At 72.6% G+C, this 57,671-nt stretch carries 44 protein-coding genes (1 of these 44 running past the window's edge); 17 read left to right on the forward strand and 27 right to left on the reverse strand.

The window, feature by feature from the left end:
* Positions 1–128: 128 nt before the first annotated feature.
* From ACLZOT_RS30145 to ACLZOT_RS30155, 3 genes are all read right to left on the reverse strand, one after another.
* Entirely contained in the window at positions 129–1,325 is a 1,197-nt protein-coding gene (locus tag ACLZOT_RS30145) for a VWA domain-containing protein (protein WP_416972283.1), read from the reverse strand.
* A gap of 181 nt (positions 1,326–1,506) precedes the next feature.
* The gene (locus tag ACLZOT_RS30150; protein WP_416972284.1) at positions 1,507–3,750 is read right to left on the reverse strand and encodes a DUF5682 family protein; all 2,244 of its coding nucleotides are present in this window, start codon (positions 3,748–3,750) and stop codon (positions 1,507–1,509) included.
* A gap of 52 nt (positions 3,751–3,802) precedes the next feature.
* Positions 3,803–4,927 (reverse strand): ATP-binding protein, encoded by a 1,125-nt coding sequence (locus tag ACLZOT_RS30155; protein ID WP_416972285.1) that lies wholly within the window; start codon positions 4,925–4,927, stop codon positions 3,803–3,805.
* 131 nt (positions 4,928–5,058) lie between these two features.
* On the opposite strand from ACLZOT_RS30155, the gene ACLZOT_RS30160 reads away from it, so the two are divergent.
* Positions 5,059–6,372 (forward strand): SWIM zinc finger family protein, encoded by a 1,314-nt coding sequence (locus ACLZOT_RS30160; RefSeq protein ID WP_416972286.1) that lies wholly within the window; start codon positions 5,059–5,061, stop codon positions 6,370–6,372.
* A gap of 66 nt (positions 6,373–6,438) precedes the next feature.
* A complete protein-coding gene (locus ACLZOT_RS30165) occupies positions 6,439–8,175 on the forward strand; it encodes a DUF5691 domain-containing protein (RefSeq protein WP_416972287.1) in 1,737 nt (578 codons plus the stop codon).
* 622 nt (positions 8,176–8,797) lie between these two features.
* Here ACLZOT_RS30165 and ACLZOT_RS30170 read toward each other — a convergent pair.
* Complete coding sequence (locus ACLZOT_RS30170; RefSeq protein WP_416972288.1) at positions 8,798–9,220, reverse strand: cobalamin B12-binding domain-containing protein; 423 nt, start codon at positions 9,218–9,220, stop codon at positions 8,798–8,800.
* A gap of 636 nt (positions 9,221–9,856) precedes the next feature.
* On the opposite strand from ACLZOT_RS30170, the gene ACLZOT_RS30175 reads away from it, so the two are divergent.
* Positions 9,857–10,822, forward strand: a complete 966-nt coding sequence (locus ACLZOT_RS30175; RefSeq protein WP_416972289.1) for an esterase/lipase family protein — start codon at positions 9,857–9,859, stop codon at positions 10,820–10,822.
* A 211-nt stretch (positions 10,823–11,033) separates the two neighbouring features.
* Positions 11,034–12,491: a M23 family metallopeptidase gene (locus tag ACLZOT_RS30180; RefSeq protein WP_416972290.1), complete on the forward strand. Its 1,458-nt coding sequence runs from the start codon at positions 11,034–11,036 to the stop codon at positions 12,489–12,491.
* Between the two features lie 111 nt (positions 12,492–12,602).
* On the opposite strand, the gene pcrA is transcribed toward ACLZOT_RS30180, so the two are convergent.
* The gene (gene pcrA, locus ACLZOT_RS30185) at positions 12,603–15,089 is read right to left on the reverse strand and encodes a DNA helicase PcrA (protein WP_416972291.1); all 2,487 of its coding nucleotides are present in this window, start codon (positions 15,087–15,089) and stop codon (positions 12,603–12,605) included.
* 481 nt (positions 15,090–15,570) lie between these two features.
* Here pcrA and ACLZOT_RS30190 point away from each other — a divergent pair, with 481 nt between their 5' ends.
* Positions 15,571–16,659: a C40 family peptidase gene (locus tag ACLZOT_RS30190; RefSeq protein ID WP_416972292.1), complete on the forward strand. Its 1,089-nt coding sequence runs from the start codon at positions 15,571–15,573 to the stop codon at positions 16,657–16,659.
* 40 nt (positions 16,660–16,699) lie between these two features.
* On the opposite strand, the gene ACLZOT_RS30195 is transcribed toward ACLZOT_RS30190, so the two are convergent.
* Entirely contained in the window at positions 16,700–17,053 is a 354-nt protein-coding gene (locus tag ACLZOT_RS30195; protein ID WP_416972293.1) for a hypothetical protein, read from the reverse strand.
* A 425-nt stretch (positions 17,054–17,478) separates the two neighbouring features.
* Between ACLZOT_RS30195 and ACLZOT_RS30200 the strand changes: the two genes are divergently transcribed.
* Complete coding sequence (locus ACLZOT_RS30200) at positions 17,479–18,525, forward strand: NlpC/P60 family protein (protein WP_416972294.1); 1,047 nt, start codon at positions 17,479–17,481, stop codon at positions 18,523–18,525.
* Positions 18,526–18,538: 13 nt separating this feature from the next.
* On the opposite strand, the gene ACLZOT_RS30205 is transcribed toward ACLZOT_RS30200, so the two are convergent.
* Both ACLZOT_RS30205 and ACLZOT_RS30210 read right to left on the reverse strand, forming a co-directional pair.
* Positions 18,539–19,225 (reverse strand): LuxR C-terminal-related transcriptional regulator, encoded by a 687-nt coding sequence (locus ACLZOT_RS30205; RefSeq protein WP_029183585.1) that lies wholly within the window; start codon positions 19,223–19,225, stop codon positions 18,539–18,541.
* Positions 19,222–20,511, reverse strand: coding sequence for a PspC domain-containing protein (locus ACLZOT_RS30210; protein ID WP_416972437.1), 1,290 nt, complete (start codon positions 20,509–20,511; stop codon positions 19,222–19,224). Before ACLZOT_RS30210 ends, ACLZOT_RS30205 begins: the two co-directional genes overlap by 4 nt.
* Positions 20,512–20,743: 232 nt before the next feature.
* On the opposite strand from ACLZOT_RS30210, the gene ACLZOT_RS30215 reads away from it, so the two are divergent.
* Both ACLZOT_RS30215 and ACLZOT_RS30220 read left to right on the forward strand, forming a co-directional pair.
* Positions 20,744–22,255, forward strand: coding sequence for a PspC domain-containing protein (locus tag ACLZOT_RS30215; RefSeq protein WP_416972295.1), 1,512 nt, complete (start codon positions 20,744–20,746; stop codon positions 22,253–22,255).
* Entirely contained in the window at positions 22,242–22,475 is a 234-nt protein-coding gene (locus ACLZOT_RS30220) for a hypothetical protein (protein WP_416972296.1), read from the forward strand. The genes ACLZOT_RS30215 and ACLZOT_RS30220 overlap by 14 nt, the downstream gene beginning before the upstream one ends.
* On the opposite strand, the gene ACLZOT_RS30225 is transcribed toward ACLZOT_RS30220, so the two are convergent.
* The gene (locus ACLZOT_RS30225; RefSeq protein WP_416972297.1) at positions 22,472–22,996 is read right to left on the reverse strand and encodes a DoxX family membrane protein; all 525 of its coding nucleotides are present in this window, start codon (positions 22,994–22,996) and stop codon (positions 22,472–22,474) included. The genes ACLZOT_RS30220 and ACLZOT_RS30225 overlap by 4 nt on opposite strands.
* 114 nt (positions 22,997–23,110) lie before the next feature.
* Positions 23,111–24,397 carry a hypothetical protein gene (locus tag ACLZOT_RS30230; protein WP_416972298.1) on the reverse strand — a complete coding sequence of 429 codons (1,287 nt, stop codon included), beginning with the start codon at positions 24,395–24,397 and terminating at the stop codon, positions 23,111–23,113.
* 191 nt (positions 24,398–24,588) lie between these two features.
* Between ACLZOT_RS30230 and ACLZOT_RS30235 the strand changes: the two genes are divergently transcribed.
* The gene (locus tag ACLZOT_RS30235) at positions 24,589–25,464 is read left to right on the forward strand and encodes a DUF4429 domain-containing protein (protein ID WP_416972299.1); all 876 of its coding nucleotides are present in this window, start codon (positions 24,589–24,591) and stop codon (positions 25,462–25,464) included.
* Between the two features lie 11 nt (positions 25,465–25,475).
* Here ACLZOT_RS30235 and ACLZOT_RS30240 read toward each other — a convergent pair whose 3' ends face one another.
* Positions 25,476–26,264 carry a class II aldolase/adducin family protein gene (locus tag ACLZOT_RS30240; protein ID WP_416972300.1) on the reverse strand — a complete coding sequence of 263 codons (789 nt, stop codon included), beginning with the start codon at positions 26,262–26,264 and terminating at the stop codon, positions 25,476–25,478.
* A gap of 119 nt (positions 26,265–26,383) precedes the next feature.
* Here ACLZOT_RS30240 and ACLZOT_RS30245 point away from each other — a divergent pair, with 119 nt between their 5' ends.
* Positions 26,384–26,857: a pyridoxamine 5'-phosphate oxidase family protein gene (locus ACLZOT_RS30245; protein ID WP_416972301.1), complete on the forward strand. Its 474-nt coding sequence runs from the start codon at positions 26,384–26,386 to the stop codon at positions 26,855–26,857.
* A 3-nt stretch (positions 26,858–26,860) separates the two neighbouring features.
* On the opposite strand, the gene guaA is transcribed toward ACLZOT_RS30245, so the two are convergent.
* Positions 26,861–28,435 (reverse strand): glutamine-hydrolyzing GMP synthase, encoded by a 1,575-nt coding sequence (gene guaA / locus ACLZOT_RS30250; RefSeq protein WP_416972302.1) that lies wholly within the window; start codon positions 28,433–28,435, stop codon positions 26,861–26,863.
* Positions 28,436–28,718: 283 nt separating this feature from the next.
* Here guaA and ACLZOT_RS30255 point away from each other — a divergent pair, with 283 nt between their 5' ends.
* Positions 28,719–29,000: a chorismate mutase gene (locus tag ACLZOT_RS30255; RefSeq protein ID WP_416972303.1), complete on the forward strand. Its 282-nt coding sequence runs from the start codon at positions 28,719–28,721 to the stop codon at positions 28,998–29,000.
* Between the two features lie 600 nt (positions 29,001–29,600).
* Here the strand turns inward: ACLZOT_RS30255 and ACLZOT_RS30260 are convergent.
* Positions 29,601–30,746 (reverse strand): hypothetical protein, encoded by a 1,146-nt coding sequence (locus ACLZOT_RS30260; RefSeq protein WP_416972304.1) that lies wholly within the window; start codon positions 30,744–30,746, stop codon positions 29,601–29,603.
* Positions 30,747–30,982: 236 nt separating this feature from the next.
* Here ACLZOT_RS30260 and ACLZOT_RS30265 point away from each other — a divergent pair, with 236 nt between their 5' ends.
* Positions 30,983–31,987 (forward strand): LAETG motif-containing sortase-dependent surface protein, encoded by a 1,005-nt coding sequence (locus ACLZOT_RS30265; protein WP_416972305.1) that lies wholly within the window; start codon positions 30,983–30,985, stop codon positions 31,985–31,987.
* Between the two features lie 77 nt (positions 31,988–32,064).
* Here the strand turns inward: ACLZOT_RS30265 and ACLZOT_RS30270 are convergent, their stop codons facing one another.
* The 6 genes from ACLZOT_RS30270 to ACLZOT_RS30295 form a co-directional block, all read right to left on the reverse strand.
* A complete protein-coding gene (locus ACLZOT_RS30270; RefSeq protein ID WP_416972306.1) occupies positions 32,065–33,855 on the reverse strand; it encodes a GMC family oxidoreductase N-terminal domain-containing protein in 1,791 nt (596 codons plus the stop codon).
* 9 nt (positions 33,856–33,864) lie between these two features.
* The gene (locus ACLZOT_RS30275; RefSeq protein ID WP_416972307.1) at positions 33,865–35,484 is read right to left on the reverse strand and encodes a succinic semialdehyde dehydrogenase; all 1,620 of its coding nucleotides are present in this window, start codon (positions 35,482–35,484) and stop codon (positions 33,865–33,867) included.
* Between the two features lie 123 nt (positions 35,485–35,607).
* Positions 35,608–36,573, reverse strand: coding sequence for a serine/threonine-protein kinase (locus ACLZOT_RS30280; RefSeq protein WP_416972308.1), 966 nt, complete (start codon positions 36,571–36,573; stop codon positions 35,608–35,610).
* Between the two features lie 102 nt (positions 36,574–36,675).
* Positions 36,676–38,580 (reverse strand): serine/threonine-protein kinase, encoded by a 1,905-nt coding sequence (locus ACLZOT_RS30285; protein ID WP_416972309.1) that lies wholly within the window; start codon positions 38,578–38,580, stop codon positions 36,676–36,678.
* 133 nt (positions 38,581–38,713) lie between these two features.
* Positions 38,714–41,209, reverse strand: coding sequence for a protein kinase (locus tag ACLZOT_RS30290; RefSeq protein ID WP_416972310.1), 2,496 nt, complete (start codon positions 41,207–41,209; stop codon positions 38,714–38,716).
* Between the two features lie 178 nt (positions 41,210–41,387).
* Positions 41,388–43,196 (reverse strand): serine/threonine-protein kinase, encoded by a 1,809-nt coding sequence (locus ACLZOT_RS30295; protein WP_416972438.1) that lies wholly within the window; start codon positions 43,194–43,196, stop codon positions 41,388–41,390.
* A 347-nt stretch (positions 43,197–43,543) separates the two neighbouring features.
* Between ACLZOT_RS30295 and ACLZOT_RS30300 the strand changes: the two genes are divergently transcribed.
* On the forward strand, positions 43,544–44,584 hold the full coding sequence (locus ACLZOT_RS30300) for a serine hydrolase domain-containing protein (RefSeq protein WP_416972311.1): 1,041 nt from the start codon (positions 43,544–43,546) through the stop codon (positions 44,582–44,584).
* 171 nt (positions 44,585–44,755) lie between these two features.
* On the opposite strand, the gene ACLZOT_RS30305 is transcribed toward ACLZOT_RS30300, so the two are convergent.
* On the reverse strand, positions 44,756–46,462 hold the full coding sequence (locus ACLZOT_RS30305) for a glycerol-3-phosphate dehydrogenase/oxidase (RefSeq protein ID WP_416972312.1): 1,707 nt from the start codon (positions 46,460–46,462) through the stop codon (positions 44,756–44,758).
* A 234-nt stretch (positions 46,463–46,696) separates the two neighbouring features.
* Between ACLZOT_RS30305 and ACLZOT_RS30310 the strand changes: the two genes are divergently transcribed.
* Positions 46,697–47,896, forward strand: a complete 1,200-nt coding sequence (locus ACLZOT_RS30310; protein ID WP_416972313.1) for a nucleotide sugar dehydrogenase — start codon at positions 46,697–46,699, stop codon at positions 47,894–47,896.
* A 653-nt stretch (positions 47,897–48,549) separates the two neighbouring features.
* Here the strand turns inward: ACLZOT_RS30310 and ACLZOT_RS30315 are convergent.
* From ACLZOT_RS30315 to ACLZOT_RS30330, 4 genes are all read right to left on the reverse strand, one after another.
* Positions 48,550–49,674 carry a GuaB3 family IMP dehydrogenase-related protein gene (locus ACLZOT_RS30315; protein ID WP_416972314.1) on the reverse strand — a complete coding sequence of 375 codons (1,125 nt, stop codon included), beginning with the start codon at positions 49,672–49,674 and terminating at the stop codon, positions 48,550–48,552.
* Positions 49,675–49,791: 117 nt separating this feature from the next.
* The gene (gene guaB / locus ACLZOT_RS30320) at positions 49,792–51,294 is read right to left on the reverse strand and encodes an IMP dehydrogenase (RefSeq protein WP_416972315.1); all 1,503 of its coding nucleotides are present in this window, start codon (positions 51,292–51,294) and stop codon (positions 49,792–49,794) included.
* A gap of 190 nt (positions 51,295–51,484) precedes the next feature.
* Entirely contained in the window at positions 51,485–52,072 is a 588-nt protein-coding gene (locus ACLZOT_RS30325) for a sigma-70 family RNA polymerase sigma factor (RefSeq protein ID WP_010351757.1), read from the reverse strand.
* Positions 52,073–52,507: 435 nt separating this feature from the next.
* On the reverse strand, positions 52,508–53,119 hold the full coding sequence (locus ACLZOT_RS30330) for a response regulator transcription factor (protein WP_003948568.1): 612 nt from the start codon (positions 53,117–53,119) through the stop codon (positions 52,508–52,510).
* A gap of 377 nt (positions 53,120–53,496) precedes the next feature.
* On the opposite strand from ACLZOT_RS30330, the gene ACLZOT_RS30335 reads away from it, so the two are divergent.
* Positions 53,497–53,823 carry a WhiB family transcriptional regulator gene (locus tag ACLZOT_RS30335; RefSeq protein ID WP_416972316.1) on the forward strand — a complete coding sequence of 109 codons (327 nt, stop codon included), beginning with the start codon at positions 53,497–53,499 and terminating at the stop codon, positions 53,821–53,823.
* A gap of 83 nt (positions 53,824–53,906) precedes the next feature.
* Here ACLZOT_RS30335 and ACLZOT_RS30340 read toward each other — a convergent pair whose 3' ends face one another.
* A complete protein-coding gene (locus ACLZOT_RS30340) occupies positions 53,907–54,809 on the reverse strand; it encodes a LysR family transcriptional regulator (protein WP_416972317.1) in 903 nt (300 codons plus the stop codon).
* Between the two features lie 107 nt (positions 54,810–54,916).
* On the opposite strand from ACLZOT_RS30340, the gene ACLZOT_RS30345 reads away from it, so the two are divergent.
* Positions 54,917–55,585, forward strand: coding sequence for an MOSC domain-containing protein (locus ACLZOT_RS30345; protein WP_416972318.1), 669 nt, complete (start codon positions 54,917–54,919; stop codon positions 55,583–55,585).
* A gap of 131 nt (positions 55,586–55,716) precedes the next feature.
* A complete protein-coding gene (locus ACLZOT_RS30350) occupies positions 55,717–56,490 on the forward strand; it encodes an SDR family NAD(P)-dependent oxidoreductase (RefSeq protein ID WP_416972319.1) in 774 nt (257 codons plus the stop codon).
* A 38-nt stretch (positions 56,491–56,528) separates the two neighbouring features.
* Here the strand turns inward: ACLZOT_RS30350 and ACLZOT_RS30355 are convergent, their stop codons facing one another.
* The gene (locus tag ACLZOT_RS30355; RefSeq protein ID WP_416972320.1) at positions 56,529–56,651 is read right to left on the reverse strand and encodes a hypothetical protein; all 123 of its coding nucleotides are present in this window, start codon (positions 56,649–56,651) and stop codon (positions 56,529–56,531) included.
* A 183-nt stretch (positions 56,652–56,834) separates the two neighbouring features.
* A protein-coding gene (gene groL / locus ACLZOT_RS30360) for a chaperonin GroEL (RefSeq protein WP_416972321.1) crosses the window boundary here: on the reverse strand, positions 56,835–57,671 show its 3' portion. 789 nt of this gene lie beyond the right edge of the window; only the last 837 of its 1,626 coding nucleotides appear in the window; the start codon falls outside the window, past its right edge; the stop codon is at positions 56,835–56,837.

Here is a 57,671-nt window from a genome sequence, read left to right on the forward strand (position 1 = left end):
CCCCAAAAAACGCGGGGGACACACCGGCGGGTTGATACGTGTAAATTGTGGCCCCCGGCGGGTTTGTTGCGGCCCCCGCGGGCCGGGGGGGGGGGGGGGGGGGCCCCCCCCCCCCGCTCCCCCGGTACTCAGACCGCCTCCGGTACCGGCAGCGGCCGCCTCTCCAGCGCCGCGGCCATCACCTCGGGGAACAGCTCCGGGGTGCAGGCGAAGGCGGGTACTCCCAGGGCCGCCAGTTCGGCGGCGTGCTCCCGGTCGTAGGCCGGAGCCCCTTCGTCGGAGAGGGAGAGGAGGGCGACGAACTCCACGCCGGCCGCCTTCATCGCGGCGACCCGCTTGAGCATCTCGCCCCGGATCCCTCCCTCGTAGAGATCACTGATCAGTACGACGACGGTGTCGGCGGGCCGCTCGATGCGCGCCTGGCAGTACGCGAGCGCGCGGTTGATGTCGGTCCCGCCGCCCAGCCGCGTCCCGAACAGGACGTCGACCGGGTCGTCGAGCTGGTCGGTCAGATCAACGACCGACGTGTCGAACACGACGAGTCGCGTGCTGATCGTCCTCAAAGACGCCAGCACCGACCCGAACACCGCCGCGTACACCAGCGACGACGCCATCGAACCCGATTGATCCACGCATAGCATTACCCCCTTGTCGAGTGACTGTGCCGCCCGCCCGTATCCGACGAGCCGCTCCGGTACGACCGTCCCGTGGTCCGGGAGGTAGTGCCGGAGGTTGGCGGCGATGGTGCGGTTCCAGTCGATGTCGCGCGGGCGTGGCCGCCCCGTCCGCGCGCTGCGGTCGAGCGCTCCCCGAAGGGCGGTCCTGGTCCGCCCGGCGAGCCGCTTCTCCAGATCCCGGACGACCTTGCGGACGACGGCCCGTGCCGTCTGTCTGGTGGTCTCCGGGAGTGCCCGGTCGAGCGAGAGCAGGGTGCCGACGAGGTGCACGTCGGCTTCGACGGCCTCCAGCATCTCCGGCTCCAGCAGCAGGGACGCGAGCCCTAGGCGCTCGACGGCGTCCCGCTGCATGACCTGGACGACCGGCGAGGGAAAGTACGTCCGTACGTCCCCCAGCCAGCGGGCCACCGACGGCGCGGACGCCCCGAGCCCCGCTCCCCTCCCCTGCCGCTCCCCCTCCTTTCCGTACAGGGCTCCCAGCGCCGCGTCCATCCCCGCGTCCCGCCCCTGCGGTTCCCATCCGGTCCCCTCCGCTTCCGCTCCCCCGAGCACCAGCCGCCATCGCCGCAGCCGCTCCCGCGCCGCGTCGTCCTGTGCGAGTCCGTTCGTGTCCGTCACCGTCTTCACCTCCCCCTCGACCGTCGCCACCAGGTCTCCCCGGCGGCTTCCCGCTTGTCTGATGATTCGTCAATTCGTTTTATGAGTCGGGTAGTTGCCTGGATTTCCGGCCCCTCACTCATCGATCGCCCCAGCCTCCCCCATCGGTTCACTCATCCGCTCACCAATTTCTCAATCCCTGAAAATCTCGGCCAACCACGGCCAACCCCCGCTAACCTGCCCCCTCACGTGTCCCGAGCAGGAGCCGCACCACGGGTACGACCGCCTCGGCCCGGACGGCGTCGAGTTCCTCGGCGAACCCGGTGACCCTCGTCCCCGCCCCGGCCGCGCTCCCGCGCCGCACGACCTCGCCCAGCGCCCGCCGCACTCCGGCGTCGAAGGCCGCGAACGTCCGCCGCAGCAGCGGCAGTACGTCCACGAACGCCTCCTCGGACACGCCGGTGAGCCAGGTGTCGACGATCGCGAGGAGCCGTTCGTCGTGGACGAGCAGCAGTCCGCCGCCCGCTCCCCCGCCGACGAACCCCTCGACCCAGTCGGCGGCCTGCCTCGGCGCGGTCCCCGGGGACAGGGCGAGCCCCATCCAGCGGGCGGCCTCCTCGGGGCCGGCGTCCCCGCCGTCCAGCAGGAGGCGTGCCGCGCGCCCGCGGATCACGGCGGCGACCGAGTCCCGCTCGGCGAGCGTGCGCAGGACGCCTCTCCAGCGTGCGCCCAGGTCTCCTCCGGTGCCCTCCTTTCCGGTGCCCTCCTTTCCGGTGCCTTCCACGAGCAGCGCCACGGCCCCGTGGACGGCGTCGACGTGGTCCCGGAGCTCGCCGGCCGCGTCGGTGTCGAGGCCGGTACAGGCGGCGGGCAGGCCGACGCAGATCCGCAGGGCGAGCCCGGCGGCGACCTCGGCGAGGGCGCCGGTGTCGGTGCCCCGGACGTCGCCGTAGCGCAGGGCGCGCACGAGCGCGGGGAGCGCCTGGGCGAGGTGGCCGACGTCGGTGTCGAGGGCCGCGCGGTCGGCGAGCGCCCGCATGACCGCCGGGAGGGCGTCGGACAGGCCCGCCAGGAGGCAGTGCTCGGCGAGGGCGGTGACCTCGGCGAGGGTTCGCGCGGCCGCGGCGTCGGCCCGGGCCTTCGCGGTCGCGGCTGCCTGGACCGTCGTCCCCCAGCCGCCCGCCTCGGCGATCCTTACGGCCAGTTCGGGTTCCCAGCGCAGCCGCCAGGTCTCCCGGAACGTGCCGGTGGCGCCGCGTGTCTCCAGCGGTGTGCCCCAGTCGACGCCGAGCAGGCGCAGCCGGTGCAGCAGGCGGCTGCGCGCGGCGTCGGTGTCGCCCCTCAGGTCGAGGTCGGTCTCCCGCTCGGCGGCCTCGGGGCGCAGCCGCAGCCGGCGCTGCTCGCGCTCCAGATCGCGGCGCAGCGGCACGGCGGGCGCCTCGTCGGGGACCTCCCCCATGACGTCCCCGACGACGAGCCGGTCCCACACGAGCGCCAGCGGTACGTCCGACCCCTCGCACAGCACCGCGCGCACCGCGTCGGTCGCCTCGCCGAGCCCCGCGAGCGGCCGTCCCCGCAGCGCGGCGAGCGTGTCGGCGAGCCGTACGGCCTCGATGACGTGCGCCGGGGAGACGATCCGGTCCTCGTCCCTGAGCAGGCGCGCGACCTTCGTCATCCACCGCTCGACCGGCCGGTCCGGCGCGCTGAACAGGTGCCCGTACCAGCCCGGCGACTCGATGCCCGCGCCGTACCCGCCCGCCCGCGCGAGCCTGCGATACGTCCACGGCACCCAGGTCAGCTCGGCCCTGGCCTTCGGCAGCCCCTTGAGGAGCGCCCGGTCGGCGGCGAGGGTCGTACGACGCCGCAGCGCTGGCACGTGCCACGCCCCGCACACGACGGCCACACCGTCCTCGCCGAACTCCTTGACCGCCGCGCGCGCGTGGAGCCGCATATGGGCTTCCCGTACGGCGTCCCGCGGGTCCTCCTGGTCGTCGTGCGCCGCGCGGACCGCGCCCATGGCCTCCTCGACGGCGGCGAACGGGTCGCCCGTCCCCCGGTGTTCGACGACGTCCTCCCACCAGCGCTCCGGGTCGTCGTACCCGGCGGCCCCGGCGAGGGCGCGCAGGGGGTCGACGCGTACGGCGGTGGGGGCGGTCTCCGGGGGTGACGCGAGGGTGTGGGCGGCCGGCAGGTCGATGAAGCGGGCCTCCGCGCCGTGTGCGAGCGCCCAGGTCAGGGCCGCCCACTCCGGGGAGAACTCGGCGAAGGGCCAGAACGCGGACCTGCCGGGCTCGTCCACGACGTGGGCCAGGAGGGCGACCGGCGCGCGCATGCGCGGGTGGGCGACGAGCGGGACCAGCGCGTCCGCGTCGGCGGGGCCCTCGATCAGCACGACCCGGGGCCGCGCCTCCGCCAGCGCCCTGGTCACGGCGCGGGCCGAACCCGGTCCGTGGTGCCGTACCCCCAGCAGCTTCATCGTCCTCACCTCCTTTCCGGCCGCTTGTCGTCGTTGCCGTCGTTGTCGTCGGTCACGCGCTCGCCTCCCGGCAGGCGCGGTAGAAGTCCGTCCAGCCCTCGCGCTCGCGGACGACCGCTTCCAGGTACTCCTGCCAGACGCCCCGGTCGGACGCCGGGTCGCGGACGACCGCGCCGAGGATCCCGGCGGCGACGTCGGCCGGGCGCAGGACGCCGTCGCCGAAGTGGGCGGCGAGCGCGAGGCCGCCCGTGACGACGGAGATGACCTCCGCCGTGGAGAGCGTGCCGCTGGGCGACTTGACCTTGGTGCGGCCGTCGGCGGTGATCCCGTCGCGCAGTTCCCGGAAGACCGTCACGACGCGCCGGATCTCGGTGATGCCGTCCGGCAGGGGCGGGAGGTCCAGGGAGCGGCCGATCTGCTCGACGCGCCGGGCGACGATCTCGACCTCCGCCTCCGCGCTCGCGGGCAGCGGCAGCACGACCGTGTTGAAGCGGCGGCGCAGCGCGCTGGACAGCTCGTTGACCCCCCGGTCGCGGTCGTTGGCCGTCGCGATGACGTTGAACCCGCGCACGGCCTGCACCTCCTGCCCCAGCTCGGGCACGGGGAGGGTCTTCTCCGACAGGATCGTGATCAGCGAGTCCTGCACGTCGGCCGGGATGCGCGTCAACTCCTCGACGCGGGCCGTCATCCCCTCCGCCATCGCCCGCAGCACCGGGCTCGGGACGAGGGCGGCGCGGCTCGGCCCCTGCGACAGGAGCTGCGCGTAGTTCCAGCCGTAGCGGATCGCCTCCTCCGGCGTCCCCGCAGTGCCCTGCACGAGGAGCGTCGAGTCGCCGCTGACCGCCGCCGCGAGGTGCTCCGACACCCACGTCTTGGCGGTGCCGGGCACGCCCAGCAGGAGGAGGGCGCGGTCCGTGGCGAGCGTGGAGACGGCGACCTCCACGATCCGGCGCGGGCCCACGTACTTCGGCGAGATCACCGAGCCGTCGGGCAGCTCGCCGCCCAGCAGGTACGTCGCCACCGCCCACGGTGACAGCTTCCAGTTCGGAGGGCGCGGACGGTCGTCCTGCGCGGCCAGCGCGGCGAGTTCGGACGCGAAGGCGATCTCGGCGTGCGGTCGCAGGACGGCGTGGTTCTGGGTCGGTTCGGCGGACGTCGGTCCAGCGGTGACAGACATGGCTGAGGCCCCCTCCAGCTCGGCCGGTTCGGATCTGGTTCCACCATGCACCACCCCACTGACAATCACTCTGACCTGCGAAAACGCTCCGCCGAGGGCAATTGTCAGTGGGGGGTTCTACCGTCGGTGTCATGACTCAGCAGGGGGTGCGCCGGACCGCGGACCAGGTGCTGGCACTGGCGCCTGACGACGCGTCGCGAAAAGCGGGAAACGAACTGGCCGACGCCGGGCGGTGGTCGGGTGCCGGCTGCTCCGGGGCGGGAGTGGTGTGGGGGGTGTACGAGGCGGGCGGGGCGTCGTACCGGGCGTTCGCCGACCTCTCGGGGACCGAGCGGGTGGCCGTGTGCGGGTGCGCGAGCCGGAAGTCGCCGTGCAAGCACGTGCTGGGGCTGCTGCTGCTCTGGGCGGCGGAGGATCCGGCTGTGCGGGAGGGGGTGGCGCCGGACTGGGTCCGGGCTCCGTCGCCGGGGAAGGTCGACGGCCCGGCCGACCCCGAGGGGGCGCGGCGGCGGGCCGAGCGGCGGGCGGCGCGGATCACCGCGGGCGTCGTGGAGTTGGAGCAGCGGCTCGCCGATCTGGTCCGGTCGGGGCTCGCGGGGGTCGAGCGGGAGGGGTACGGGCTGTGGGAGGAGACGGCGGCCCGGATGGTCGACGCGCAGGCGCCGGGGCTCGCCGCGCGCGTGCGCGAGGTGGGCGCGATACCGTCCTCCGGCCCCGGCTGGCCGTCCCGGCTGCTGGAGGAGTGCGCCCTGCTGCACCTCCTGACCCGGGCCTGGCTCCACCGGGCCGGCCTGCCCGAGGAGTTGGCGGCGGCGGTCCGCACCCACGTCGGCCTGCCCGCGACCCCGGCGGGCCCGCCGGTCCGTGACGACTGGCTCGTCCTCGCCCAGTACGACACGTCCGACGGCAGACTGACGACCCGCCGCATCTGGCTGCACGGCGCGGCCACCGGCCGAACGGCCCTGGTCCTCTCCTACGGTCCCGCGGGCCGCGCCCCCGAACTCGCCCTGCCCGTCGGCCTCTCCCTGCACCTGGAGGTCACGCCCTACCCGGCGGGCCCCCGGGTCGCCCTGGGCGACCTGACCAGCGCGCCGACGCCCACATCTCTTCGCCCGCCCGGCATCACCCCGGCCGAGGCCACCGCCCGGTACGGCACCGCCCTCCAGGACGATCCCTGGCTGGACTCCGTGCCGGTGACCCTGGACGGGGTCGTCCCGGTCCCGGTGGGCGACACCTGGCAACTCTCCGACGCGGAAGGGAAGACCGCGCTTCCCCTCACCCCGGCCGCCCTGTCCCGCTCCGGCCTCTGGCGTCTCGTCGCCCTCTCGGGCGGCGCCCCCGTCAAGGTCTTCGGCGAGTGCGGACACCGGGGTTTCACGCCGCTCACGGCATGGTCACCCGTTCGGGGTGAACCGATCGGGCTGTTCGGTCCGATCTCCTCGTGAAGGCACCGAAACGGCACGAATACGACACGGATGCAGCAGGGATACGGCAGGGAAGGACGGCGCGACATGAACGGCACCTCAGCATCCGACCTCTGGGACGAGTTGGTCACGGCAGCACTGCTGGGCACGAACAGGCGCCCGGCCACGGGGAGGCCGGGCGGGGATACGGCGCCGGGTTCGCCGCGAAGGGGTACGGCGCCGGGTTCGCCGCAAGGAGATACGCCGCCAGGTTCACCACAAGGGCGAGCACCAGCCCCGCCCGACGGACACGGCCCGAGCCAGGACGCCGGTCCGAGCCAGGACGCCCCCACCGCGCTCCTGGACACAGCGGCCACGGAGACCCTCCGCCGCAGGGCCGGTCTCCTCCCCGGCCCCGCCGCGCCGCCCCTCCCGGCGTCCCCGGAAGACCTCCGCCGCCCCCTCCCGGCTCCGGCGGCCCGGCGACTGGCGCTCCTGCTCGCCGACCGCGCCGCGCAGGCAGGCGGCCGGAGAGGTGCCGCCCCGGACCTCATGGAGCTGCTCCCGCAGTGGCTGGCGACGGCCAACGCACACCGGTACGCGCCACCCCCGCAGCTCCTCCCCGCGCTGCTGGACGCGGCCCGGGCCCGGACCGATCTGCGGCCCGCGGCGCTGGAGTTCGCGGGGCCGAGGGCGCTGTGGCTGGCGCGGCTCAACCCGGACTGGCGGTTCGCGCTGCGGGCGACGGCCGGGGACGGGGTGGCGCTGCCGGGGCCGGAGGAGGCCGAGCGGATCCGGCGGCTGTGGGAGGAGGGGCTGTTCGCGGAGCGGGTCACCCTGCTCGCCGCGCTCCGCGCACGGGACGCCGACGGGGCACGTGAACTGCTCGCGGCGACCTGGCCGACCGAACGCGCCGAGGACCGTCTGATGTTCCTGGACTCCCTGCGGGCGGGGCTCGGGCCCCGCGACGAGCCGTTCCTCGAACAGGCGCTCTCCGACCGCAGCCGCAACGTCCGCTCGACGGCGGCGGAGCTGCTCTCCACGCTGCCGGGTTCCGCGCTCGCCGCGCGGATGGCGGCCCGCGCCGGTACGTGCGTCGCCGTCGACCACATGGCCGAGGTCCCGACGATCGGGGTGGAGGCACCGCACGAGTGCGACGCGGACATGGAGCGCGACGGCGTGATCAGGACGGCTCCGACGGGGCGGGGCGAACGGTCGTGGTGGCTGGGGCAGTTGGTGGAGGCGGCGCCGCTCGGGGCATGGCCGGCGCGGCTGGGGGGCCGTACGCCGGAGGAGATCGTCGCGCTGCCGGTCGCGGACGGGTGGGCCGGTGAGCTGCACGCGGCGTGGTGCCGGGCCGCCGTGCGGCAGGGGGACGCGGAGTGGTCCCGGGCGCTGCTCGGTGCGCCCTCGGCGCCGGGGGCGGGCGGGCCCGGTGCCGTCTCCCTGGCCGAGCGCGCCCGGCTCCTCGGGACCCTGCCGTCGGGTGAACGTGCCGACTGGGTCGCCGGGTTCATCGCCGCGCACGGGCTCTCCGAGGCGTTCCAGCTCCTCGGGATCTGCGCGGTTCCCTGGGCGCCGGGCCTCGGCCGCGCCGTCGTCGACGCCCTCGACATCGCCCGCGACGCCGGCAGCTACCCCTGGAGCTTCAGCGGCGTCATGGGCCTCGCCGAACGCTGCCTCGCCCCCGAGGAGGCCACCCGCCTCGACGCCCTCCTCTCCGTCCCGGAGGAATCCGAGAACACCGCGCCCGGCGCCGGGAGTTACTGGGCAGAGGCGTTCCAACGACTCGCGGCGACGCTGAGGCTGCGCGGCGAGATGCGGCGGGAGCTGGAGGGTGAGTGAGGTGGAGGGCGTGAGGCGGGGGGCGTGTTGCGCGGGGGACGGCTGCTGCGGGCGGGAGGCGCTGGGACCGGAGATGAGGGTGTGTTGCTCAGGCGACGGCCGCTGCGGGCGGGAGGCTGTGAGGCCGGAGGTGGGGGCGGGTTGCGCGGATGACGGCTGCTGCGGGAGGCAAGACGTGAAGCCAGGGGTGAGAGCACGTCACGCGGAATACGGCCCCAGCCGCCGAGGCACCGTCCGGCTGAGGATGGGCAGGCGCTGCGCGGGAACCGGTTACTGGCGCCGTCGGGTTGGGGGTGGAGGCCCCTCGTGGGGTAACCCCCGCTTCCGACGGGGCGGCGCGTCTCAGAGGGCTGGCGTGAGCGCGGCCCTCCTGGCGGAGCGACGACACGGAGGCCCCGTGACGCCGGCGGACGCGGGGACGCGTCGGCCCACACCGGCAAGCCGGAAGCTGTCCCGCGTCAGGGATGCCGTCGTACGTGCCTCCCGAAGGGTGCTCGTCAGGAAGCACCCGCCCCCGAGGGACACCCTCGTCTCCAGCGGCACCCGGCGCCCGCAAGGGAGTCGGCCCACCGGCGACCCCCTGCCCCCGCCCCTCCGGCCACCGCTCCCGCCCGCGGCCCCCTCACCCCCCGGAGACCGCCGACTGCCGTACGTTCCCCCGCACCCACTCCACGATCGACTGAGTCGTCGCCCCCGGCGTGAAGATCTCCGCGACGCCCTGTTCCTTGAGGGCCGGGATGTCGGCCTCCGGGATGATGCCGCCGCCGAAGACGAGGATGTCGTCGGCGGAGTGCTCGCGCAGGAGGGCGATGACCGCGGGGAAGAGCGTGTTGTGCGCGCCGGAGAGGATGGAGAGGCCGATCGCGTCGGCGTCCTCCTGGATCGCCGTGTCGACGATCTGCTCGGGAGTCTGGTGGAGGCCGGTGTAGATGACCTCCATGCCCGCGTCGCGCAGCGCCCGCGCGATGACCTTGGCCCCGCGATCGTGGCCGTCGAGCCCCGGCTTGGCCACCACGACACGGATCCGCCCGGCTGCCACACCCATCACTGCCTCCCTGAAGGGACTGCCCCGTCGGTACCCCTGCGGCACGGACGACCCAGCCCCACAGTGGCACGAGAAGTGAACGAACGTTTCCTACAGCTTCCCGCAACCTGCCGTTTCGCGGCGGAGGGCGAGGGGCACATCACACAGTGGGAAACGTTCGCCGCGCACCGCTCCCCTCGCAGCACGGGGGAACAAGCGCAACGGGAGCCGCAACGAGGTCGCTGTACCGCCGCGCCGAGGCCGCGCGCCGCGGCGGTACGGCGAGTCGGCGCAGGCGACTGGGGGCACCTCCCGGGCCACCGGCCCTGGGGGAGCGCACGAGCAGAGCAGGTACGGCACGACAGCGGGGAAGCCTCGTCGCCACACCGGCAAGGAGCCTCGCCGCGTCACGGGCAGCAGTTCGGGCACCACTACTCACACACCGTTCACACACCACGGACGGCCAGGGCGACGGCACCACGGACGCCGAGCACCACAGGCGACCGGGACCGCGCACCCGGCACCGAGGACCGCGCCGCCCGGCCACCCCTCCGCACCGCCCCCACCGCCTCACCGACCCCCTCCGCCCGGCCTCCCACGAGGGCACACGGGGGAACAGAGCCGCTCCTCCCGTGCGCCGACAGGAGGAGGCCGGCCATGACACCCACCGCAGAGACCACGACGCCCCAGGACCAGGCGCCCGGGGCCCGCCTCCCGGCGCACACCGACCCCCTGCCACCGGCCGAAGCCGCACCCCTCCCCCTCCCGCACCCCCTCAAACGCCTGGTCCCCGCCTGCCTGACCACCCTCTCCACGGCCCTGCTGAAAGCGACGGCCCTGGAGCTCGCGATCCTCGCCGGTCACCTCCTCCTCTACCCCACCGGCATCACCCAGGAGCGCCCGAGCCCCGCCCCCGACACCCCGGACGACCAGGCCCCCCGACTCCCGGCCACCCCCCGCCCCCCGGTGGTCCTCCTGCACGGCTTCATCGACAACCGCTCGGTCTTCGTCCTCCTGCGCCGGGCCCTCGCACAGCACGGCACCCGCCCGCTCACCTCGCTCAACTACTCCCCCCTGACCTGCGACATCCGTACGGCGGCGGAGCTGCTGGCCCGGCACATAGAGGACGTGTGCGAGCGCACGGGCAGCCGTCAGGTGGACGTGGTCGGGCACAGCCTCGGCGGCCTGATCGCCCGTTACTACGTGCAGCGCCTCGGCGGCGACACCCGCGTCCGCACGCTGGTCACGCTCGGCACCCCGCACGGGGGCACGCGCGCGGTCCCGCTGGCGAACGCGCACCCGATCGTGCGCCAGATGCGCCCCGGCTCACCGGTCATGGCGGAGCTGGAGCGCCCCGCGCCGGGCTGCCGGACGCGTTTCGTGAGTTTCTGGAGCGACATGGACCAGGTGATGGACCCGCCGGAGACGGCGTGTGTCGACCACCCGGACCTGCGGGCCGAGAACGTACGGGTCACCGGCATCGGCCACCTCGCCCTCCCGGTGCACCCGGCGGTGGCGGCGGGCATACGCGAGGCACTGGACACGGACCTCCCGAAGGACCTCTCGAAGGACCTCCCGAACCCGGCGTCCGGCACACGCCAAACCGGCCTGACGGTCGCCTGAGACACCCCGAACACCACCCCCGAAACCGCACCCCACCTCGAACACCCTTCGAACACATCCCCAAACCCGCGCCCGCCGTCCCCCGAAACACGGCCGAATGCCCGTTTCCCGCAAGGGCGAAACCTGACGAAGATTGTCGTGCCCGCGTACCGCCGGGTACAGTCACCGCACTGCTCTGGCAGCCCCTGTTGTCGAGGCGAAAGAGAAGTTGGTGAACGATCGTCACCCGTCGGGGACCCTGACCACCCCGGCCCCGGCTTCCGACGCCGACCCGGCGCACTCGGCGTCGTACGGCACCCAGGAGGCCCCGTACGACGACGTCACCTACAGCGGCTACGACACCGGCACCTACGCGACCGGCGGTTACGACACCGGCGCGTGGCAGACCACGGCCGACCAGACGGGCAGTCACCAGAACCTGAACTACGACCCGTACGCGGCCCAGCACCACGCCGCCTACGACACGGGCGCGTACGACACGACGGGCTGGCAGGCCGACTACCAGCAGCTGTCCGCGATCCCCGCGCAGGGCCCGGCGCCCGAGGACGGCACCGGCCAGTGGGACGCGCGTACCTGGCTCCCCCCTGAACAGACGGGCGGGACCGCCGACCAGACCCAGCAGTGGGAATGGGGAACGCAGAGTTTCGACACGGGCGCGTACGACGCGACGGAGTGGAACTCCGCGAGCACGCCGGACGTTCACGACACAAGCGGCGCCGCGTACGACCTCCCCGAGCACGACCTCCCCTTCGACCAGCAGCCGACGACGACGTTCGAGGCGGCACAGTTCACCGAGACCGGCGAGCTGCCCGTCCTCCTGGACGACCAGGAAGAGACGACCCCGCACTACGACGCCGCGCACCCGGACGCCGCTCACCCCGGCGCCCTCCCGCACCCCACCGCCCCCCGCCCCGGCGGCCGCGCGGCGAACCGCGCGGCCCGCCGCAAGCCCCCCGCGAAGCGCTCCGCGCTGCTGACCGTCGCCGTCCCCTCGGCGTGCGTGATGAGCGTCGCCGGTATCGCCGCGGCCTCGGTCGGCACGTTCAGCGACGACGCCAAGGAGACGACGGCGTCCGCGGCGGAGACGAAGTCGGTCAAGCCGTCCGCCGCGAACAACAAGCTGGACACCCAGCTCGCGAGCCTGAGCGCGGAGGCCGACGCGTTCGCCGACCGCGCGAGCCGCACGCAGGAGCGCATCGACCTCAAGGCACAGCAGGAGGCCGAGAAGAAGAAGGCGGCGGCGGAGGCGGCCCGTCTGGAGCGGCTGCGCCCCAAGTACGCGCTGCCGGTGGCCCAGCACGGCCTGAGCGCCTACTACGGCCAGTCCGGCATCAACTGGATGTCCATGCACACCGGCATCGACTTCCCCGTCGCCTACGGCACGACGGTCATGGCCGCGACCGACGGCACGGTCCGCACCCAGTGGAACAGCGCCTACGGCAACATGGTGATCCTGACCGCGAAGGACGGCACGGAGACCTGGTACTGCCACCTCTCCAGCTACCGCGTCGCGTCGGGTACGACGGTCAAGGCGGGCGAGCCGATCGCGTACTCCGGCAACTCCGGCAACTCCACGGGCCCGCACCTGCACTTCGAGGTCCGCCCGAACGGCGGCTCGTCGATCGACCCGCTGTCGTGGCTGCGCAGCCACGGGCTGGACCCGACGTAAGCAGCGCTCGACAAACGAAGCGGGCCCTCACCAGGAAGGTGAGGGCCCGTCCCCGTTCAGAACGTCTCCCCGTTCAGAACCCGTCCCTGTTCAGAACCTCTCCGCCACGCCTCAGAGCTTCTCGACCGGCGCGTACCGCAGCAGCAGCCGCTTCGGCTTCCCCTCACCGAAGTCGATGGTCGCCTCGGCCTTCGCCCCCGCGCCCGCGACCCCCACGACGGTCCCCAGCCCGAACTGGTCGTGCGTCACCCGGTCCCCGACGGCCAGCGCGATAGCGGGCTTCTCCTCGGCCCCCCGCCGCGTGGCGAACCCGGAAGCACCCTGCGCCGATGACCGGGAGGCACGGGACGACGACAGTGACGACGCGACGGACGACATGGGCGGCGCGGCCGGCGCCCCCGTCCGCTTCCAGTCGACGTGCGTCCCCGGAATCTCCTCCAGGAACCGCGAGGGAGGGTTGTACGAGGGCTGTCCCCACGCACTGCGCAGCGTGGACCGCGTCAGATACAGCCGTTCCCGCGCGCGCGTGATCCCGACGTACGCGAGCCGCCGTTCCTCCTCCAGCTCCTTGACCTGGCCGAGGGCGCGCATGTGCGGGAAGACCCCGTCCTCCATGCCGGTGAGGAAGACGACGGGGAACTCCAGCCCCTTGGCGGTGTGCAGGGTCATCAGCGTGATGACGCCCGAACCGTCCTCGCCCTCGTCGGGGATCTGGTCGGAGTCGGCGACGAGCGCGACGCGCTCCAGGAACGCGGCGAGCCCTGCCGGGGTCTCGCTCTCCCCCTCCGACGACGACACGCTCTCCTGCTCGAACTCCAGGGCCACGGAGGCGAGTTCCTGGAGGTTCTCGATGCGGGTCTCGTCCTGGGGGTCGGTGGAGTTCTGCAGCTCGGCGAGGTAGCCGGTGCGTTCGAGTATGGCCTCCAGGACCGTGGCGGGTCCGGCGCCGGACTCGACGACCGTACGGAGGTCGTCCATCAGCTCGTTGAACCGCTTGACGGCGTTCGCGGAGCGCGCGGCCATGCCGTACGCCTCGTCGACGCGCTTGAGCGCCTGCGGGAAGCTGATCTTCTCGCGCTGCGAGAGGGCGTCGATCATCGCCTCGGCGCGCTCGCCGATGCCGCGCTTGGGGACGTTGAGGATCCGGCGCAGGGGGACGGAGTCCTCGGGGTTGGCGAGGACGCGGAGGTAGGCCAGGACGTCCCTGACCTCCTTGCGCTCGTAGAAGCGGACGCCGCCGACGACCTTGTAGGGCAGGCCGACGCGGATGAAGACCTCTTCGAAGACCCGGGACTGGGCGTTGGTGCGGTAGAAGACCGCGACGTCCCCGGCCTTGGCCTCGCCCGCGTCGGTGAGGCGGTCTATCTCCTCGGCGACGAACTGCGCCTCGTCGTGCTCGGTGTCGGCGACGTAGCCCGTGATGCGGGCGCCGTCACCGGCGTTGGTCCACAGGTTCTTGGGCCTGCGGGACTCGTTGCGCTCGATGACCGCGTTGGCGGCGCTCAGGATCGTCTGCGTGGAGCGGTAGTTCTGCTCCAGCAGGATCGTCGTCGCGTCCGGGTAGTCCTCCTCGAACTGGAGGATGTTGCGGATCGTCGCGCCGCGGAAGGCGTAGATGGACTGGTCGGCGTCACCGACGACGCAGAGTTCGGCGGGCGGCACGTCGGCGGCCTCGCCCACGAGCGGCTCGCTGCCCACGAGTTCGCGTACGAGCGCGTACTGCGCGTGGTTCGTGTCCTGGTACTCGTCGACCATCACGTGCCGGAAGCGCCGCCGGTAGTGCTCGGCGACATCCGGGAACGCCCGCAGCAGGTTGACGGTCGTCATGATCAGGTCGTCGAAGTCGAGGGCGTTGGCCTCGCGCAGGCGCGACTGGTAGAGCGCGTACGCCTGGGCAAGGGTCTTCTCGAAACCGTCGCTCGCCTGCGCGGCGAAGTCCTCCTCGTCGATCAGCTCGTTCTTCAGGTTGCTGATCTTCGCGCTGAACGACTTCGGCGGGAACCGCTTCGGGTCGAGGTCGAGATCCCGGCAGACCAGGGCCATCAGCCGCTTGGAGTCGGCGGCGTCGTAGATCGAGAACGACGAGGTGAAGCCGAGCCGCTTGGACTCGCGGCGCAGGATCCGCACGCACGCGCTGTGGAACGTCATGACCCACATCGCGTTCGCGCGCGGGCCGACGAGCTGCTCCACGCGCTCCTTCATCTCGCCGGCGGCCTTGTTGGTGAAGGTGATCGCGAGGATCTGGCCCGGGTGGACGTTCCGCTCGGCCAGCAGGTACGCGATGCGGTGGGTCAGTACGCGGGTCTTGCCGGAACCGGCGCCGGCGACGATGAGCAGGGGCGAGCCGGCGTGGATCACCGCCGCGCGCTGGTTGTCGTTCAGCCCGTCGACGAGCGCCGCCGGGTCCAGCACCGGGCGGGGGGCACCGCCCCGGTAGTGGGCGTCGCGGTCCGGCGGCAGGTCGAACTTCCCGCCGAACAAGTCGTCCGGGATCGACTCCGGGCTCTGCTCGTCCTCGGGCGGCGGAGGGGGTTCCTCGGCGTGCCCGCGCGGGGCCTGGAGGTCCGCCAGGAAGCTGTCGTCAAAGAGGCTGCTCATCGCTCTCCGAGTCTAGAGGGCGCCACTGACAGCCGGGCCCGGTCCCCCGGAATCCCCACGCTCACCTTCCGGATCGCCCCTATCACAACCCGTGATGACCTGCGTGGACTTCGACACAGGTCACAAAAACGTATCGGGCAAATCGCCCGCCAACCTTCACAGAAGCCACACGAGTTGGCTACCGTGCCGGTCAAGGCCGCCTGTCCCCCACCGGCGAACGTCGCCGGGCCGCGCGGCCTCCGCCGAGTCCGGCCCGCCCCCGTGCGCGAGGCAGCCGGAGCCGGGGACCCACCGAGACCTGGGGTGAATCGGCCGACCTCCGCCGGGGAAGGCCGTAGGGCAGCCTTCCGCAGCAGCAACCCCCGCCCGAACCCTCCCCCAGTGCCGAAAGCCTGGGGGGACCCCCACCGCTGACCCGGTAGGCAGTAGCAGGAAGGAGTCGCCTCCTTTGGCGTCACAACGCAGGCTCCCCTGGACGGGCATGCGCGCGTCAGGCATCAGCGGCCCCGCCCTCGCCACGGCCGCCGCCGCGTCCATGGCGATGTTCTCCCAGCCCGCCGAGGCCACCCCGAACCCCGCCGACAACGGCAGACCTACCCTGGAGGACGTCGAGGCCAAACTCGACGCCTTCTACAGCAGCCAGTCGGGATCGAAGAAGGACGCGGCCGCCAAGGAGAAGGAGACCAAGCGGGCCAAGACCTTCCTCGACACGGCGGCCCGCTACCGCGCGCAGGAGCAGCCCCTGCTTCCGCCGCCGCCCGCACTGCCGCCACTCCCGGCGTTCCCGCCGTCGGTCTCCCCCGGCCAGGACCACACCTACGACTTCACGGCCGAGCCGGAGAGTTTCCCGGCCGCGCCGGAGGGGCACGAGGCCGCGCCGAGAAGCGCCGACCGCATCCCGGACTGGTACGACGAACTCCCGCAGAGCCACCCGTCGTTCCCGGAGCTCCCCCTGCCGGCGGCCCTCCTGACGGACCCCGAGATGACCGGCACCGAAAGAGCCGGCGTCGAAATGGGCGGCGCTGAAATGGGCCGAGCCGAGACAGCCGTCTCCGGAATCGCCGCTCCCGAATCCGACGCCTCGGAGATCGACCTCCAGGACGCCAAATCCGTCGTCCAGGGAAAGCTGAGCAAGGCCCAAGCCCTCCTCTCCTTCCACACGGCGGGCCAGCAGAAAGCCACCCCCCGCCCGGCGGATTCCACCCCGGTCTCCGCGGAGGCGGAACGAGCGCTGGCCTTCGCCCGTGAACAGCTCGGCAAACCGGTCGTCCTCGGCGCCGCGGGCCCCGGCTCCTTCGACGGCCCCGGCCTCACCCAGACCGCCTGGAAATCCGCCGGAGTGGCCCTGCCCCGCACCGCGTTCGGCCAGGTCACCGCGGGCAAACCGATCCGCCTGCCGGACGCCCGCCCCGGCGACCTGATCTTCTTCCACGACGCGATCACCCACGTCGGCATCTACATCGGCGAGGGCCGGATGATCCACGCCCCGCGCCCCGGCGCGTACATCTGCGAGGAATCCATCCACTTCGCGGGAACGTCGGAGATCCACAGCGTGGTGCGCCCGGCCTGAACACGTGTAAACAGCCGGGCGGGACGGAGCGAACGGAAACTCAGGTCCAGAGCACCGCGATGAAGATATTGACGACGGTCAGCAGACCGACGAGCCCGAAAAGGGGCTTCTCGACCTTCTCGTCGTCCCTCTTCACATAGGTCAGTCCGAGAATGACGACCAGCAGCGCCAGTTTCACACCGATCTTGACATTGTCGACCTGCTGGTCGTCGGCCTGGTTCAGCCCGACCAGGATCACCCCGGTGACCAGCATCGTCCCGGCCCCGTGCAGCATCCCGGGGACGAAGCGGGCGGTGCCCTGCCCCATCGCCTTCAGCTGCGTGAGGAACCCGCCGAGCAGCGCGGCGATCCCGATGATGTGCAGGCCGACGAAGAAATGGATGAGTACGTCCATGAGCCCGGAGCCTAACCAGCCGCCCCCGGCCCCGTAGCAGCCGCCCCCGCCCCGCCGGGCCGCTTCCCCGCACTCGGTCAACCCCGCGCCACGCCCCGCCCCCGAAGGCAGGATCAGTACGCACATACGGTCACCCGACAACTCTCTGGAGCAACTTCCGCACAACGCGTTACCTAAACGTCACAGCACGGCCTAACGTCCTGGCTCAGGGCCTGTCTGACAACTCCCGTCGTCCGCCCGGAGGGCGGGCCGGGCGTCGCCCGGCAGGCGGGAGTTGTCAGACAGGCCCTGGGTGCCCGGCTCCCCACCGCCGCCCGGGCCAGGGGCGGCAGTCGGACACCACCGCCGAGAAGGTCCGGCGGCGTCGCGCTCCCCCTGTGCGGGGCGTCGCCGGACGTGCGGCTCCCCCCGTACGAGAGGACGCAGTGGCAGCGCACCGCAAACCCCGTCAGCGCGCGAACGTCGCGCACACCGCCCGTACCGCGGCGACCCTCGCCCTCGCGGGCGCGGCGACCGCGACGGCCTTCGACGGGACCGGCCAGGCCGCGCCGGCGCCGACGGCGGCCCAGGTGAAGGCGAAGGTGGACCGGCTGTACCGGGAGGCCGAGGTGGCCACCGAGCAGTACAACGGCGCCCGGGAGAAGGCGGACACGGCACAGCGCCGCCTCAACTCCCTGCGGGACGAGGCCGCACGCCAGGAGGCCGACCTCAACTCCGAGCGCGACAAGCTGGGTTCGCTCGCCGCCGCCCAGTACCGCGCCGGCGGCCTCGACCCCGCCGTACGCCTCGCCCTCTCCGGCGACCCGGACCGCTACCTCGACGGCGCCGCCTTCGCGGAACGCGCGGGGGACCGTCAGTCCGCGGCGGTCTCCCGGGTACGGCGCCGGCTCGCCGAGGTCGAACGGCTGCGCGGCGCGGCGCGCGTCGAGCTGGCGTCGCTCGCGGCCCGCCGGGCCGAACTCCGTGGCCACAAGGAGACGGTGACGGAGAAGCTGGGCTCGGCGCGGCGGCTGCTCGCCCAACTCTCCGAGCGGGAAAGGCAACAGGTCACGGGAACCACACCGGCCCGCGCCTCCCGAAGCACCCGCGCCGCTCTACCGGCAGCCCCGGCGCAGGCCCCCAACTCCCGTGCGGGCGCCGCCATCTCGTACGCCTACGCCAAGCTCGGCAGCCCCTACGTCTGGGGCGCCACAGGACCCGACGCCTTCGACTGCTCCGGCCTGATCCAGGCGGCGTACCGCTCGGCGGGCCTCTCGCTCCCCCGCACGACGTACGCCCAGATCGGCGCGGGGCAGCGCGTCTCCCGGTCCCAACTCCTCCCGGGCGACCTGGTGTTCTTCTACTCCGGCATCAGTCACGTGGGTCTGTACATCGGCGACGGGCAGATGATCCACGCCCCGAACCCGTCAAGTCCCGTACGGATCGCCCCGATCGACGAGATGCCGTTCGCGGGGGCGACACGGGTGGTGTGAAGTCCCGTACACATCACACCAGTCGGCGAGCCGTCGCCCACCGGGTCAGCTCGTGCCGGTTGGAGAGCTGCAACTTCCGCAGCACCGCCGAGACATGGGACTCGACCGTCTTCACGGAGATGAACAGCTGCTTGGCGATCTCCTTGTACGCGTACCCTCGCGCGATCAACCGCAGTACCTCGCGCTCGCGTTGGGTGAGCCGGTCGAGGTCCTCGTCGACGGGCGGCGCGTCGGTGGAGGCGAACGCGTCGAGGACGAACCCGGCGAGGCGGGGCGAGAAGACGGCGTCGCCCTCCTGGACACGGAAGACGGAGGCGACCAGATCCGTGCCGTTGATGTTCTTCGTGACGTACCCGCGCGCACCGCCCCGGATCACGCCGATGACGTCCTCGGCGGCGTCGGACACGGACAGCGCGAGGAACCGCACCGGACGCTCCGGGTCGGACGCCAGGTCGGCGCAGCGGCGCAGGACCTCGACGCCGCCGCCCCCGGGGAGGTGGACGTCCAGGAGGACGACCTCGGGCCGGGTCGCCGTGATGACGGTGACGGCCTGGTCGACGTCCGCGGCCTCCCCGACGACCTCGACGCCGGTCTCGTCGGTGCGGCCGATCTCGGCCTGGACGCCCGTACGGAACATCCGGTGGTCGTCGACGAGGACCACCCGTACCCGGCGCTCGGGACCCGTCTCTTCGCTCGTCACGTCTTCTCCGCCCTCTCCATCTCCAGCTCGACTTCGGTGCCCCCGTCGGGTACGGCCCGCAGCCGGGCCGTGCCGCCGTTGCGCTCCATGCGCCCGATGATCGACTCCCGCACGCCCATGCGGTCGGCGGGGATCGTGTCGGGGTCGAAGCCCGGGCCCCGGTCGCGGACGGACACGAAGACGGTCCGCCCCTCGACCTCGGCGTAGACCTGGACGGCCCCGCCCTCGCCACCGTACTTGGCGGCGTTGACCATCGCCTCACGCGCGGCCTGCATCTGTGCGGACGTCCGCTCGTCGAGGTCGCAGTCGCCGACCACGACGACCTCGATGGGGACGCCGTGCTTGTCCTCGACCTCGGCGGCGCTGCGGCGGACCGCGTCGGCGACCGTGGTCGGTTCGTCGGCCTCGTCCTTGCCGGTGCCCTCGGGTTTGTACAGCCAGGTGCGCAGGTCGCGTTCCTGCGCGCGGGCGAGGCGGCGGACCTCGGCGGGGTTCTCGGCGTGCCGCTGGATCAGGGTGAGGGTGTGCAGGACGGAGTCGTGGACGTGCGCGGCGACCTCGGCACGCTCCTGTGCTCGGATGCGCATCAGCCGTTCCTCGGAGAGGTCCTGCGTCATCCGGACGAGGTAGGGCCCCGCGAGGAGGGTGATGCCGACGAGGACGGCCAGCGCGGCCTGGAGGACCGAGCCGAGGTGCGCGGCCGAGCCCTGGAGGACGAAGACGCCGGAGACGCCCGCGGCGACGAGGAGGACGCCGCCCAGGGTGCGCACCAGCGTCAGGGTGCGCCGGCGCCGGCCGACCTCGACCCAGCGGGCCCGGCGGGCGTTGTCCGCCTGCCGCCAGACCAGGGCGACCCCCGCGCCGACCAGCACCAGCGGCAGGAAGTAGACGCGGGCGCCGCTGCCGACGTCGACACTGCCGACGAACACCATGGTCACGACGACCATGAGGAGCAGCGCGAGGATCTGGCCCCGGTCGGGCTTGCGGGCGACGAGTCTGCGGCGGCCGTCCGGCGCGGTCTCCGTCGTCACGATCGACGGCGGGCGCTGGCCGCCGACGCCGCCGACGCCGAGGGGTACGAAGAACCAGAACGCGGCGTACAGGAGCGCGCCGAGGCCGTCCGCCATGAACAGGCCCACGAACATGAGCCGCAGCCAGACCACGGGCAGCCCGAGGTGTCCGGCGAGCCCTCGCGCGACTCCGCCGAGCCAGCGGCCGTCACCGCTGCGGTAGAGCTTGCGCAGGGGCCGCGGTTCGACGAGGGGTGCGGTCGCGACGTCCGGCATACCGACGATGGTCACACGGAAGCCCTGCCCCTGACATCAGGGTTCGCCCCCGAGACTCCCCTGATCCCGCAGCCCGCCCGCCCCGAGCCTCGACCGATCCCGCCGCCCCGCACACCCCGGCCCCGCCGCCCGGCCCGCCCCGCGCCCCCGGCCCCGCCTCAGGGCCGATATCAGGGTCCGACCAGGGTCGCCCCGACTCCCCGGCCACCCCCCGAACCGCCACCATGGGGACATGGCAGATCACGATCCCCTCGCGCCCCCCGCGCCGGACGAGCCGAACGGCCCGTCGGGAACCCCTGGCGCGCACGCGGACACGGACGCGGGGCGGCAGGGGGATACGACGGCACCGGGACCGGGAGGGCCGGGAGGAGCCGCCGGTCCGGCCGAAGCAGCGGCGCCCGCCGGCGCCGTAGGGCCCTCGGCCGCCACCGCGACCGCGGACAAGCCCGAACCCCCCGCCCCCCTCGCCTTCCGCCGCGACCGTGACCACAAGCTGATCGCCGGTGTCTGCGCGGGCCTCGGCCGGCAGTGCGACATGGACCCGGTGATCTTCCGCGTCACCCTCGCCGTGCTCTCCGCGACGGGCGGCATCGGCCTGATCTTCTACGGCTTCGCGTGGCTCTTCGTCCCGTACGCGGACGACGGCGAGAACGAGGTACGCCGGCTGCTGACCGGCCGCGTCGACGGGCAGGCGCTCGCCGCCGTGCTGTTCGCGCTGGTCGGCTGCGGCATCTTCCTGTCCATGCTGCGCAACGGCGGCGTCCTCACCTTCGCCACCGTCCTGTCGCTGCTCCTCGCGGGCGCGGGCTACTGGTCGCGCCACCGCGACACCTCCGACCCGGCCCCCCTGACCGCGCAGGCCGCCGCCGACGCCCCGCCGGAGCCGCAGGCCCCGCCGATCACGGCGACGCTGCCGTCCTGGTGGCGCGACCCGATCGTGAAGGACGGCACGCACTCCGGGGGCACGGGCTACCTGTGGGGGCCCAGCGAGCCCGCCGACGCCATCCCGGCGCCCGGCTTCTCCTGGCACGGCCTCCACTCCCTGCACCGCACCCTGCACCACCGCCCGCGCCCGGCCGGCCACGACCACCGCGGCCGGCACGGCCCGCACGGCCCCCGCTGGATCGGCGGCCGGCTCTTCCTCCTCGCGCTGGTGGCCGCCTTCGTGACGACCAGCGCCACCTGGGACGACCACCCCCTGGGCACGAGCCTCCAGGCGGGTCTGGCGGCCGCGCTGATCGTGCTGGGCCTCGGGATCGCCGTGAGTTCGTTCCTGGGCCGTACGGGCGCTGGCTCCTTCTTCCTGGCCCTGGTCACGGCGGCGCTGCTGGCCGCGACGACGGCCGTACCGAAGAACATCACCACGCAGTGGCTGGACACGACCTGGAGTCCGGCCACCGCGGCCCAGCTCCGCGGCTCCTACGATCTGGGCACGGGCAAGGGCACCCTCGATCTGACGGCCCTGGCCCTCCCGAAGGGCGCGACGGCCGGTACGGAGGTCAGTGTGGGGGTGGGCAAGCTGCGGGTGGTCGTCCCCGCCGGGGTGACCGTGCGGCTCAGCGCCGAGGTGGGGCTCGGCGACATCCAGCTGCCGGGCGACGACGAGAAGGACGTGGACGTGGAACCGGGCCGCCACCAGGAGGTCACCCTCGCACCGCCCGCCGGGACGACCCCGGCCGGCACCCTGGACCTCGACGTCCATGTGGGCCTCGGCCAGCTGGAGGTGGCCCGTGCCGCGTCATGAGTTCCGCCCCGGCCGCCTGCTGGCGGGCCTCGTCTTCGCCCTCGCGGGCGCGGTCTACGCGGGCGACGCGGGCGGCCTGTGGGAGACGCCGTGGTTCGCGATGTTCCCGATCGTCATGTTCGGCCTGGCCCTGGCGGGCGCGGCGGGCGCGACGGCCCGTACGGTCCGCAAGCGCCGGGCGTCGCGCCGGCCCGGCGCTCCCGCGGAACCGGCTCCTTAGAGGGTGTTGCGGCGCCGTTCCTTGAGCAGCGCGTCCACCGACAGCACCGACGCCCCGGCCAGCACGAGCGGCAGCCAGGCCATCATGTACGGCAGGTCGTTGCCGTAGTAGTACGGGTCCGAGGCCCAGCTCACCGTCAGCCACAGGCTGAGCGAGATGAGCAGCCCGCCGAGGGCCGCGATCCGGGTCAGCAGGCCGAGCAACGCGCCGAGCCCGACGGCGAGTTCACCGAGGGCGATGGCGTACCCGAACCCGACGGGGCTCTTCAGCGCCAGGTCGACCAGCGCGGGGATCGCCGAGGAGTCGCGCACGGCGCGCATGGTGTCGCCGAGGGACCCGGCGCCGGAGTCCTTCATGAACGCGCTGTCGGTGAGCTTGTCGATCCCGGCGTAGACGAAGGTCACGCCGAGGAAGATCCGCAGCGGTACGAGCGCGTACCGCGTCGCCAGGTCACGCCAGCCCTGCCCGCCGCCCCCACCGACCGAGGAAGGGTAGGTATCCGTCCGCATCCCGTGTGCCATAGCAGTCCGCCGCCTCTCGTCCACCACACCGTGAACCCCTCACCAGACGATACGGACGCGGGGTGCCCGTGGCTCACCGTGCGCCGCGACTGACAGGAAAGCGACAGCGCGGCGCTACTCGGCGACGTCGATCGCGTACCGTCCGGTCTCCACCCCGGCGGCGGTCACGACCTGGACCTCCACCCGCCCGGGTTCCACCTCCGCGGGCACCGGCACGGTCAGCACCGCGTCGGTCGGGTTGCTGAACCCGCCGACGACCGGCACCAGCGGCACGTGCACATGCACGGCCCCGATGCGGACGACCATCCGGGCGAGCCGGTCGGCCCCCTGCGCGCCGGGCGGTACGAACCCGGCGCCCCGGATCTCGATGTCGTCCCCGGTCCGGATCGGCCCGTCGAGGTCACCGGCCTCACGGGAGCGGACGACGGACAGGATCACCGGCCGCCCGCCCTCGGCGTACTTCCCGGCCAGGTAGGTCCCCGCCGACACGAGCACGACCAGCGCCAACCCCCAGGGCAGATCGGGGAGTTGATCGGGCCGCCGGGCGAGCCGCACACAGGTGAACACGAGGGCGACCCCGCTGATCACGACGTACTGGATGTCGGCGAACGCCCCCCGCCCGGAGTCGTCGGTCAGCAGGTCGGCGGCCCGGGGCCGGTGCGCCCGCACCTTCTGCAGCCGCTGCGCCAGCACCCGCACACCCACAACTCGCCTGACCAGTACGGCAATCGCGCAGACCACGGCGAGGACGGTCACCACACCCGCGCCCCGCGCGAGTTCGAGCCCGTCGATCAGCGCGTCCCGCTCGGCGGGCCCGGACGCGGCGGCCAGCTCCCCGACGATGACGAGCACCGCGTAGGCGACGACCAGCACCCAACTCCCGGCGATCACACGGGAGGTGGAGAGCCGGTTGTCCTCGCCGATGACCGGCGCGAGCGCCCCGCCGCGGGCCCGGTGGAACCAGGCGGCGGCACTGAGCGCGCACCCCACGACGGCCGCCGCGAGCAGCCCGGCCGTCCGCGCGCTGCTCCAGCCCGCGCCGACCGCCGTGAGCGCCTGCACGAGCAGCAGCACGATCACGCCCGCCCACACCGCGCCGAGGGTCCACCGCCACAGCCCGGCGAGCCAGGCGTCCCCCTCGGCCCGGCCCCGCTCGGCGACGTCCCCGGCGGACTGGGTCAGCTCCTCGGACACCCACTGCCGGGAGGCGAACGCGGAGTGCGCCACGGCGGCCGGCACGCCCTCGCCGGCCGCGAAGGAGTCCCGCCGCACGAGGAACGCGGCGACGGCCCGCCGATGTCCTTCCCGGGCCCCGTGCGGGCAGCCCCCGCACGTGCATCCGCCCGTGTGCGCGCCCCCGGCGTCGACCCCGGCCCGCTGCCCAGCTTCCCGCACCGCCACGCCCGACGACCGCCTTCCCGCGACCAGAGTGCACCCTCGCCAGAAGACCGGACACCCCGGACAACTCCCGTGCGACGAGAGCGAATTGTGCCCTACCGGGACCCTTGCCCGCTGACCCGCCCGACGACCGGGACGAACCGAGCACCGAACGTCCGCAGAAGCCCTGTTGACCCCCCTGGGACAATTCCCCCATGGCCGAGATCAGCCAGCGCGACGGGACCTGGGCCTTCGACGGTACGACGGTCAGGATCACCCCCGGCCTGCACCGCAGCGTCCCCCTGTTCCGGCAGACCTACGGCGAGGTCGCGCTCCCGCTGGAGGCGGTCGCCGGCGTCGTCTACGAACCGGAGCGCAGGCGCGGCCGGTTGCGCATCCGGCTGCGCGAGGGCGCCGACCCGCTCCTCCAGGCGACCGGCGGCCGGCTCCCCGAACCCGCCGACCCCTACCGCCTGTCGGTCGACCCCGACAGCGCCGGGACCGCCGAGTTCGTCGCCGAGGAGATCCGCAACGCCCTGCTCCTGGACCAGATCCCGAAGGACCCCACGGCCGGCTACCTCCTGCCGGGACCGCCGGTCCCGGTCTCGGTCCGCTCCTCGGACGGCACGGTCTCCTTCGACGGCACCCGCGTCCGCATCGACTGGGCGGACACCTCGGACCGGGTGAAGCGGGCGACGGGCCCGCGCGTGATCGGCGTCGGGGACGTCGTCCGGGTCGAGTGGATGCCCAACTCCGGTTACGACGACGGCTTCTTACGGTTCGTCACGCGCGACACGGTCTTCTCGAAACTCCCGCCGGAGAAAGACCCGTACACCCTGGACCTGTGGGGCAACACCCGCCGCGACCTGCTCACCGCGCTGGTCGCGACGGCCGTCACCGCCCGCCTCCCGCACCCGTCCACCCGCCCGCTGCGCGAGGACTCCCCGGCCCTGCCCCCGCCGCCGACCGACCATCACGACGTACTCCTGCGCCGCCTGCGGGAGTTGGGCGAGCTGCACCGCGCCGGGGTGCTCACGGACGAGGAGTTCGCGCGGACGAAGACCGTGGTCCTGAGGGGATTCACCGGCTGAAGAAGGGGGAGCTAGCTGAGCAGGTCCGGTTCGCCGCGGCTGATGTCCTGCCACAGCGGCTGGTAGTTGATCCACGCGACCAGGTCCGCGCCCGACTGCTCGCGCGTGGCGGTCGCTTGGCGCTTCTCGATCAGCACCGGCCGCCCGGCGGCCCTCGCCGTCAGCTGCACCTGGCTCGACCGCTCCATCGACAGGAACCACCAGGCGGCGGCGTCCACGGAGTCCCCCACGGTCAACAGCCCGTGGTTGCGCAGGACAAGAGCCTTCCGCGCCCCCAACGCCGAGGCGATCCGCCGCCCTTCCTCCGCGTCGACGGTCACGCCCGTGTACGCGTCGTACAGCGCGTGATCCTCGAAGAAGGCGCAGCTCTCCTGGGTGATCGGATCGAGCAGTTCCCCGAGCGCCGCGAGCGCCCTGCCGTACACGGAGTGGCAGTGCGCGACGGCGACGACGTCCGGCCGCGCCGCGTGCACCTGCGCGTGCACGGTGAACGCCGCCTGGTTGACGTGGTAGTCGCCCTCCACGACCTGCCCCTCGGAGTTCGCCAGCACGAGATCGCTCACCGTCACGTGCTTGAACGGCATCCCGAACGGGTTCACCCAGAAACAGTCGCCGTACTCCGGATCCCGCGCGGTGATGTGCCCCGACACCCCGTCCTCGAACCCGAGCCGCCCGAAGATCCGCAGGGCGCCCGCGAGCCGTTCCTTGCGGTGGCGCCGCTCCTCCTCCAGGGTCTCGTGCACCGGCGGCATGGCGAACCGGAGCCGGTCGGTGGGCAGCGGGGAAGGCGGCGTGGACATCGGTCCTCCAGCGGTGGGACTGCGCTACAGGCCGGAAGTTACCGCCGGTAGGCGGAAAAGGGCAGGGCCGCGCGGGAAAGGCGACAGAGGATGTCGGGATACGCCGGGACACTCACCCCATGACCACGAACTGGGCCGCCTTCCGCGCGGCCGAACCCGACCTCGCCGCGACCGCCGAGGCACGGTTCGCGCAGCACACCCACCATGTCCTCGCGACGCTCCGCAAGGACGGCTCCCCGCGCACCAGCGGCATCGAAGTCCGCTTCCACGAGGGCGAGTTGTGGCTCGGCATGATGACCGGCTCCCTCAAGGCCCGCGACCTGCAACGGGATCCGAGGTTCGCGCTCCAGGCGAACCCCGGCGAGGGGACGAGCCTGGGCGGGGGCGACGTACGGATCTCCGGGCGGGCGCTGGAAGTCGAGGACGGCCCGCTGAAGGCGGCGTACATGAAAGAGGTGGAACCGCCGGAGCCGTTCCACCTCTTCCGTACCGAACTCACCGACGTCACAAGGACGTTCGTGGAGGACGAGACCTACCTGGTCGTCCAGCTCTGGGAGCCCGGCAAGCCGGTGCGCACGATCAAGCGCACCTGACCACTACTCCCACTCGATCGTCCCCGGCGGCTTCGAAGTCACGTCCAGCACAACCCGGTTGACGTCCCGCACCTCGTTCGTGATCCGTGTCGAGATGCGCGCCAGCACGTCGTACGGCAGCCGCGACCAGTCCGCCGTCATCGCGTCCTCGGAGGAGACCGGGCGCAGGACGATCGGGTGGCCGTAGGTGCGGCCGTCGCCCTGGACGCCGACCGAGCGGACGTCCGCCAACAACACCACCGGGCACTGCCAGATCTCGCGGTCGAGGCCGGCCGCGGTCAGCTCCTCGCGGGCGATGGCGTCGGCCTCGCGCAGGAGGTCGAGGCGGTCCTTGGTGACCTCACCGACGATGCGGATACCGAGGCCGGGGCCGGGGAAGGGCTGGCGCTGGACGATCTCCTCGGGCAGGCCCAACTCCTGGCCGACCATGCGGACTTCGTCCTTGAACAGCTTGCGCAGCGGCTCGATGAGCTGGAACTCCAGGTCCTCGGGGAGGCCGCCGACGTTGTGGTGGGACTTGATGTTGGCGGTGCCGGTGCCGCCGCCGGACTCGACGACGTCCGGGTAGAGCGTGCCCTGCACGAGGAACTCGACGGCCGGGCCCGCGTCCGCGATGATCTCGGCCTGCGCCTGCTCGAAGACGCGGATGAACTCGCGCCCGATGATCTTCCGCTTCTCCTCGGGGTCGGAGACCCCGGCGAGGGCGCTGAGGAACCGCTCCTCCGCGTCGACGACGACCAGCTTGACGCCGGTCGCGGCCACGAAGTCCTTCTCGACCTGCTCGGTCTCGCCCTTGCGCATCAGGCCGTGGTCGACGTACACGCAGGTCAGCTGGTCACCGATGGCCCGCGCGACGAGCGCCGCGGCGACCGCGGAGTCGACGCCGCCGGAGAGCCCGCAGATGGCGCGCTTGTCGCCGACCTGCTCGCGGATCGCCGCGACCTGCTCCTCGATGACATTGCCAGTGGTCCAGTCCGGCTTGAGCCCGGCACCCCGGTAGAGGAAGTGCTCCAGGACCTGCTGGCCGTGCGTGGAGTGCATGACCTCGGGGTGGTACTGGACGCCGTACAGCCGCTTCTCGTCGTTCTCGAAGGCGGCGACGGGGACGACGTCGGTGGACGCGGTCACCGCGAAGCCCTCGGGCGCCGCCGAGCAGGCGTCGCCGTGGGACATCCACACGGCCTGCTCGGCCGGGGTGCCCTCGAAGAGGGTGGACGACACCTTCGCGACGTGCAGGTCGGTACGGCCGTACTCGCGCGCGCCCGTGTTGTCGACCGTGCCGCCGAGGGCCTGCGCCATCAGCTGGAAGCCGTAGCACATGCCGAAGACGGGGACGCCTGCCTCGAAGAGCGCGCCGTCGATGCGGGGGGCGCCCTCCTCGTACACGGACGAGGGGCCGCCGGAGAGGATGATCGCCGCCGGGTTCTTCGCGAGCATCTCCGCGGCCGGCATGGTGCTCGGCACGATCTCGCTGTAGACCCGCGCCTCGCGGACCCTGCGGGCGATGAGCTGGGCGTACTGCGCGCCGAAGTCGACGACCAGGACGGTGTCGGGGGCGGCTGGGGTCGCTGATGACACGGGGGCCTTCCGGCGGAGGGGCGGGGTGCGTGGGGCCGATTCTACCGGGGCTGCCGGAGGGGGGCCGGGGGGACGGGGGCCGTGGCATACTGGCCGCATGTTCAAGCCCACGACGTTCACCGTCTTTACCTATGGCACCCGGCCCGCCGGCTGCCATGGTCGTGCTTGAGCGAAAAGCCGAGCGACTTCCCAGGCGCCCCGGGCCGACAAGGCCCGGGGCGCCTGCCGTTTTCTCGTCCGGGACCTGTCGTTCCGGGGCACACCGAACCCCAAGGAGCCCCGCATGACCTCCCTCGACCTCACCGGCGCGAAGACCACCGACGCCGCGGACGTGATCACCGGCGCCCGCGAGCGCATCGACGCCCTCGACGACCGCATCATCGGCCTCATCCAGGAGCGCGCCGCCGTCTCCGCCGTCATCCAGGACGCCCGCATCACCTCCGGCGGGCGGCGCGTGAACCTCTCCCGCGAGATGGAGGTCATCGGCCACTACAGCGAGGCGCTGGGCAAGCCGGGGACGACGCTGGCGATGACGCTGCTGGAGCTGTGCCGGGGCCGGATCTGAGCATCCGCCGTATCCGCGCATCTGCCGTGTCTCGCAGATGAGTTCGGGCCCTCCCTCACCCGTACGGCGCGTGACCGGTCCCGGCATCCGTCGTTGGTACCGGTGTCCGTGCCAGCCAGGCGCGGGCCCGGAAGAACCACGCGTGGCTCGTCGGAGCGATGAGACGTACGGATCGTGCCGTGCGTCGTGGGACCTCGCTCCAGCGAGATGACCGGACGGCAGGGGACAGCGGCCCGGTCATCCCAGAGAAACGGCCGGCCCCGGGGACGCTCGGGGCCGGCCGGCGGAAAGTGCAAAAATCTACAAGGGCTGGGTCAAACGGTTGCGGGGACCGCGTTCATCCAGCACGATGCGTACAAGCTTCACGTCCCCCCACGAAACCCCGTATCGCTGTGCACGGCGAGCGGAGCAGCCGGAACGCCCACTGCCAGAGGTCCAGACCAATGCGGTACGGCGGGAGACGGGCCGGCCCACGCACCACCCACAGCGGCGCACCCCCCGGCGCCGTTCCCGGGAGGCACCGGCGCTGCCCTGACGCCGGTGCTGACGAAAGAAGGGCCCTGCGGCTCCGTCCCGCGGGGCCCTTCTTCTCTTTCCTGACTAGACGCGCGAGACCGTCCCGCAGGGCTCCTCCACGCCCGGCGTCCCCGTGTCCAGCTCCTTGCTCCGGTCGTACGGGTCCTCCTCGGGCCCCGAGGGCGCCGGCCCGGACGAGCGGTCGCCGACGAACTCGGGGTGGAACCAGCCGTCGTACACGTCACACGTGGAGTTGCCGCTCTCCATCTGGTTCTGGGCGAGGAAGACCGTCCCCGGGGTCACCTGGAAGCGCGCGGGATCGGAGAGCTGAACCTCCAGGAGGCGGCGGACGATGGTCCGGGTCGCCTCGGCGTCCTTGTCGTCGGCGGGCGTGCCCGCGCGGACCACGGGATAGACGAAGGTGTAGTCGGCGCGGACGACGACCGAGCCGTCCTTGTCCCCGGCGAAGGTCATCCGCCCGCGCGTCTTGACGACGTTCCCGGCGATCCGCACCTCGGCGGGGTCGAACCGGCTGGTCAGCAGCAGCGGATCGTCCTTCTTGCCGGGCTTGCTCAGGGCCGGGCCGAGGAGTCTGTGTACGTCCTTCTGGAGCGGGTCGATCAGCTTCGACGCGGCGTCCGGGCGCGCGCCGCGCAGGGTCGCCGGGTCGAGGTTGGTGTCGATGAGGAGGGCGCGTGTCTTCGCCAGCAGGTCCTTGACCTGCGTTTTCGTGAAGCCCTTCACCGCTGTCGCCGGGGGCGGGACGATGCCGGCGGCGCCGTCGGCCCACTGGAGCGCCGGGGAGCCCGCGAAGGGGCGGGCCTGCGTGGGGGCGTCCGGGTCGACGGCTCCTGGGGCGCCGCTGGGGGCGGCGGTCTCGGGCGGGAGGGGGGTCGCGGCGACGTCGGTGCCCGTCGATCCCGTACCGAAGGGGTCGCCGGGGATGACCGACGGCTTCATCGCCACGAAGGCCAGCGCGGCGGCGACGGGGACGCCGACGAACGTCCACAGGCGGCGCCGCTTGCGCGCCCGTGCCTCGGTGTCGCGCCAGGCGGGGCCGGTGCGCCAGCCCTCGGGGAGTTCGCCCCGGGCCTCCTGCTCGCGCAGGCGCGCGGTGACCATGCGGGCGCGCGCGGACGGTTCCTTCGGTGCTTCGGCGGACGTGTTCTCCGCGCTCTCGCGCAGGAACTTCTCCCAGTCGTCGTCGGATATCTCGGGCACGGTGGCCATCCCCCTCGGTGTTCGCACAGGTTTGCGCGGCAGAGAGCGTACGTGATGCGGCCCACACCGAAACCGCGTGACGGGGAACACATGAGAACTCCGTGAGAAACCGTGCAACCTTTCCCATCGGTCGCGGATCAAACCTCCCGTAACACGGGCCACACCCGCGCCCCCCAACGCGGAAGGTCTCCGCCGACACGTCACACCAACCGGGTGCGCCGTGCCTGACAACCCGAGGTCTTCTCATGAAGCTCCGCCGTGCCATAGCCGTGGCCGCCGCGACCGCCGCACTGTCCCCGCTGGCCCTGATGTCCGCGCCGTCCGCGTTCGCGGAGGACAGCAGCGCGTCCCCGTCGCCGTCGGCCTCCGCCAGCGAGTCGGTGTCCGAGGAGCCGTCGGCTCCGGCGGCCGTTGACACGACCGGCGATGACAAGAGCGGCGCGTCGCCGAGCACCTCGTCGTCGAGCACGCCGAGCGACAGCACGTCCAAGGCGCAGGCCGGTACGCCGTCGGCGAGCACGTCGGTCAGCTCCTCGGCGTCGGCCCCGGCGGAGGTCGACTACTGCGAGACCCTGTCCGAGGAGGACGAGATCCCGCTCAGCGAGAGCCTGAGCACCGGTCTGTCCAACCTGCCGGAGAAGATCGTCGCGGGCAGCGGCTGGCACAACTTCACCTTCGACGTCGCCAACGACGGCAAGGACACGATCAAGAACATCAAGCCGTTCATCCTGGTCGCCGCCGGGGACGAGGAGGGCGACGAGGACTACTCCGAGGCCCTCTCGCTCCAGGTCTTCCAGCCGTCCAGCGGCCAGTGGGTCACTCTGGAGGACGGCATCGGTGACGCGACGACCTTCAGCCCGCTCACGCTCGGCGCGGGCTCGTCCACGTCGTACAAGCTGCGCCTCTCGGTCGCGGGCAAGGTGCCCGACTCCCTCGGCTTCGCCATCGGTCTCGCGACGTACTCGGACGCCAAGAGCTGCTGGGTCGGCAACGACCCGAACGGCGCGTTCTACGAGTTCCAGATCCTCGCCGCCGGTTCGAAGCCCGGCAAGCCGAACGACGCCAAGCCCCAGACGGGCGGCGCCAAGCCGGTCAACCTGAACGACGTCGAGGTCACCGGGAGCCTCGCGGAGACCGGTTCCTCCTCCGCCCTCCCGATGATCGGCCTCGTCGGCGGCGCCGCCGTCGTCGCCGGTGCGGGCGCGATCTTCGTCGTGCGCCGCCGGAAGACGGACGGCAGCCACGCGTAGTACCTGAGAACTCGCGTCGTACCTGAGGACTACGGAGGGACCTGCGCTCGGAGGGGGGCGCGGGTCCCTTCGTGTTGTCAGTCCCCCTTGGGGGGTACTACCGGTATCCCCAGGAACGGCAGCCGCAGTGCCCCGAACGCCTCTTCCGGCACGGCCGGCGACTTCGGCTCGACGGCGGCCAGCCGCTCGTACGCCTCTCCCTGCGCGGGCCGGGTGTCGGGCTCGCCCTTGTTCGGCCAGTACGCCATGGCGCGCTCGGCCTGTGCGGTGATCGTCAGGGAGGGGTTGACGCCGAGGTTCGCGGAGACGGCGGCCCCGTCGACGACGGAGATGCCGGGGTGGCCGTAGAGCCGGTGGTAGGGGTCGATGACGCCGGTCTCCCGGGAGTCCCCGATGGGGCATCCGCCGAGGAAGTGCGCGGTGAGCGGAGTCCCCATCAGCTCCCCGACGTTGGAGCCGGCGAACCCGTTGATGTCGGCGGCGAGCGCGGACGCGGCCTGTGAAGCGGCCTTGATCTGCTGGGGGTTGGGGGCACCGTGCCCCTGACGGGCGGTCAGCAGCCCCTTGCCCACACCGGACGGCTTCAGGTACGTGGTGAGGGAGTTGTCCAGCGACTGCATGACGAGCCCGATGATGGTCCGCTCGGACCACTTCCGGTTGGACAGGGACCGCAGCAGCAGCAAGGGGTGCCGGGCGATGTGCGCGAGCCAGCCGGCGACCCTCGACGACCCTTCCGCGTAAGGGACTTGGACGATGGACAGCCCGCCCATCGCGTTGGACCCCTTGCCGTACCGCACGGGTTCGATGTGCGTGTTGCCGTCCGGATGCACGGACGACGTGATGGCGACCCCGCGCGTGAAGTCGGGGCTGTTCCCGGTGACCTTCCGGTAGCGCCGCTCGTCGGTCTGCGCCCCCACCAGCGCCTCGGAGTTGGTCCGGGTCAGCTCCCCCAACCGCTCGGACAGGTACGGGAGTTGCCCGCCCGCCTTCATCCGGTGCAGCAGCGTCTGCGTGCCGTAGGTGCCGGCCGCGAGGACGACGTGGCGGGCGGTGAGGATCCGCCCCTTGCCCTTGCGCCGGTTGTCGGTGGGCAGCGTGGCGACCGCGTACCCGCCGCGCGAGTCGTCGGTGACGGAGACGACGGTGGTCATCGCGTGGACGGTCGCCCCGGCCTTCTCGGCGAGGTACAGGTAGTTCTCGTTGAGGGTGTTCTTCGCGCCGTGCCGGCAGCCGGTCATGCACTCCCCGCACTCGGTGCAGGCCCGCCGCTTGGGCCCGGCCCCGCCGAAGTAGGGGTCGGCGACTTCCTCACCGGGCTTGGCTGTCGGCCCCTGCCCGTCCGCGTCCTCGCCGTCCCCGAAGTAGACGCCGACCGGCGCCATGTGGAAGGTGTCGCCGACGCCCATGCGCTGCGCGGCGGCCTTGAGGTGGACGTCGGAGGGGGTGACGGTCGGGTTGAGCCGCACGCCGAGCATCCGCCGGGCCTGGTCGTAGTACGGCGTCAACTCCCCTTCCCAGTCGGTGATCTCCTTCCACTGGGGGTCCTCGAAGAACGCCTTGGGCGGTACGTAGAGGGTGTTGGCGTAGTTGAGGGAGCCACCGCCGACCCCGGCGCCGGCCAACACCATGACGTTGCCCAGGAGATGGATGCGCTGGATGCCGTAGAAGCCGAGCCGGGGAGCCCAGAGGTAGTTGCGCAGGTCCCACGAGTTCTTGGGCAGCAGGTCGCGGCCGAACCGGCGTCCGGCCTCCAACACGCCTACGCGGTAACCCTTTTCGGTGAGGCGCAGGGCGGTGACGGACCCGCCGAAGCCGGAGCCGACGACCAGCACGTCGTAGTCGTGGGCGCCTGGGGATATCTCTGACACGCTGCTCTCCTAGCGCAACCGGAACGCTTTCATCGCCCTGAGGCTGCGGCTCATGAACCGCGCGTACTTCTCGTCGTCCATGCCGAGCGAGGGCGCCATCGGCAGCAGCCGCTGATGGGCGACGGTCTGCGCCTCGGTGTACTTGAGGATCCCCTCGGACCCGTGCCGCCGCCCGAGCCCGGAGTCCTTCATGCCGCCCATCGGGGACTGCACGCTGCCGTACGCGGACGCGTACCCCTCGTTGACGTTGACGGTCCCGGTCCGCAACCGCGCCGCGACGGCCCGCCCACGCCGCCCGTCCTTGGTCCAGACGGACGAATTGAGGCCGTACGAGGTGGAGTTGGCGAGGTCGATCGCCTGGTCCTCGTCGGTGAACCGGTAGATCGCGACGACCGGCCCGAACGTCTCCTCCCCGCATACCGCCATCGGCGCCTCGACGCCGTCGAGGATGGTCGGCTCGTAGAAGTAGGGGCCGATGTCGGGGCGGGCGGTGCCGCCCGTGACGACCGTGGCGCCCTTGGCGACGGCCTCCTCCACGTGCCGGGTCACGGTGTCGAGTTGCCGCTGCCCGACGAGCGAGCCCATCTCGGCGCCGTAGGCGAGGGAGTTGCCGAGCCGCATCGCGCGTGTCCGGGCGGCGAACCGGTCGAGGAAGACCTCGGCGATCGACTCGTGGACGTACAACCGCTCGATGGAGACGCAGAGTTGGCCCGCGGAGGAGAAGCAGGCCCGGACGGCGCCGGCGGCGGCCTTCTCGACGTCCGCGTCCTTCAGGACCAGCATGGCGTTCTTGCCGCCGAGTTCGAGGGACACCCCGACCAGCCGGGCGGCGGCGCCCTGCGCGACCTCGCGGCCGACGCGGGTGGAGCCGGTGAAGGAGACGTAGTCGGCGTGCCGCACGATCTCGGGCCCGATGACCGGACCGTCGCCCAGCACGACCTGGAACACCTCGGCGGGCAGCCCCGCCTCGATCAGCAGGTCGCGCGCCCACAGCGCGGTGAGGCAGGTCTCGGTGTCCGGCTTCATGACGACGGCGTTGCCCGCGACGAACGCCGGTATCGCGTCCCCGACGGACAGCTCCAGGGGGTAGTTCCAGGGGGCTATCTGCCCGACCACCCCTCGGGGGTGACGCAGTTCGGTGACCTTGGTGAGGCTGGGGACGGCGCCCGTGTGCCCCCTGGCCCTCAGGTACGACGGCCCGCGTCGGCCGTAGTGCCGGGCGGCGACCGCGACGGCCTGCACCTCCTCGTGCGCGTGCAGACGGGCCTTGCCGGTCTCCAGCTGGACCAGGTCGAGGACCTCGGCCTGGCGCTCCAGGAGCAGGTCGTGGAAGCGCAGCAGCACCGCCGCCCGCTCCTTGACCGGCGTACGTGCCCAGACGTCCTGCGCGGCGCGGGCCCGCTCGAAGGCGAGCGCCACGTCCTCGGGCGTCGACTCGGGCAGGTCGGCGAGCTTCTCCCCGGTGAACGGCGTGTGGTTGGCGGTGCGTCCGGAGCCGACGACGCCCTTCGTGAGCTGGGCGATCAGGTCGGGGGTGACCACGTCCGCGGCGGTGCGCACCCCGGCCGGGGCCGGGGCGACGGGGTTCGTGCCGTGCGGGGCGCTGCTTCGAGCCTGCGAGTCCGTCATGACGCGCAGGGTATGCCGCCGCCACGCCTTTGGGTACCCGTCGGTAACGGGGATTCACGGCACCCGCACACCGCGCCAGCGTTCACTGGCAAGGAAGGTGCTGATCAGGGGGTTGCCACCGGGTCACCCGAAGAACAGGCTGAGGGGAAACGGCCGCCGCCGCACGGGCACCTGGACGTCGTACTCCTCCTGGTCCTCCGGTACGACGACCCGGACACGCTCCTCCCTCACCTCCCTCTCAGGTACGGCACCACCGCTCCCGGAGACCTCCCTCAACACCTTCTCCACCTCGCCGGCCCCCATCCGCTCCCCCGGCTCCTTCACCAGCAACCCCGAGAGCACCGCCCCCAGTTCACCGGCCCGCACCGGCGCGGGCACCTCCCCGGCGAGCACCGCGGCGAGGGTCTCCTCGGCCGTGTCCCGGCGGAACGGCGACACCCCCTCGACGGCGGCGTACAGCAGCACCCCGAGCGACCACAGATCCGACTCGGCCCCGGCGTGCCCCCCGGCGGCCCACTCCGGCGCCGCGAACTCCAACTCCCGTACGGCGCCGCCGTCTTCGTACCCATGGGCGATCCCGAAGTCGGTCACCACGACCCGTCCGTCCGCCCCCAGCAGCACGTGTTCGGGCCGCACGTCCCGGTGCACGATCCCTACGGCGTGCGCGGCCCGCAGGGCGCCCAGGACGACGCCCCCGACCCGAGCGGCCTCGACCACCTCCAAGGGCCCCCGCCGCAGGGCCCGCGCGAGCGACTCCCCCTCGACGAACTCCATGACGACCCAAGGGAGTTGGTGCTCCCCCTCGGCCCCTTCGATCACAACGTCATGAATGACGACAGCCCCGGGGTGCTCCACCCGGGCGGCGGCCCGGGCCTCCTGTCCGAGCCGGTGGGCGGACCGCCGCGCCTCCTCGCTGCCCGGCTCCCCGGCCACCCGGGGCGCCTTGACGGCGACGTCCGCGCCCGTCTCGGAGTCCCGCCCCCGCCAGACGACTCCCGTCCCGTCGGCCCCCATCGGCGCGAGAAGGCGGTAACGCCCGCCCACTATCCGCCCGTCACTGTCGTCCCCGGCACCCCGGTCGTCGCTCATGCCCACATGACTACCGTGCGAACCACCGGATTGTCGACGCGAACCGGAACCGGGCCCGGCGGGAACCAGACGAACCGCCAGAAGCCCCCCGCCCGGAACGCCTCAGCTCCCCGACCGGTCCGCTTCCCGCCAGCTCTTCAGCACCGACGTGAACTGCTTGGCGGCGGTGGCCCAGTCGTCGGCCGGCGACGACATGTAGATCGCGTACTCCGTGCCGTCGTGCGCGACGTACGTCTCCTCGACCGCCCGCCGGGGCCCCGGGAACTTCGTGTCCTTGGCGAGCGCCGTCCACGTGTACTCCCACTCGGAGCCCTTGCGGTCCCGGTACAGGTTCGCCTCCAGCTTGACCCGCCGGTAGTCGACGAGCCGCTGGAGCTGCTTCTCCAGGTCGATCTGGTGGGCGTACGGGTCGGCGTAGTCGGGCGAGACGTCCATCGCGATCCGGACGAAGTGCTTGCCGTTGTCCGGCGTGTAGTCGATCTGCTTGAGGTCCCCGTCGTCCTGGAAGACCTCCCGCTTCCAGCCCTCGGGCAGCGACAGGCCGAAGCCGAGGGGATCGTCCACCTCGACCCAGGAGTCGGGCACGGTCCCCTCGACGGCGGACGGGCCCGGCGAGGGGTCCGCCGAGGCCGAGGACTCCTTCTGCCGCCCCTCGTCCCACCGCTGGAACGCCACGGCGGTTCCCCCGCCGACCAGCGCGGCCAGCACGACGACCAGCGCGAGCGTCCGCAGCCGCCGCCGCTTGGGCTCACCGGCCCGGCCCCCGGCGACGACCGGCACGGCCTGCCCCCCGGAGTGCGCCTCCGGCCCGGCGCCGTACGGCATCCCGCCCCCGGCATGCCCGCCGGACGCGAAGCCGCCCGGCAGGGACCCGCTGCCCGACCCGAACCCACCGCCGGGCACAGGCCCGCTCCCGGACCCGAACCCGCCACCCGGCACGGGCCCGCTGCCCGAGCCGAACCCACCCGGCACGGGCCCGCTCCCGGACCCGAAAGCGGCCGTGACCCCGTCGCTCCCGACACCCCCGAACCCGGTCCCGTTGCTCCCGCCACCAGCACCGGCAACCCCGGCAACCCCTTGGCTCCCGCTCCCGAACCCCGCCGCCGACCCCGAGTCGAACCCCGCCCCGGACGTCCCCCCGTACCCGCCGCCCCCGTACTGCGTGGGCACGTACGCCTGCGCCCCAGGGGCCCGCCGCCCCTCCGCGGCCTCCGCGAGCATCTGCTCGGCCTCGGCCATGTCGGGCCGGGTCGCGGGCTCCTTGCGCAGCAGCGCGGTGATGACCGGCCCGAGCACCCCCGCGTGCCGCGGCTCGGCGGCCTCCTCCTGGACGACCGCCTGCATCGTTGTCAGAGGGGACGTACGCCGGAAGGGCGAGCGCCCCTCGACGGCGGTGTACAGCGTCGCGCCGAGCGCCCACAGGTCGGAGGAGGGCCCGGGGTCGTTGCCCCGTACCCGCTCGGGCGCGAGGTAGTCCACGGACCCGACGACCTCCCCCGTACGGGTGATCGTCGTGTCGCCCTCGATCTGCGCGATGCCGAAGTCCGTGAGCAGCACCCGCCCGTCGTCGGAGAGGAGGACGTTGCCGGGTTTGACGTCCCGGTGGAGCACTCCCGCGGAGTGCGCCGCGCGCAGCGCCCGCAGCACCCACATCCCGATCCGCGCCGCCTCGGCGGGCTCGACCCGGCCGTCCGCCTTGACCGCGTCGGCGAGGGAGCGCCCCTCGACGAGTTCCATCACGATCCAGGGCCGGCCGTCGTGTTCGAGGACGTCGTGGACGGTGACGACGGCGGAGTGGTTGATCCGGGCCGCGGCCCGCGCCTCGGCCCGGGTCCGGGCCAGCAGGACGGGCTGGTCGGCCTCGGAGACGTAGAGCGCGGCGGTCAGCTCCTTGATCGCGACGGCCCGGTGCAGCAGCTCGTCGTGGGCACGCCACACACGGCCCATGCCGCCGCTCCCGATGGAGTCGACGAGCCGGTAGCGGCCCGCGATGAGCAGGCCCTGCATCTGATTCACGTTGCCCCGCAATGCTCTTGACAGGCTCAGCGTAAAGACCGGCCGACGTCCGTGGAACCAAAGGGGGCCCATGGAGACATCACTGTGACGGTTGTCGCTTCGGACGGGTTCCGGGAACCGGGTCTCAGCCTGTGTACCGGTAGCTCTCCGCCGCCTGCTCGTACAGCCGTGTCACCTCGTCCCGCTCCGCCTCCGGCCCCCTCACCTGGACGACGTGGTACCGCCCGGCGATGAGGATGGCCCGGTTGCGCACGAACAGTTCCTGCCCGCCGTCACTCGTCCAGGTGAACTGCCCCTCGGCCATCTTCTGCTGCCCGACCTGGATGTTCCTCAGCCCCGAGGCGGTGGCCCAGCTGGACTGCCGGTAGGACTCCAGCTCGCTCTCCCGGTCCCGCTGGTAGGCCATCGGATCACTCCCGTTGGCCGCCGCGGTGTCCCGGCCCGGTACGACGATCAGCTCGAAGTTCCCGTGCGCGTAGACGACCTGCCCGCGCCCGTTCTTCGGCGACCGCTCCCACCCGTCGGCGACGGCGATCCGGAACCCGGCGTCGTCGGCGCGCAGCGTGAACCCGTCGGCGACCTCGGACCCGGCCTGCGTGGACGTCCCGGCCGTCGTCTCGCCGTCCCCCGGCGTCGACTGGTCGGGCCGGGGCTGGTTGCTGGCGGGCGGCGGCGATGCGGTCGCCCCGGCGTTCTCGGTGGCGCCGACCGAGGCACCGGGGCTGCGCGCGGCCCCCTCGTCGCCGGCCTTCGGCATGAAGAACACGGCGTAGGCGATCGCCCCGGCCAGCAGGAGCAGGACGATCAGCAGCAGCGTCCGCCCGAGGCTGCGCGGCGAGCGCTCCGGCTCAGCGCCCCGCACCGGCTCGGTCCGCCCCCGCTTGTGCCGGGCGTGCGCCCCGCCCGCCGAGGTCCGTGCCTTGGCCTGGGCCTTTGCCCTGGCCTTGCGGCGGCGCACCAGCTCGCCCTTGCGGCGGATGATCGGCAGCCGGCGCGGGTCGGCGGGCGGGGCGGTGACGACGTACGCGCCGGCCTCCGCCTCGGGCGCCGAGCGCACCAGCGACCGCAGCCAGCCGCGCAGCTCCTCGAAGTCCGGCCGCTCGGTCGGGTCCTGGCGCAGCAGCGACTCCACGACCGGCCTGAGCGGACCGCACTCCTCGGCGAAGGCGGGGGGTTCGCCGCACACCATCTGGACGAGTTCGGCCGTCGACTCCTCCGGGTAGGGCGCGTGTCCCTGGACCGACCTGAAGAGCAGCGCGCCGAGCGCCCACAGGTCGGTGGCGGGGCCGATGGGTGCGGCCAGCTGCCAGTTCTCGTGGACCGGTCCGGCCTGTTCGGGGGCCCAGCGCTCGGTGACGGGGCCCACGACCGCCATCCGTGCCTGGCGGGCACGCTCGGCGGCGAGCGCGGTGGTCGGCGTGGACGTCGGGGTCGGCTGCTGGGGGACGGTGTGCGCGGGACGGGCGGTGTCTGCCTGGTCAACGGCCGGGGGCGGGGTGGGAGTTCCCGCCGCGAGGTCACTCCATCGGGTGGGAGTGACGGGTGCCGGAGTTGACGCGGGGTGGGGGTCGCGTATGCCGTAGGGGCTGGCGACGCCCGGCGTCTCGCGGGTGCCGTAGGGACCGGCGAGGCCCTGCGCCTCGCGCACCCCGTACGGGTCGGCGATCTGCCCGTGCGCGCCCGGCAGCGCGGCGCGGCCGTTCTCCGGTGCGCGCCCGCTCTCCAGGGCCTTCCCGTTCTGCTGGGCCTCCTGCACGCGGGCGGCGGCGCGCGCGCCCGCGCGGTAGGCGGCGATGGCTCCGGCGCGCGCGGCGCGGATGTCGTCGCCGGTCTCGGGGAGCACGGTGCGCCGGGCGATCTCGCCGGCGGGGGCCGGTGCGCCGTTGCCGCTCTCGCCGCCGGGGAGGCGGCCCGCCGCGCGTGCCTCTATCGCGGCCCGCCGGGCGGCTTCGAGGTCCGGCCCGCCCTCCCCGGGGGGCGGCGTCGACACGGTCCGGGGCAGCGGCCCGTCCTCGGCGGGCACCGGGTCGTTCCCACACAGCGCTTCCTCGGCCGCGCCGACCGCGAGGCCGGTGAGCACGATCCGCCCATCGTCGCAGACCAGGACCGTGCGCGCGGTGATGTTGCGGTGCACCCAGCCGTGCGCGTGCAGCACGCGCAGCGCCATCAGCACGTCGGAGGCGACCTCGGCCGCCCGGTACGGCGTGAGCGGCTTCTCCGCGAGGAGTTCCGCCAGCGTGCGCGCGCCCACGAGTTCGCTCACTATCCACAGCGAGCCGCCCTCGGCGAACACGTCGAAGACCTGGTCGAGCCGGGGGTGGTCGGGGATCCGCGCGGCGGCCTGCGCGGCTTCGAGCGCGCGCCGCACGACCGGGTCGGCGGGCCTGCGGGTACTCGCGCCGGCGCCGTACGCGCGCTCGCGGGCGGTGAACCCCTCGGGCAGCCCCTCCGCGTCGAGCACCTCGGCCTCGACGACCTCGGGCAGCGGCACCTGCCGGACCAGGACCTCCTGGCCGCTGTACGTGTCGAAGGCCCGGGTCTCGCTGAGTTCGTACGCCTCGGACGGCGGCAGCGGCAGGCGGTAGCGGTCGGCGAGCACTCGACCCGCGTAGTCGTCCATCGTGCCTCCCCCGGCCACCCGGTCTGTCAATTCCGTTCGCGTCGCGCTCCGTTGTGCACCCCTACCCGGATGCGTACGGTCCGCAAGCACTCACGATACGTGCCGGAGGCAACCCGCAAAGTGCGGTTGCCATATATCCCGGTCCATCCCCCGTACGCCCCGCCCGGAAGCGTCCGTCTCACTTCTTGGGCGTGAAGCTCTCCGTCAGCGCCGCCCAGGTCGACTCGCGCAGCTCACCGGCCCAGTCGGCGGCCTTCGCCGTGTACATGAGCGCGTACCCCTGGCTGCCGTCGACGACGAAGCCCCGGTCGATGGTCCGGTAGGCGGTACCGCTCTCCGTGTAGGTGAACTCCCAGTCGGCCGTGTTCCAGCCCCGGTAGTCCACCGCCTCTATGCGGATCTTGCGGTACTGCGCGCGCCGCATGGACTTCTCCTGGGCCGTCCAGTCGGCGACCGGGTCGTCCTTGGGGGTGCTGGTCCAGGCGACGAGCAGCTTCTGCCCGTCGGGCCCGGTGAACCGGTCCCCGGCCGAGCCGGCCGTCCGGAACGCCCATCCGGCGGGCAGCCCGATCGTGTACCCCTGCCCGCCCTTGTACGTCGACACCGCCGCGTCCGCCGAGGACGCCGAGGGCGACACCCGCGTGCCCGCGCCGCCGCTCGGGGCGGTCCCGCCGGCCGCCGGGGTCTCGCCGGCCGCCCCGTCCGTACGGGTGCCGCCCGACTCGTCCTCCTTGGTGCCGACGCTCCCGCCTGCGACGGCCTGCTTGCCGCCCTCTCCGCGCGAGCTGTCGTTGCCGTCGCCCCCGCCGAGGGTGACCGCGAGGACGGTGCCGATCACGGCGAGCACGACGACCACCGCGATGATCACCAGGGTCCGCTTCGGGACCACGTCCGTCAGCGGCGCGCGCTGCACCGGCCGCGCGGGCAGGTCCGGCGGCTCCATCACGGGCCAGCCCGAACTGCGCCCGGCCGTGGGGGCGTTCGCCGGGGCGGGGGCGCCGCCCGCGGGCGGCTCGGTGCGCCCGACGGGGGCACCGGCGGTGACGGTGGCCTTCCGCGGCTCGCGGGCCTGCTCCGGCGGCGCGACCATCGGCACGGCCTGCGTCACCTCCAGCGGCGGCGGCTCCTCGGCCTCGGGCGCGTAGACGACCTTCTCCAGCAGCCGGCGCGCGCCCGCGTCGTCGAGGCGCCGCACGGGGTCCTTGGTGAGCAGCCCGTAGATGACGTCCCGCAGGGGTCCGGCGTTCTTCGGCTCCTCCAGCGGCTCGGTCATCACCGCCGTGAGCGTCGCGATCGCCGAGCCCTTGTCGTACGGCGGGGCGCCCTCGACCGCCGCGTACAGCAGGCCGCCGAGCGACCAGAGGTCGGCCGCCGGGCCGGGCTTGTGGCCCCGCGCGCGCTCGGGGGCGATGTAGGAGGGAGCGCCGACGAGCATCCCGGTCGAGGTGATCGACGGGTCGCCCTCGACCTGCGCGATGCCGAAGTCGGTGAGCACGACCCGGCCGTCCTCGGCGATCAGCACGTTCGACGGCTTCACGTCCCGGTGCAGGATGCCCGCGCGGTGCGCCGCCCGCAGCACGTCGAGGATCGCGAGCCCGACCTCGGCCGCGCGCCGGGGCTTGAGCAGACCGTCCTCACGGATGACCTCCGCGAGCGAGCGCCCCTCGACCAGCTCCATGACGATCCAGGGCCGGTCGTCCTCGTCGACGACGTCGAAGACGGTCACCGCGCTGTTGTTGCGGATCTTCGCGATCGCCTTGGCCTCGCGCAGCGTGCGCGTGATGAGCCGGCGCTTCTCCTCCTCGTCGATGCTCGACGGGAACCTCAGCTCCTTGACGGCGACGGTCCGCCCGAGCGTCTCGTCCTCCGCGCGCCACACCGTCCCCATGCCGCCGCGGCCGAGTACGCCTCCCAGCCGGTACCGCCCGGCGAGGAGACGTGCGCTCTTGTCCTGACGGGATGTCCCCGCCCGCTCCGCCTCCGACATGCGTCCCCTCATGCAACCCGCCCTGACAGAGCCTCCATTGTCCCCTACCCGCCAAGTGCCCGACGCCCGGACCCCCCTCTGCGCGTACCCCTCCTCCGCACATTCCGGCCAATAGGTACGCCACGGTCCGGCCATCCTCACCTCCTCCCCTCGCCCTGCTCCTCCGTCATCCCGCCGCGCCCGCCCGGACATTCACCGCACCGGCGCCCGAAGTGACCCAACCACCCGACACCCGGGGCCAGTTGTCCCCGACCGTCACGTCAACCCCACGCCTCCCCCATCGCCGTCACACCTCACGCCCATCTCCGGCCTGCATCATGACCCCCACCCACCCGAGGAGGACCGCGATGCCCCGGCCCCGGAGCCTGCTGGTCGTGGCCGCCGCCCTGCTCCTGCTGGAACTCGCGACGGCCGGTTCACGGGCCACCGTCGACCCGTCCCCGCAGGCGCTGCTGCCCCTGCTGGTCTCCCGGGGGAAGGCCCCGGCCGCCGCCCTGCTGGCGCGCACACCGGGCGGGAGCCGGTACGCCTCCGCCGGGGCCGGGATCTCCCCGGACGACCACTTCCGGGCCGGCAGCGTCACCAAGACCTTCGTGGCCACCGTGGTGCTCCAACTGGCCGCGCAGCACCGGCTGTCGCTGTCCGACCCGGTGGAGCGGCACCTGCCGGGACTGGTGCGGGGAGCCGGCAACGACGGCCGCGCGCTGACCCTGCGCGCCCTGCTCACCCACACCAGCGGCCTGTACGACTTCACCCGGACCACCCGGGGAACCGTCCCCGTCACCGCTCTGGGAGCCGTCCGTCTGGCCCTCACCCACCCTCCTGCCGACCGAGGCCGCTTCTCCTACTCCAACACCAACTACGTCCTGCTCGGCCTGGTCGTCGAACAGGTCACCGGCCGCTCCTACGCCGCCGAGGCCGAGCGCCGCATCATCGCTCCCCTCCGTCTGGCGGGCACCTCCTTCCCCGGCTCCCGTACGTCCCTTCCCTCACCGCACGGCCGCGCCTACGCGAGCGACGGTTCCGACGTCACCGATCTCGACCCCCGCGTCGCGGGCGCCGCCGGCGAACTGGTGACCACACTCGCCGACCTCGACCGCTTCTACGCGGCGCTGCTCTCCGGCCGCCTCCTGCCCCCGCACTGGCTGCACGAGATGCTCGACACCCGCGCCGCGCACGGCTCGTACGGCCTGGGCCTGTTCCCCACGAGGCTGCCCTGCGGTGTCACGGTGTGGGGCCACGACGGCCGCATCCCCGGCAGCTACGTCCGCACCGCCGCGACCGCCGACGGCCGCCACGTCCTCACGTTCCGCGTGAACACCACGACGCTGGCGACCCCCGACCTCGAACCGGCCTTGCTCGCTGCCGAGTTCTGCCCGCGTCACTAGGAGAACGGGCGGGTTCCCCGCAGAGATCCCGACAGGCTGTAGCTCGATCGAGTGACGCTTCCAAGAAATCACCGGGTCGGCCATCGCCCTTAGGGGCGCGGGGAACTGCGCGATCAACCACGACGGACCCGCAGCCGCCGAACGTCAGAAAGCAGCACCCCCGTAGGCGCCTCAAAGCGGCACGATGTCCGGCGCCCCCAACCTCGCCGCGTCCGCCGTCAGATCATCCGGCTGCCGCTGGGACTCCCGCTCCGCCTCCACCCGCTTCTCGTAGTGCTGGACCTCCCGCTCGACCTGCCCCTCGTCCCACCCGAGAACCGGCGCCATCAGCTCGGCGACCTCGCGGGCGCACCGCGTGCCCCGGTCGAAGGTCTCGATGGAGATCCGGGTCCGCCGAGTCAGCACGTCATCCAGATGCCGGGCCCCTTCGTGCGAGGCCGCGTAGACGACCTCGGCCCGCAGATAGTCGTCGGCCCCCTGGAGCGGCTCCCCGAGCGAGGCGTCCCCGGCGATGAGGTCCAGCACCTCCTGCGCCGACGCGCCGAACCGGTTCAGCAGATGCTCGACCCGCACGACATGCAGCCCGGCCCGCGCCGCGATCCGCGCCCGCCCGTTCCACAGCGCCCGGTACCCCTCGGCGCCCAGCAGCGGCACGTCCTCGGTGACACACGCGGCGACCCGCTGATCGAGCCCGTGCACGGCCTCGTCGACCGCGTCCTTGGCCATCACCCGGTACGTCGTGTACTTGCCGCCCGCGACGACGACGAGCCCCGGCACCGGATGCGCGACGGTGTGCTCGCGCGACAGCTTGCTGGTCGCGTCCGACTCGCCGGCCAGCAGCGGCCGCAGCCCGGCGTACACGCCCTCCACGTCGTCGCGGGTGAGCGGCGTCGCGAGCACGGCGTTCACGTGCTCAAGGAGGTAGTCGATGTCGGCGCTGGACGCGGCCGGGTGCGCCTTGTCGAGGTCCCAGTCGGTGTCGGTGGTCCCGATGATCCAGTGCCGCCCCCAGGGGATGACGAACAGCACGGACTTCTCGGTGCGCAGGATCAGCCCGGTCGAGGAGTTGATGCGGTCGCGCGGGACGACTAGGTGGATGCCCTTGGACGCCCGGACGTGGAACTGGCCGCGCGAGCCGACCATGGCCTGCGTGTCGTCGGTCCACACCCCGGTCGCGTTGACGATCTGCCGGGCCCGGATCTCGTACTCCCCGCCAGCCTCGACGTCCTGCACGCGCGCGCCGACGACCCGCTCACCCTCCCGCAGGAACCCGGTCACCCGCGCGCGGTTGGCGACCTTCGCGCCGTACGAGGCGGCTGTGCGCACCAGCGTGGCGACGAAGCGGGCGTCGTCCATCTGGGCGTCGTAGTACTGGAGGGCGCCGACGAGGGCGTCCTTGCGCAGGGCGGGGGCGACGCGCAGGGCGTGGCGGTGGGACAGGTGGCGGTGCCTGGGCAGGCCCCGGCCGTGGCCGCGGGCCATCGACATCGCGTCGTAGAGGGCGACGCCCGAGCCCGCGTAGAGCCGCTCCCAGCCCTTGTGCTGGAGCGGGTAGAGGAACGGCACCGGTTTGACCAGGTGCGGTGCGAGGCGTTCCAGGAGGAGGCCGCGTTCCTTGAGGGCCTCGCGGACGAGGGCGAAGTCGAGCATCTCCAGGTAGCGCAGGCCGCCGTGAATGAGCTTGCTGGAGCGGCTGGAGGTGCCGGACGCCCAGTCGCGGGCCTCGACCAGGCCGGTGGACAGGCCCCGGGTGACGGCGTCGAGGGCCGTGCCCGCGCCGACCACTCCGGCCCCGACGACCAGGATGTCGAGTTCGTGTTCGGCCATGTCCGCCAGTGACTCGGCCCGCTGCACCGGTCCCAGTGTCGCTGTCCTCACCGTCGCCTCCCGCCGTCGATCACCGTTCCCTCGCTCAGAGTCTGACCGTCTCGCCCGACTTAGGCCACCACTCGCACCCCACCTGTGGACAACACGCCCGACCAATCCCGCATAACGGTCATATTTACTCCTAGTCTGACATTGCGCTCGCCCGTCCAGTCCACAGGGCTTGCGCACCCGCCCCGCTTCGGTTAACCCCACCGTTCTCGGTGACTGGGAAGGACGGCCCACGCCATGCCCGCAGATCTCGCCGTCATCGGACTCGGCCCGCTCGGCCTGCCCCTGGCCCAGGCCGCGGTCGCCGCAGGCATCCCCACGGTCGGCTACCGCACCGGCCCCGAACCCGGCTCGCTCACCCCCGCCGAACTGCGCCGGATGCTCGCCGGGGGCTTCCGCATCGTCACCGACCCCGCCGAACTCGGCCGCGTCCGCACGGCGGTGATCTGCGCGCCCACCCCGCGCGACGCGGACGGCGGACTGGACCTCGGCGCGGTGGAGTCGGCCGCCCGCACCCTCGCCGGGCACCTGCGCCCGCACACCACCGTGATCCTCGAATCGCCGGTGCACCCCGGGACGACCGAGGACTTCCTGCGGCCCCTCCTGGAGGAGACCTCGGGCCTGCGCGCGGGACGCGACTTCCACCTCGCGCACTCCCCCAGCCGCGTCGACCCCGGCAACCGCGCCTTCACGCCGGCCAACACCCCGAAGGTCATCGGCGGCCTCACGCCCGCGTGCACGGAGTCCGCCGCCGCGTTCTACGGCCGGCTCACCGACAAGGTCGTCCGCGCGCGCGGGCTGCGGGAAGCGGAGACCGTACAGCTCCTGGAGACCAACTTCCGGCACGTCAACATCGCCCTCGTCAACGAGATGGCGATCCTCTGCCACCGTCTGGGCGTCGACCTCTGGGACGTCATCCGGTGCGCCGAGACCAAGCCGTTCGGCTTCCAGGCGTTCCGCCCGGGCCCCGGCGTCGGCGGCCACTCCGTCCCCCTCGACCACCCCGGCGGCCCCCTGCGCATGGTCGAACTCGCCCAGCAGGTCAACACGCGCATGCCCCGCTACGTCGTCCAGCGCGCCGCCGCCCTCCTGAACGAACACGGCAAATCAGCGCGCGGCGCCCGCGTCCTCCTCCTGGGCGTCACCTACAAGGCGGACCTGGCCGACCGCCAGAACACCCCCGCACACGAGATCGCCGTCCGCCTCATGGAACTCGGCGCCTCGATCAGCTACCACGACCCCCACGTCCCCTCCTGGAACGTCCTCGACCGCCCCGTCCCCCGCGCCGACTCCCTCTACGAGGCCGCCGCCGACGCCGACCTGACGATCCTCCTCCAGCAGCACCGGACGTACGACCTCCAGGGCTTGTCGGTAAAGGCACAGCTCCTGCTGGACACCCGGGGAGCAACTCCTACGGGGGCGGCGCACCGGTTGTGAAAGGGGGCGCGCGAAGGGAGCGCACTTCTGGGGTTGGTGGCGCACGACAGACGAGGCCGGTACTTTGGGGACGGGTGGGTGCCCACCGCAGCGGCTACTGCGGCAGGCTCCCGGATGGTTCATGGGTGTTCCGCCCCTAGGTCGTGTGGGGGCGGCCCCCACCCAAAAAAGTGGGAGCCCACCGCAGAGGCTACTGCGGCAGGCTCCCGGATGGTTCATGGGTGTTCCGCCCCTAGTCTTCGTGGGGGCGGCCACTCACCATCCAAACAGCCGCAAGATCCACCTCCTCTTGAACTGGACCATCCGAAGACGGACCTTGTCCCAGCGGGTGGGCTTGCGATGGCGTCCCATGGACGCCCCCTTCCACGATGCCGCCCAGTAGCCCGGTGAACGGCTCGTCCGGAATCGGGCCGGGCCCCGAGGGGACGGGGTCCGGATCAAATCCTTGGAAGGGGGCGCTACCAGAGACCTGGGAGCGCCACGAGAAGGACGCTATCGCCCGATGATCAGCAGAAACCTTCCATCAAACCCCGTTCACCACCGCACGCCCCCCACCTCACCTCGCGCGCCCCCACCAAAAGCCTCAAGAAAAACCAAAAGGAGCCGATCACCGCACCCGCGGCAACCGGCCCCTTCAGACGTCGTACGACCGGCTACCGCCGGTCCTGCGAATCCGCGACCACGACCTCGACCCGCTGGAATTCCTTCAGCTCGCTGTACCCGGTCGTCGCCATGGCCCGGCGCAGCGCGCCGAAGAAGTTCATGGAGCCGTCGGGCGTGTGGGACGGCCCGGTGAGGACCTCCTCGACCGTACCGACGGTCCCGAGGTCGACCTTCTTGCCGCGCGGCAGCTCCTCGTTGACGGCCTCCATGCCCCAGTGGTGCCCCTTGCCGGGCGCGTCGGTGGCGCGCGCGAGCGGGGAGCCCATCATGACGGCGTCGGCGCCGCAGGCGATCGCCTTGGGCAGGTCGCCGGACGAGCCGACCCCGCCGTCGGCGATGACGTGGACGTACCGCCCGCCGGACTCGTCCATGTAGTCGCGGCGCGCGGCGGCGACGTCCGCGACGGCGGTGGCCATCGGGACGCGGATGCCGAGCACGTTGCGCGTGGTGTGCGCGGCGCCGCCGCCGAAGCCGACGAGGACGCCCGCCGCGCCCGTGCGCATGAGGTGCAGCGCGGCCGTGTACGTGGCGCAGCCGCCGACGATCACCGGGACGTCGAGTTCGTAGATGAACTGCTTGAGGTTGAGCGGTTCGTGCGACCCGGAGACGTGCTCCGCGGAGACCGTCGTCCCCCGGATGACGAAGATGTCCACGCCCGCGTCGACGACGGCCTTGGAGAACTGGGCCGTGCGCTGCGGGGAGAGCGCGGCGGCGGTGACCACGCCCGCGTCGCGCACCTCCTTGATGCGGCGGCCGATCAGCTCTTCCTTGATCGGCGCGGCGTAGATCTCCTGGAGGCGGCGCGTGGCCTGCTCGGCGGGCAGCTCGGTGACCTCGTCGAGCAGCGGCTGCGGGTCGTCGTAGCGCGTCCAGAGCCCTTCGAGGTTGAGGACGCCGAGGCCGCCCAGCTCGCCGATGCGGATCGCGGTGGCCGGGGAGACGACCGAGTCCATGGGGGCGGCCAGGAAGGGCAGCTCGAAGCGGTAGGCGTCGATCTGCCAGGCGATCGAGACCTCCTTCGGGTCCCGCGTACGGCGGCTGGGGACGACGGCGATGTCGTCGAAGGCGTACGCCCTCCGCCCGCGCTTGCCGCGCCCGATCTCGATCTCAGTCACGTCTGTGGCCTTTCCCTGTTGCGTTTCAGCGCCTCCCAGTATCCCCGACGGGTATGACAAAGGCGGCCCCGGAGTTCCCGGGACCGCCTCGATCGAGCCTCTACGCGCGCGGGGAGGTCACTTGCGGCTGTAGTTCGGCGCCTCGACGGTCATCTGGATGTCGTGCGGGTGCGACTCCTTCAGACCGGCCGACGTGATCCGTACGAAGCGGCCCTTGGACTCCATCTCGTCGATGGTGGCGGCGCCCACGTAGCCCATGGTCTGGCGCAGGCCGCCGACGAGCTGGTGCAGGACGCTGGACAGGGGGCCCCGGTAGGGCACCTGGCCCTCGATGCCCTCGGGGACGAGCTTGTCGTCGGAGGCGACCTCGGCCTGGAAGTAGCGGTCCTTGGAGTACGACTTGCCCTGGCCGCGCGACTGCATGGCGCCGAGGGAGCCCATGCCGCGGTACGACTTGAACTGCTTGCCGTTGATGAACTGGAGCTCGCCCGGGGACTCCTCGCAGCCCGCGAGGAGGGAGCCCAGCATGACGGTGTCGGCGCCGGCGGCGAGGGCCTTGCCGATGTCGCCGGAGTACTGGAGGCCGCCGTCGCCGATGAGCGGGATGCCTGCCGCGCGGGCGGCGAGGGACGCCTCGTAGATGGCGGTGACCTGCGGGACGCCGATACCGGCGACCACGCGCGTGGTGCAGATCGAGCCGGGGCCGACGCCGACCTTGATGCCGTCGACACCGGCGTCGATGAGGGCCTGTGCGCCGTCGCGGGTGGCGACGTTGCCGCCGATGACGTCGACGTTCACGCTGGACTTGATCTTCGCCATCCAGCTCAGGGCGTTGCTGTTGTGGCCGTGGGAGGTGTCGACGACCAGGAAGTCCACGCCGGCCTCGGCGAGCGCCTGCGCGCGCTCCAGGGCCTCGGGGGAGGCGCCCACGGCGGCACCGACGATGAGACGGCCGTCGGCGTCCTTGGCGGCGTTCGGGTACTTCTCCGCCTTGACGAAGTCCTTGACGGTGATGAGGCCCTTGAGGACGCCCGCGTCGTCGACGAGGGGCAGCTTCTCGATCTTGTGGCGGCGCAGCAGCTCCATCGCGTCGCCGCCGGAGATCCCGACGTGGCCGGTGACCAGCGGCATCGGGGTCATGACCTCGCGGACCTGGCGGGCGCGGTCGCTCTCGAAGGCCATGTCGCGGTTGGTGACGATGCCCAGGAGCTTGCCGGCGGGGTCGGTGACCGGGACGCCGCTGATGCGGAACTTCGCGCACAGGGCGTCGGCCTCGGCGAGGGTCGCCTCCGGGTGGACCGTGATCGGGTCGGAGACCATGCCGGACTCGGAGCGCTTCACGAGGTCGACCTGGTTGACCTGGTCCTCGACGGACAGGTTGCGGTGCAGCACGCCGACGCCGCCGAGGCGGGCCATGGCGATGGCCATGCGGGACTCGGTGACCTTGTCCATGGCGGCCGACAGCAGGGGGATGTTCACCCGGACGTTGCGGGAGACACGGGACGAGGTGTCGACCGCGTTCGGGAGGACCTCGGAGGCTCCCGGCAGCAGCAGCACGTCGTCGTAGGTCAACCCGAGAGTCGCGAACTTGCCGGGCACTCCGTCGACGTTGGCAGTCATGACACCTTCCCCAAATGGCCTTGATCGGTGCGGATGTCCATGCTAACGGGAAGCAGGGGCCGCAAATTCCACGGTACGAGGTGACCTCGGGCTTCGTATGTTCGTACGGAACAGACGAGCGACCTGTTCAACCAAGGCACCCTCCGTGTACGCGAGTAAGGGGCGTCGCCCTGGAGCACGCCCCTTACCGTCACTGCTCGGCCAGCGCCCGCAGCCTGCTCAGCGCGCGGTGCTGGGCCACCCGGACCGCGCCCGGCGACATGCCGAGCATCTGCCCGGTCTCCTCCGCCGTCAGCCCCACGGCGATGCGCAGCAGCAGCAGTTCGCGCTGGTTCTCCGGGAGGTTGGCCAGCAGTTTCTTGGCCCAGGCGGCGTCGCTGCTGAGCAGGGCGCGCTCCTCGGGGCCGAGGGAGTCGTCGGGGCGCTCCGGCATCTCGTCGGAGGGGACGGCCGTGGAGCCGGGGTGGCGCATCGCGGCGCGCTGGAGGTCGGCGACCTTGTGCGCGGCGATGGCGAAGACGAACGCCTCGAAGGGGCGCCCGGTGTCCCGGTAGCGCGGCAGGGCGAGGAGGACGGCCACACAGACCTCCTGCGCGAGGTCCTCCACGAAGTGCCGCGCGTCCCCGGGCAGCCGCGACAGGCGTGTGCGGCAGTAGCGCAGGGCCAGCGGGTGGACGTGGGCGAGCAGGTCGTGGGTGGCCTGCTCGTCGCCGTCCACGGCGCGATGGACGAGGGAGCCGATCGTTCCCTGGGCACGGACCGCCTCGTCATCACGCATCGGTCCATGGTGCACCGAGGCCGTCTCGTCCGTGGCGCCGTGTCCTTCGTTGTGCACCGAAGCGTTATGAGCAGGTGCGCCGGAACTCATCCCCCGCGCCCTCCCCTCCCGCTCGGCCGACTCGTCCCCGAGGAACTCCACACCTCAAGCATGCGGCATCCCCGCCGAAACGAGCAGCGCGCCTCCGGAAGGCCGGCCCCTGCGACCGGCGCCCGCCGGCTCCCACCACCCCACCCACCAGCGGAGAGTGAGGAGACGACAGCCGCCGCGAACCCATCCGGAATGTGTCCAAGATGACTCTCGAAACGCCGCCGCACGCGGCACCGCGAGGGGCACGGGACCGCGTCGGTCCGCGGCTGCCGCCGCGCGGGCGCGAACAGCCACGGCGAACCCGCAGCCGCCCGACGACGACATACCGCGGCAACCCCGTGGGGCTCAGCGGACGAGCCCCCACCGGAACCCGAGTGCCACCGCGTGCGCCCGGTCGGACGCGCCCAGCTTCTTGAACAGCCGTCGCGCGTGCGTCTTGACGGTGTCCTCCGACAGGAACAGCTCACGCCCGATCTCCGCGTTGGACCGTCCGTGGCTCATCCCTTCGAGCACCTGGATCTCGCGCGCGGTGAGCGTCGGTGCGGCGCCCATCTCGGCGGAGCGCAGCCGGCGCGGGGCGAGCCGCCAGGTCGGGTCGGCGAGTGCCTGCGTGACGGTCGCGCGCAGTTCCGCGCGGGACGCGTCCTTGTGCAGGTAGCCGCGGGCCCCGGCGGCGACCGCGAGGGCCACGCCGTCCAGGTCCTCGGCGACGGTGAGCATGATGATGCGCGCACCGGGGTCGGCGGACAGCAGCCGCCGTACGGTCTCGACGCCGCCCAGTCCGGGCATGCGTACGTCCATCAGGATCAGGTCCGAGCGGTCCGCACCCCAGCGGCGGAGGACTTCCTCGCCGTTGGCCGCGGTCGTCACGCGCTCGACGCCGGGCACGGTCGCGACCGCGCGGCGCAGCGCCTCTCGGGCAAGCGGGGAGTCGTCGCAGACGAGGACGGATGTCATGGCCGCCCTCCGCAGCTGATGCGCGTCACCTTGTGCCTCCAGGCTGGTACGTATTCACCTGTGCGGTCGACCGGCTCGGACATCTGCCCGAGCTTTTGTGTTTTCAACCGCCTCCGCACTCTCAACGACGGTCACTCGAAAGAGTTACGGGGCTGCGTAGCCTCTTCGGCACTCTACGTGAGGGTGCGCGGACGGTGGAGACGGCGCAACGGACCCTCGCCGTTTCATCACAACCGGTGCCCCATTTAGACCCATTTCTTCCCTTGAGGTGGTGTCTAGGGCTAGATTCCCAATGAGTCATATTTTCATCTCCTTAGATCGTAGTTGTACGGTCGTGGGCACCGTATCCGCTCAGCACGGCTACAAGGGGTCACGCAATGGCAGATTTCTCCCGCCTTCCCGGACCGAACGCGGACCTGTGGGACTGGCAGCTCCTCGCTGCCTGCCGCGGGGTCGACAGCTCGCTCTTCTTCCACCCTGAGGGCGAGCGCGGGGCAGCCAGGAGCGCTCGCGAGAACTCGGCCAAGGAGGTCTGCATGAGATGCCCGGTCCGCGCGCAGTGCGCGGCGCACGCACTGGCGGTGCGTGAGCCGTACGGCGTGTGGGGCGGACTGACCGAGGACGAGCGCGAGGAGCTGATGGGGCGGGCACGCAACCGCCTCGTCACGGCGTCGGTCGAGACGGCCGCCGTTTCGAACACATGAAGGAACGTTTCTCCTAGCCGAAAGGGCCACACCCGGAACCGGGGCACGCGCGCGTGCCCCGGTTCGCCGGTTCCCCCCGGCCCTCACCGCCGTACGGCGGCCCGCTCCAGTTCGTCCAGCGTCGCCGCCACCGCGGGCACCCGCGCCAGGTCGGGCAGCGTGAGGGCGACGACCTCGCGCCGGACGGCCGGCTCCAGGGCCAGCGTGCGGACACCGCGCGGCCGGACGGACTCCAGGGCCAGCCGGGGCAGCACGGCGACCCCGAGACCCGCCGCGACCAGGCCGACGACAGCGGGGTGGTCGTCGGTCGCGAAGTCGATCCGCGGGGTGAACCCGGCGCTCGCGCACGCCTCGACCAGTTGGCGGCGGCAGCGCGGACAGCCCGCGATCCAGGGCTCGCGCGCGAGCTCGGCGATCCCGACGGCCCCAGCACGCGCGAGGGGGTGGCGTTCGGGTACGAGGGCGACGAGCCGGTCGGTCAGCAGGGGCCGTACGACGAGGTCGGCCCACTCCTCGGCGTCGGACGCGGCGCTCTCGTACCGGAAGGCCAGGGCCACGTCGCAGTCGCCGTCGCGCAGGAGGGTGACCGAGCCCGGGGGTTCGGCCTCCTCCAGGGAGACGCGGGTGCCGGGGTGGGCGGCGCGCAGGGCGGCCAGGGCGGTGGGGACGAGGGTGGAGCTGGTGCTCGGGAAGGAGACCAGGCGGACCCGGCCGGCGCGCAGTCCGGCGATCGCGGCGACCTCCTCCTCGGCGGCCGTCAGCCCGGCGAGGATGCCGGACGCGTGCCGCACCAGGGCCTCGCCCGCCTCGGTGAGGCGCATCTCGCGCCCGCCGCGCACCAGCAGCGGGGTGCCGACGGAGGTCTCCAGCGCCTTGATCTGCTGGCTGACGGCCGGCTGGGTGCAGCCGAGTTCGCGGCCGGCGGCGGAGAAGGAGCCGGTGGTGGCGACGGCGCGCAGGACGCGCAGATGGCGGGCCTCGATCACCGGGCGAGCATAGCCTTGGCCATAAGTAGTTCTTGGGTATGACAGCCGAAAGTATGTCGACGCTTTGGGGACTGCTCGATTACTGTGCGTATATGAAACATGGGTCCATGAGGGTTCTGTCCGTGAATCTGGGGCGGCTGACGGCCGTGCCGTACACCGATCAGCCGCAGGGCATGACCGGTATCGACAAGCGTCCGGTGGCGGGGCCGGTGCGGGTGTCGGCGCCGGGGCCGAAGGGGACCGGCGGGAGCGGGCTCGCCGGGGACCAGATCGCCGACCTGCGCCACCACGGCGGGGACGACCAGGCGGTGTACGCGGTCGCGCGCGGGGACCTCGACGCCTGGGAGCGCGCGCTCGGCCGCCCGCTGGCGTCCGGGGCGTTCGGGGAGAACCTCACGACCGAGGGGGTGGACGTCTCGGGGGCGCTGATCGGGGAGCGGTGGCGGATCGGGGCGGAGGTGGTCCTCGAAGTCACGACCGGGCGGATCCCCTGCCTCACCTTCCAGGGGCATCTGGGCGAGAAGCAGTGGGTCAAGCGGTTCACCCAGGAGGCGGCGCCCGGCGCGTATCTGCGGGTGATCGAGCCGGGGGAGATCCGCGCGGGCGACCCGGTGGAGATCGTGCACCGGCCGGATCACGACGTGACGGTCGCCGTCGCGTTCCGCGCGGTCACCACCGAGCGGAAACTGCTGCCCCGGCTGCTGGCGGCGGGCGAGGCACTCCATCCGGAGGGGAGGGCGCAGGCTCTGAAGTACGTGGAGAAGTACGGCGGCTGAATAAGCGTCAGGACGGCTTTGTCCAGGCTGGCGGAAGGAGTGTCACCAAGCCGTTGCCGAGGGGTTCTCAGCCCTCGGGAAAGCCCTTGGCCCATACGGACCAGCGCACTCCGGACGCCTACGCTTCTGCCATGACAACGGCTCTGATTACGGGATCGACCGCGGGGATCGGCGCCGCGTTCGCGCGGCGGCTGGCGGCCGACGGGCACAACCTCGTCCTCGTCGCGCGCGACACGAAGCGGCTGCGCGAGCAGGCGACGGAGTTGCACGACCGGCACGGCATCGAGGCGGAGGTCCTCACCGCGGACCTCTCCGAGGACGCCGGCATCGAGTCGGTCGCCGCCCGTCTCGGTGACCGCAAGAACCCCGTCGACCTGCTGGTCAACAACGCCGGTTTCGGCAACAAGGGCCGTTATCTCGACGTCTCCATGGCGGACGAGCTGACCATGCTCAAGGTGCACTGCGAGGCCGTCCTGCGGCTCACCTCCGCGGCCGCCGAGGCGATGCGCGAGCGCAGGCGCGGAGGCGTGGTGAACGTCGCCTCGGTCGCCGCGTTCCTGCCGCGCGGCACGTACGGCGCGTCCAAGGCGTGGGTGGTCCAGTTCACCCAGGGCGCCGCGAAGGACCTCGCCGGGAGCGGCGTACGCATGATGGCCCTGTGTCCCGGGTTCGTCCGCACCGAGTTCCACGAGCGGGCCGGTATGGGCACGGACAACATTCCCGGCTGGATGTGGCTGGACGCGGACAAATTGGTCACCGCGGCTCTCCAGGATCTGGCCCGCGGCAAGACGGTGTCCGTCCCGGACCCCCGTTACAAGGCCCTCATGGGCGTGGTGAAGGTGACGCCCCGGGGTCTGCTGGGCGGGGTGTCGTCGAAGGCGGGGCGCAAGTACGGGCCGCAGTGAGGGACCGCGCTGTGAGGCGTCCTCGGTTCTCCCGGCGATCAGCGGGTGGCGCGGTCGGCCAGGCAGACGTCGTAGAGCGTGACGGCGAGGGATCCACAGCGGGATCCGGCCGTCAGGAAGTCCGCGTCCGAGCCGTCCTCCGCGCTCTCCGTCCAGCTCACCCCGCGTGAACGCCACCAGGCCCTCGGCCCGGTCCCGGCGGATTCCCGGGGCGGGACGAGGAACGCCGTGGCGTGCGCCGGACAGGGCGCCCGGGATCCGTGGGGTTCACCTGAGTACGAGGTTCCGGAAAGCCGAAACCCGGCCCCCTCGGGAAGGGGGCCGGGCTTCAGAGGCGGGGTGTGTCAGTGCGCGTGGCCGTGGGAGTGGCCCGCCGCGGCCGGCTCCTCCTCTTCCTTCTTCTCGACGACCAGGGTCTCGGTCGTGAGGAGGAGGGAGGCGATGGAGGCGGCGTTCTCCAGGGCGGAGCGGGTGACCTTGACCGGGTCGATGACGCCGGCCTTGACCAGGTCGCCGTACTCGCCGGTCGCGGCGTTGAAGCCCTGGCCCTTGTCGAGCTCGGCGACCTTGGAGGTGATGACGTAGCCCTCCAGGCCGGCGTTCTCGGCGATCCAGCGCAGCGGCTCGACGACGGCCTTGCGGACGACGGCGACACCGGTCGCCTCGTCGCCGGTCTTGCCGAGGCCGTCCTCCAGGACCTTCGCGGCGTGGACGAGCGCGGAGCCACCGCCGGAGACGATGCCCTCCTCGACCGCGGCGCGGGTCGCGGAGATCGCGTCCTCCAGGCGGTGCTTCTTCTCCTTGAGCTCGACCTCGGTCGCGGCGCCGACCTTGATCACGCACACGCCGCCGGCGAGCTTCGCGAGGCGCTCCTGGAGCTTCTCGCGGTCCCAGTCGGAGTCCGTGTTCTCGATCTCGGCCTTGATCTGGGCGACGCGGCCCTGGACGGCGGAGGAGTCACCGGCGCCGTCGACGATCGTGGTGTCGTCCTTGGTGATGGTGACGCGGCGGGCGGAGCCCAGCACCTCAAGGCCGACCTGGTCGAGCTTGAGGCCGACCTCCTCGGAGATGACCTCGGCGCCGGTCAGCGTCGCCATGTCCTGGAGCATCGCCTTGCGGCGGTCGCCGAAGCCGGGGGCCTTGACGGCGACGGCGTTGAACGTGCCGCGGATCTTGTTGAC

This window comes from Streptomyces sp. 4F14 (assembly GCF_048159485.1).
Classification (GTDB): domain Bacteria; phylum Actinomycetota; class Actinomycetes; order Streptomycetales; family Streptomycetaceae; genus Streptomyces.

Bases quoted from the DNA above. Each gene is read 5' to 3' on its own strand.
- ACLZOT_RS30195 (WP_416972293.1), bottom strand. From the start codon at position 17,053: ATGGACGTACTCATCCATTTCTTCGTCGGCCTGCACATCATCGGGATC.
- ACLZOT_RS30175 (WP_416972289.1), top strand. From the start codon at position 9,857: ATGACACCCACCGCAGAGACCACGACGCCCCAGGACCAGGCGCCCGGG.
- ACLZOT_RS30310 (WP_416972313.1), top strand. From the start codon at position 46,697: ATGCCCGCAGATCTCGCCGTCATCGGACTCGGCCCGCTCGGCCTGCCC.
- ACLZOT_RS30225 (WP_416972297.1), bottom strand. From the start codon at position 22,996: ATGGCACACGGGATGCGGACGGATACCTACCCTTCCTCGGTCGGTGGG.
- ACLZOT_RS30160 (WP_416972286.1), top strand. From the start codon at position 5,059: ATGACTCAGCAGGGGGTGCGCCGGACCGCGGACCAGGTGCTGGCACTG.
- ACLZOT_RS30210 (WP_416972437.1), bottom strand. From the start codon at position 20,511: ATGCCGGACGTCGCGACCGCACCCCTCGTCGAACCGCGGCCCCTGCGC.
- ACLZOT_RS30155 (WP_416972285.1), bottom strand. From the start codon at position 4,927: ATGTCTGTCACCGCTGGACCGACGTCCGCCGAACCGACCCAGAACCAC.
- ACLZOT_RS30215 (WP_416972295.1), top strand. From the start codon at position 20,744: ATGGCAGATCACGATCCCCTCGCGCCCCCCGCGCCGGACGAGCCGAAC.
- ACLZOT_RS30190 (WP_416972292.1), top strand. From the start codon at position 15,571: ATGCGCGCGTCAGGCATCAGCGGCCCCGCCCTCGCCACGGCCGCCGCC.
- ACLZOT_RS30150 (WP_416972284.1), bottom strand. From the start codon at position 3,750: ATGAAGCTGCTGGGGGTACGGCACCACGGACCGGGTTCGGCCCGCGCC.
- ACLZOT_RS30330 (WP_003948568.1), bottom strand. From the start codon at position 53,119: ATGACATCCGTCCTCGTCTGCGACGACTCCCCGCTTGCCCGAGAGGCG.
- ACLZOT_RS30300 (WP_416972311.1), top strand. From the start codon at position 43,544: ATGCCCCGGCCCCGGAGCCTGCTGGTCGTGGCCGCCGCCCTGCTCCTG.
- ACLZOT_RS30165 (WP_416972287.1), top strand. From the start codon at position 6,439: ATGAACGGCACCTCAGCATCCGACCTCTGGGACGAGTTGGTCACGGCA.
- ACLZOT_RS30325 (WP_010351757.1), bottom strand. From the start codon at position 52,072: ATGCGTGATGACGAGGCGGTCCGTGCCCAGGGAACGATCGGCTCCCTC.
- ACLZOT_RS30280 (WP_416972308.1), bottom strand. From the start codon at position 36,573: ATGAGCGACGACCGGGGTGCCGGGGACGACAGTGACGGGCGGATAGTG.
- ACLZOT_RS30295 (WP_416972438.1), bottom strand. From the start codon at position 43,196: ATGTCGGAGGCGGAGCGGGCGGGGACATCCCGTCAGGACAAGAGCGCA.
- ACLZOT_RS30275 (WP_416972307.1), bottom strand. From the start codon at position 35,484: ATGACGGACTCGCAGGCTCGAAGCAGCGCCCCGCACGGCACGAACCCC.
- guaB (WP_416972315.1), bottom strand. From the start codon at position 51,294: ATGACTGCCAACGTCGACGGAGTGCCCGGCAAGTTCGCGACTCTCGGG.
- ACLZOT_RS30245 (WP_416972301.1), top strand. From the start codon at position 26,384: ATGACCACGAACTGGGCCGCCTTCCGCGCGGCCGAACCCGACCTCGCC.
- ACLZOT_RS30345 (WP_416972318.1), top strand. From the start codon at position 54,917: ATGAGGGTTCTGTCCGTGAATCTGGGGCGGCTGACGGCCGTGCCGTAC.
- ACLZOT_RS30170 (WP_416972288.1), bottom strand. From the start codon at position 9,220: ATGGGTGTGGCAGCCGGGCGGATCCGTGTCGTGGTGGCCAAGCCGGGG.
- ACLZOT_RS30240 (WP_416972300.1), bottom strand. From the start codon at position 26,264: ATGTCCACGCCGCCTTCCCCGCTGCCCACCGACCGGCTCCGGTTCGCC.
- ACLZOT_RS30255 (WP_416972303.1), top strand. From the start codon at position 28,719: ATGACCTCCCTCGACCTCACCGGCGCGAAGACCACCGACGCCGCGGAC.
- pcrA (WP_416972291.1), bottom strand. From the start codon at position 15,089: ATGAGCAGCCTCTTTGACGACAGCTTCCTGGCGGACCTCCAGGCCCCG.
- ACLZOT_RS30235 (WP_416972299.1), top strand. From the start codon at position 24,589: ATGGCCGAGATCAGCCAGCGCGACGGGACCTGGGCCTTCGACGGTACG.
- ACLZOT_RS30260 (WP_416972304.1), bottom strand. From the start codon at position 30,746: ATGGCCACCGTGCCCGAGATATCCGACGACGACTGGGAGAAGTTCCTG.
- ACLZOT_RS30290 (WP_416972310.1), bottom strand. From the start codon at position 41,209: ATGGACGACTACGCGGGTCGAGTGCTCGCCGACCGCTACCGCCTGCCG.
- ACLZOT_RS30335 (WP_416972316.1), top strand. From the start codon at position 53,497: ATGGCAGATTTCTCCCGCCTTCCCGGACCGAACGCGGACCTGTGGGAC.
- ACLZOT_RS30285 (WP_416972309.1), bottom strand. From the start codon at position 38,580: ATGCAGGGCCTGCTCATCGCGGGCCGCTACCGGCTCGTCGACTCCATC.
- ACLZOT_RS30265 (WP_416972305.1), top strand. From the start codon at position 30,983: ATGAAGCTCCGCCGTGCCATAGCCGTGGCCGCCGCGACCGCCGCACTG.
- ACLZOT_RS30350 (WP_416972319.1), top strand. From the start codon at position 55,717: ATGACAACGGCTCTGATTACGGGATCGACCGCGGGGATCGGCGCCGCG.